The sequence below is a fragment of the Chelativorans alearensis genome (assembly GCF_010993735.1).
Lineage (GTDB): Bacteria > Pseudomonadota > Alphaproteobacteria > Rhizobiales > Rhizobiaceae > Chelativorans > Chelativorans alearense.
Window position 1 is genome coordinate 333,395 of record NZ_WQNI01000009.1, and the last position, 55,747, is coordinate 389,141.

The window sequence follows — 55,747 nt, forward strand, 5'->3', positions numbered from 1 at the left end:
GCTGCCCGAACTGACAGCGCCTCCGGCAAGGATTTTCACTGGCCCATGCCGGGCCGGCCGCGCCGCTGGGACCTTGCCGCCCGGCACGCCGCGCCGCACGGAAGAGCCGGACCTAAGATGCTCCCGCAGGATGAACCCGCATGCTGGAAACACTCCTCCTCGCACTTACCAATCTGATGACCCTTCAGCACATGGGTTTCATGGGCCTTGGCGTCGTGCTCGGGCTGGCGGTGGGTATCCTGCCGGGCCTTGGCGGGATCGTCGGCCTGTCGCTGCTCCTGCCCTTCATCTACGGGATGGACCAAACCTCCGCGCTCGCCATGCTGATCGGCCTCGTCGCCGTCATCCCTACATCGGACACCTTCGCCTCAGTGCTGATGGGCATACCGGGCTCCACCGCCTCGCAGGCCACCGTCCTCGATGGTTTTCCATTGTCGAAGCAGGGGCAGGCGGCCCGCGCGCTGGCGGCGGCCTTCTCCGCCTCGCTCCTCGGCGGTCTCTTCGGCGCGCTCGTCCTCACCGGCTTCGTCGTCATCGCCCGCCCGCTGATCCTCAGCTTCAGCTCGCCGGAGCTGTTCGCGCTCACCGTGTTCGGGCTTTCGATGGTGGGCGTGCTGTCGGGCAGCAACCTCGCCAAGGGCATCGCCACGGCGGCGCTTGGGCTGGCGTGCGGCACGATCGGCGCCGCGCCCGCCACCGGCGAATACCGGATGGAGTTCGGCTCGCTCTACCTTATGGACGGGCTGCCTCTCGTCATCGTCGCCCTCGGCCTCTTCGCCGTGCCAGAGATCGTCGACCTCCTGCGCAGCCAGTCTGCCATTGCGAAGGAAGCGACGCTCGGCAAAGGCTGGATCGAGGGGGTCAAGGACACCTGGCGCGAGAAATGGCTGGCGCTGCGCTGCTCCGGTCTCGGCGCCATGGTCGGGGCGATCCCCGGCCTCGGCGGCAGCGTCGTCGACTGGATCGCCTATGGCCACGTGGTCCAGACGAGCAAGGACCGCTCCCGCTTCGGCAAGGGCGACATCCGCGGCGTCATCGCCCCGGAATCGGCCAACAACGCCAAGGAGGGCGGCGGGCTGGTGCCGACGCTGCTCTTCGGCATCCCAGGATCGGGCTCCATGGCCGTGTTCCTGGCGGGCCTCATCCTTCTCGGCCTGCAGCCAGGCCCCGCCATGGCCGACCGCAACCTGGAGATCACCTATACGATCGTCTGGTCGCTGGCCCTCGCCAACGTGCTCGGCACGGTGCTTTGCATCGTCGCCGCGCCCGGCATCGCCCGCCTCACGACGATCCGCTACGCGCTCATCGCGCCGTTCATGATCATGGTGATCTCCTTCGCCGCCTTCCAGGCGACCCGCTCGCTCTACGATCTCGTGGCGCTCCTGGCGATGGGCGTGGTGGGCGTGCTTCTCAAGCGCTTCGGCTGGCCGCGGCCTGCCTTCCTCATCGGCTTCGTGCTGGCCACGCAAGCCGAGCGCTACCTCTACCAGGCGGTGCAGTTCTCCGGCTGGAGTTTCCTCAACCGGCCGCTGGTGATCGCCATCATCGTGCTCACCGTTGCCTCCGTATGGCTCGGCGCACGCAAGCGGCCCGGCGAAGCCGGAGGCGCGGTCAGCACCGAGGGAACGGCGGAGCTGGCGCAGGCTGGCCATGTCTGGCCGCAGCTTCTCTTCGGCGCGGCCGTGCTCGCCACATTCATTTTTGCCTTCTCGGAAAGCTTCCGCCTTTCCATGCTCGGCGGCGTCTTTCCCGCCACGGTCGCGGTGGTGGGCGTCGCCGCCACCATCGCCGCCATGGCGCCCCTTGCCATGGGCAGGCTCGGAACCTCGGCGAACTTCGACGTCGAGACCACCAAACGCGAGAACGACGTGCCGGGCGGCGCCTGGGCGATGATCGCCTGGCTCGCCGGCTTCGTCGGCGGCGTGGCGGTCGTCGGTTTCTTCCTCAGCCTCGTCGGCTTCTTCGTCGTCTTCCTCAAGGTCGTCGCCAAAACGTCGTGGATCAGAACCGTCATCCTCACACTGACCGCGGCCGTCTTCATGCTCGCGCTCGCACGTGCCCTCAACCTGGTGTTCCCGGGCGGGCTCCTGCAGGCGGGCTTCGACCTCCCCTGGCCCCTCCGGTAGGAACCGCCATGCTCTCACAGACCACGATTCCCTGTATCCTCATGCGCGGGGGCACATCCAAGGGCCCGTACTTCCGCGCGCAGGACCTTCCCAGCGATCCGATCATGCGTGACCGTGTCCTGCTTGCCGCCATGGGCTCGCCGGACGCGCGCCAGATCGACGGCCTCGGCGGCGCCGACACCCTCACCTCAAAGGTCGCCATCGTCGGGCCGTCGTCACGCGAGGGGGTCGACGTGGACTTCCTGTTCGCGCAGGTATCGGTCACCGAGGCGATCGTCGACACCGCGCCCTCGTGCGGCAACATCCTCGCCGGCGTGGGACCTTTCGCCCTCGAGACAGGAATGCTGCCCATGACGGAAGGGGAAACGCCGGTCGTCATCTACAACATCAATACGCAAAGCCGCATCGAGGCGCTCGTGCCGACGCGCGACGGGGCCGTCGTCTATGACGGCGATGCCGCGATCGACGGCGTGCCCGGCACCGCCGCCCCGATCCGCCTCAACTTCATGGAGATCGTCGGCTCCAAGACCGGTGCGCTGCTGCCCACCGGCAAGGTCGTCGAGGAGATCGACGGCGTTCCCGTCACCCTTATCGACGTCGCGGTTCCGATGATGATCGTCAAAGCCGCCGACCTCGGCAAGAAGGCCCACGAGACGCCCGCCGAGCTCGACGCCGACCGCGCCTTCTTCGCCCGCATCGAGGCGATGCGCCGGGAAGCGGGCGCGCGCATGGGCCTCGGCGACGTGTCCGACCGGGTGGTCCCCAAGGTGGCCATCCTCGGCGCGCCGCGCAACGGCGGCGCCATCGCCGCGCGCTACTTTGTGCCGCACGCGACCCATGCCGCTTTCGCGGTAACCGGCGGGCTGTGCGTCGCCGCCTGCTGCGTTCTCGAAGGTTCCGTCTCCGACGGCCTGGCCGACCGCCCGGAGGGCAACGACCGCCGCATCGCCATCGAGCACGCGGTCGGCGTCCTCGAGGTCGCCCTCCTGACGGAGGGCTCCGGTGCCGACCTTAAGGTGAGAAGCGGCGGCGTCATCCGCACCGCGAGGAAGATCATGGAGGGCAAGCTGTTCGTGCCCTCCCGCCTGCTGACGATTGAGGCCACCCCGTGAAGCTGCTCGTTCTGCCGGGCGACGGGATCGGACCCCGAGATCGCCGCCGCCGCCCTTGCCGCGATCGAGGCCGCCGGCCGCCGCTTCGGCCTCGATTTCTCCTATACCCACCGCGACATCGGCTTCGCCGCGCTCGAAAAAGCCGGCACGACGCTGCCGCCCGACATCCTGCCCCTCGCCCGCCCTGGCACGGCGAACGAAGCGGCGCACGCGGCTACAGCGAACGGTGCCGATATCGGATTGCCACAAGCCTTCGCGCACAAGCTGGTGCCGCTCGGGATCGAAGGCGCGCAGGGCCAGGATGAGCCCCCAGGCAAGCTCGGGCGTCGCATGGTGGGATTCCCCACCCTCTCAGCCGTCCGGGACGGTATAGCTCTCCCGGCAAAGCGCCACGAAAGCCTCGACCGAGGCCGCCGCCCGCACCTTCCGGCGCCGCGCGACCACAAGTTTCCTCCTTGCCCATTCCTCCGAGAGGGGCGTGTAGACGAGATCGGTCCCGGCAAGAAGATGGATGCTGGAATTCCGCAGGAAACCGATGCCGAAGCCCGCCTCCACCATGCGCACCAGCGAGGGGAAGCTCTCCACGTTCACCCGCTCGCCCAGCGCCCGTCCGGATTTGCGCACCGCGTCGCTCAGCAACCGGTCGAGCGCGCCGCCATGATGGACGCCCACCACCTCGAAATGCGCCACGTCCTCGAATGTGAGCCTTTCGCGCGCCGCGATGCGGCCGGCCAGCGGATGGCCGGGAGAGGCGATAACCCAGACGTGGTCGTCCTCGAACGGCATCACGTCGAAGTCGGCGAAGTCGTAATAATCGGCGATGATGGCAAGGTCGACCTGGGCGTCCTCCAGCGCCGTGAGTGCGGCACGCGCCGCCATCTCCCTTATATCGAGCTGCACGGCCGGATGGCTCTTCGCGTATTCGGCCAGCAGTTCCGGCAGGCGGCCCGAAAGGGCGGAGCTGGTCGAGGCGATGCGAAGCTGGCCGCCTTCTCCGGATGCAAAACCGGCCATCGCCGTTTCCAGATCGGCGATCTCGCGGAAGATGCGCCGGCAGCCTTCCGCATAGACCGCGCCCGCCGCCGTGAGCGCCACGCCCTGGGCGGAACGGTCGAACAGCACGATGCCCGAGCGCAGCTCGAGATCGGCGATGCGGCGGCTGATGGCGGAGGGGGCGATGTTCTCGCGCTCGGCGGCCTTGGCGATCGAGCCGTCCCGGACCAGCGCCAGAACAAGGCGGGCGGTCACGGGATCGAAATGCGTCATCTGCGGCCCTCCGGTCTCTGCGGAGCGCCACTATAGCAAGCAGCGGCGTGAAATCAGAAGGCCGCCCGCGGCCGCTCGCGACACACTCACTCCGTCAAGCCGAGCTGGCGACGCGCCTCAGCCGGCAAGCGGTGGACCTCGGTATAGAGCGCGAAGGACTGGTAGAGCCGTATGCGCTCTATCCAACGCTCGATGGCGGCGGGGAAAGCTTTTATTTTCATAAGAATGGACCGTCTCACGGCATGGATACCCGGTTATTGCCAGGCATTTAATGCCGGCCGGGCACCGCCGCCATCGACCGATGGCGAAAGGGGGCATCGCGTTCCGGCATGGCTGTGGCCGCGGGTGTGAGCGCTACTCCCCCGCCTCCTTCTCACGCGCCGCCAAGATGGCGCGGCCCCAGCCGGTGCTCAGCCTGCCTTCAAGCGGCTTTCGGCACAGCACGCGTCTCGACGCCGGCCATGATCGTTACCGCTGCGATGACGAGCACCGCACCGCTCGCCAGGAAGACGGTCGTCACACCGCTGACGTCGAAGATAAGGCCGCCCGCCGCCGCGCCGGTGGCGATGGCGAGGTTGATCGACGCGACGAAGAGGCCGCCGGCGCTTTCAGCCTCGTCGGGTACGGCGCGCGTGATCCAGGTGGACCAGGCGACCGGAACCGCACCGAAGGCGAGGCCCCAGAGCGCCACCATCGCCGCGTCGGCGGCCACATTGCCGCCAAGCGCGGAAAGCGACAGCGCCAGTGTGCCCATGGTCAGCGGCATGATGGCGAGCGTCAGCCGCATCGAGCGCTCGAGCAGGAACGCGCCGAGATAGTTGCCGAACAAGTTGGCGATGCCGAAGGCCAGGAGGATAATGGAAATACCCGTCACGCCGACGCCGGTCACCGTCTCCAGGAACGGCCGGATATAGGTGAAGAAGGCGAAATGGCCGACGAAGACCAGGAGGATCGCGGCCATGGCGAGGCCGACCGCCCGCCGGGAGAGCACCTCGATCAGCGTGCCGAAGCGCGACTGCCCGCGCGGCGGCAAATCCGGCAGCGTGGCGAACTGCACGGCAAGCGCCAGCACGCCCAAGCCCGCCGCCGCCACGAAGACGGTACGCCATCCGGCGACGGCGCCGAGATAGCTGCCCATGGGGGCGGCGAAAATCGTTGCCGCCGACACACCGGAAAACAATATGGAAAGGGCGCGCGGCACATAGCGTTCCGGCACCAGCCGCATCATGGTCGCCGCCGACAGCGTCCAGAACCCGCCAAGCGCGACGCCGAGCAGGATGCGGCCGGCAAGCAGCAGCGGCAGGTTGGGAGCGATCGCCACCAAGAGGTTCGACAGGATGAGCAGGATAGAAAAACCGAGGAGAACGAAGCGCCGGTTGAGCTTCCGCGTCACCGCCGTGATCGACAGGCTGGTGATGAGTGCCACCGCCGCGGTCGCCGTCACCGCCTGTCCGGCCATTCCCTCCGTCACGCCGAGTTCCGCGGCTATCGGTGTCAGCAGGCTGGCGGGCAGGAACTCCGCTCCCACCAGCCCGAATACGCCGAGGCTCATGGAAACCACGGCCCCCCAGGCCGGCGCGGAGCCGGCATCTTCCCCCCTCTCCGCAATCGTCGCGTCATGCATCTGCAGGATCCTCTGGTTGATGAAGTCGATCGCTTGCAGATGGGTGGCGGTTTCGGACGATCCATGCCATAATCTCCGGAATGCTTGATCGAAACTCCGAAATACAAACGGAAGCAGCCCGCGCCGATCCGATCAGCGAGCTGCTCATGGGCATGCGCCTTCGCGGCGCCAGCTACGGCAAGCTGCGGCTTGCGCCGCCCTTCGGCATCCACTTCCCGGCCGCGCCCGAAGCCCGCTTCCAGTTCATCGCCGCCGGCAACGTCTATCTTCAGTCGGAAGGGCTTGCGCCGAGGCCGCTTGCCTGCGGCGATGCAATCCTGCTGCCGCGGGGCGACGGCCACTCCCTCGTCTCCGCGCCGGGCGTCGCGGTGCGTCCCGTCGACAGCTTCGAGAGGACCCCGCTGTGCGCCGACGTCTGCGCCGTGAGCAAGGCCCCGGAGGATGCGAGCCGCACAAAGGATGTCCTGATCTTCACCGGCCGCATGGAGTTCGAGCTCGATACGCTGCATCCGCTCGTAGGCCTCATGCCGCAGGTCATGTCGGTCGGCGCGCTTCTCGCCCGGCAGCCGGAGATCATGCCGCTTCTGTCGGCGATGGAGCGCGAGATGGCGACCGAGCGCGCGGGCTCGGCCGGCATTCTCGCGCGGCTTGCCGATGTGGTCGCCGCCACCATCGTGCGGGGCTGGGTGGAATGCGGCTGCGGCGATGCGACAGGGTGGATCGAGGCGCTGCGCGATCCGCGCCTCGGCCGTGTCATCGCCGCGCTGCACCGCGATCCCGGCCGCGCCTGGACGGTGGCCGAAATGGCGGCGGAGATGGGTAGTTCCCGCTCTGTCTTCGCGGAACGCTTCGCAGCCGCCACCGGCACCACGCCGCTGCGCTATGTCGCCGCTTTGCGCATGCGGCTCGCCACGCAGTGGATCGGACGCGATCGGATCGCGATCGACACCGTCGCTAGACGCCTCGGCTACGGCTCGCAAGCCGCGTTCGCCCGCGCCTATAAGCGCGTCACCGGCCACCCGCCGGGAAAAGCCCGCGCGCCGACGCCGCCGATACCGCGCGAAGCCCCGACGGCGCCGCTGTAGCCGCTCCCGCTCGCTCAGCCCTGCAACGACCAGCGATCGATCACGTTGTACCGCGTAAGCCCCCGCTCGCTGTGGACGAGCGCGAATTCCCTCGCCACGAAGCGGATCGGCTCGATCGCCTGCATGGGCACCGGTTCCGGCCCGTAGAACAGCGTCATATGCGGCGTGAAAGGCTCCGCCGCCCTCAACCCGTTCTTCTCCATGGCGGCGCCGAGGGATTTGTGAAGCGCCGGCAGAGCCTCTCCGTCCCCGAGCAGAACCAGCGGCCGCTTTCGCTCTCCGCCAGTGATCGATGGGGCGCCCTCGAAGCTTTTGACGAAGCGAAAAACCACCTCGAACGGATGCATCGAAACGGCTTTTCCGGCCTGCCTCGCCGCATAAACGAATTTGGTCCGCAGGTACCCGTAATCCCCCACATGCTGCAGCGAGATGTGGAGGCGCGGCGCCTGAAGCAGCGTCCCCCGCAGGTGATTTTCGCAAACGAAGCGCTCTGCGAACCCTCGCGCGTAGATGGCTGTTTCGGTATCCGGAAACAGGCAGAAAAACAGCCGCTCCGGCCGTTTGGGCCGCTTTGGCCAAGGCGGCAAGCAGTAAAACTCGAATACGCCTTGCATACGCGCACATCACAGCCACCCGCCACGCCCCTATGTCACAGGGCAAGAGAACATAACATGAACAAACTTGCAAGAAAGAAAACACGGATTCGCGCCGACTTACAGCGCCAGCGCAGGCGCGCTTCGAATGACCGGTGTTCAGCCTGCCATCACGCGACCGCCTTTGGCGGTGCAAACCCAGCGAGCGCGCCGGTGTAGGCCTTCCGCGCGGGAAAGGCGTAGGCGCCCCTCTTGCCGGTCGTAAGCCCGAGCGAAACGAGCGCCTCTGCTTGTTTGACGGCCGCGCCCACCCCGTCGACCACCGGCACGCCGAACTCGCCCTGAAGCTCGGCGGCAAGGTCGGCCATCCCAGCGCAGCCAAGCACGATTGCCTCTGCCCGGTCGTCCTCAAGCGCGCGGGCGATCTCAGCGCGCAGCTTGGCGGCGGCGCTCGAAGCCGGGTCCTCCAGGGAAAGCACGGGAATGTCGGCCGCCCTGACGCGGGCGCGCGGCGCCATCCCATAGCGCGCCACCAGCCCCTCCACCGGCACGCGCGAGCGCTCGGTGGTGGTGACCACCGTGAAGCGCTGGGCGATGAAGGCGGCAAGGCTGAGAGCCGCCTCGCAGATGCCGACGACCGGAATGCCGGCCATGGCGCGCGCGGCATCGAGGCCCGTATCGTCGAAGCAGGCGATGACGGCCGCATCGGCGCCCGCCGCTTCGCCGCGCGCGATCTCCTTGAGCAGCCCCGGCACGGCCAGCGCCTCGTCGTAGTAGCCCTCGATGGAGGCGGGGCCCATGCTGGACGTGACCGCTTCGATCGCGGTCGAGCCGGCTGCGGCCCGGCGCGCGGCGGCCTCGATGGTGGCCGTCATGCTGGCGGTCGTGTTCGGGTTGACGACGAGGATGCGCATTGCGTGGATAAGCTCCCTCAGCCGCGCGCGCTGCGGCGGCGGAGATAGACGATACAGCCGAGCGTGGCCAGGATGACGAGGAAGGAGAAGACCGTGGTGACGGTGCCCAGCGCGTAGAGCACGGGTGTCGTCACATTGGTCGTCATGCCGTAAATCTCCAGCGGCAGCGTGTTGTAGGTGCCGGCCGTCATGAGGCTGCGGGCGAACTCGTCGTAGGAAAGCGTGAAGCCGAACAGGCCGACGCCGATCAGGCTCGGCGCGATCATCGGCAGGACGACGTGACGGAAGGTCTGCCACGGCGTCGCGCCCAGGTCGCGCGCGGCCTCCTCGTAGGCCGGCGAGAAGCGGTTGAAGACCGCGAACATGATCAGCACGCCGAAGGGCAGCGTCCATGTCAGATGCGCGCCGAACGCGGAGGTGTACCAGGAGGGGCGGAAGCCGATCTGCTGGAACATCACGCCGATGCCGAGCGAGATGATGATGGAAGGCACGACGAGGCTGGCGACGGCCACGTAGAAGAGCGCCGTGGAGCCGAAGAACCGGCGCCGGAAGGCAAGGCCGGCGAGCAGCGAGACGGCCACGGTTACGCCCATCACCATCAGGCCGAGGATGAAGGATCGCCGGAAGCTGCCGCCGAAATCGCCGACCGCCTGCTGCTCGAACAGGTTGGCGAACCAGTGCAGCGACATGCCGTTGAGCGGAAAGGTGAGCCCGCCGGCAGGCCCCTGGAAGGACAGGACCAGGATCGCCGAAAGGGGGCCGTAGAGGAACAGCACGAAGAGAATGAAGAAAGCCGCAAGGAGGTAGAACCCGGCGGTGCGTTTCTCGTGGTCCATCGTTCACAGCTCCTTGCGGATGTCGACAACCCGCAGGATGCCGGCGACGAGGAGGAGGACGAGGACGAGCAGCACCACCGCGTTGGCGGCGGCGGCCGGGTATTGCAGCAGCGACATCTGGTTCTTCATGATAAGCGCGACGGAAGCGCTCTGCCCGCCGGACATCACCTGCACCGTGATGAAGTCAGCCATCACCAGCGTGACGACGAAGATCGTGCCGATGGCCATGCCCGGCTTGGCCAGCGGGATGATGACGTTCCAGAGGATCTGCCGCCCGCTGGCGCCGGCGTCTCGCGCCGCCTCGATCAGCGAGCGGTCGATGCGCATCAGCGTGTTGAAGATCGGCACCACCATGAACAGCGTGTAGAGATGGACCATGGCCAGCACGACCGCGAACTCGGAGTAGAGCAGCCATTCGAGCGGCGCCGGCACCAGCCCGCTCTCCACCAGCGCCGCGTTGACCAGCCCGTTGCGGCCAAGCACCGGGATCCACGAGATCATGCGGATGATGTTGGAGGTGAGGAAAGGCACGGTGCAGACCAGGAACAAGACGATCTGCATCGCCGTCGTGCGGATGTGGAATGCCAGGAAATAGGCCACCCAGAAGCCGATGAAGAGCGTGAGCGCCCAGACGATGGCGGCGAATTTGAGCGTGTTGAGATAGGTCTTCCAGGTGACCCAGGAGCCGAGCGCCTCGGTGTAGTTGTAGGTCACGAAATCGGGATAGAGCCGGGCGAAATCGTAGTCCCAGAAGCTCACCACGACGATCATGAGAATGGGCGCCACGAGAAACGCACCGAGGATCAGCGTCAGCGGCGCGGCCTGGAGATAGGGCGCGAGGCGGGCGAGGTTGAAGCGGCTGGCGGGCTTGGCGGCGGCTCCGTCCACATGCTGTTCAGCGGCGATGGTCATCGTGGTCTTCCATCGTGATATTGCAGCGTCCCTTCGCGCCCCACTCTGTCCTCCCGAGCTTTTGTCGAGGGGCGGACAGAGGGGGGCGCGAAGTGCGTCGGCATTCCAGTCTGCTCGATCAGGACGCGATGAACTCGTTCCAGCGGCGCACCATGTAGCGGTCCTCGTCCATCACCGAGTTCCAGCAGGCGACCTTGCCCATGCGCTCCTCGAAAGAGCCGCCGTCGCGCACGGCACCTGCCTTTTCCATCACCTTTCCATCGGGCGCGAGGATGTCGCCCTCGGCGGGCTTGCCCTCGACCCAGAAGCCCCACTCGTCTTCCGACATGTGCTCCTTGGCCGTTTCCATGGCGGCGGAATAGTAGCCTTGGCGGTTAAGATAGGCGCCGACCCAGCCCGACAGGTACCAGTCGATGTATTCGTAGGCCGCGTCGAGCTTGGCGCCCTCCAGATGCGCGGCAAGGCCGAGGCCGCCGCCCCAGGCGCGGTAGCCTTCCTTGAGCGGCTGGTAGACGCAAGGGATGCCCTTGGCCCGGACGGCGGCGACCGCCGGCGACCACATGGACTGGATCACCACCTCGCCCGAGGACATCAGATTGACGCTCTCGTCGAAGGATTTCCAGAAGGCGCGGAACTGGCCGTCGGCCTTGGCCTTGATGAGGAAGTCGATGGTCTTGTCGATCTCCTCCGTCGTCATGTTGCCCTTGTCGGCATAGGTGATCTCGCCCATCGCCTCCATGATCATGGCGGCATCCATGATGCCGATGGAGGGGATGTTCAGGATCGAGGTCTTGCCCTTGAAGGCGGGGTCCATGATATCGGCCCAGGTGGTGATCTCGCGGCCGACGAGGTCCGGCCGGATGCCCAGCGTGTCGGCGTTGTAGATGGTGGGCACCATGGTCAGCCAGTCGGTCGGCTCGGCGGCGAATGTCGTCGACCCTTGCGCCTCCACGAAGCCGACCGTGTGCGGCGCCGTGCCCTGCGCGATGTCGCTGTCCGGCGTCAGCTTGCCATCTATGAAGAGCGGGACGATCTTGTCGTAATATTTGAGCTTCGACACCTCCATCGGCTGCATGACGCCGGCGGGGAACACCTTCTTGGCGATCCAGTATTCGATATCGGCGATGTCGTAGCTGTCGGGCTGGGTGACGGCGCGCTGCGCGGCGGCGTCCGAATCCGTCGCGGTCATCTCGAGCGTGATGCCGAGATCCTCCTTGCACTTCTGGGCGATGGCGTTGAGGTTCGAGACGCCGGTGCCGAACTGGCGCAGGGTGATCGGGTTTTGCGCCCAGATGGTCGGAAAGCCGGTGATGGCGCCCGAGCCGGCCGCAAGGCCGGCGGCCGCCGCTCCGGTCTTCAGCAGCGCGCGGCGCGAGATTCCTTTTTGTCCCGTTGTCGTCCTGGTCATAGCTGTTCCCCTTTTTTTTCGGATGGTTGTTTCTTCAGGCGTCGAGGCGGCCGAGGACGATGGCGTCTTCGGCCTCCCATGCCAGCGGCACCGTCTCGCCAACCCTGATGGGCCGGGCGAAGAACGCCGTGTCGCCGACGATCGCGGTGAAGTCGTCGATGCCCGCACCGGCAAACGACAGCTTCACGGAAGAACCGCGATATTCGATGTTGGAAACGGTGCCGGTGAAGCCGAGCGTGGGGTCGTCCGCCTCGCCGATCCTCACCCGGTCGGTGCGGATGGCGATGTCGGCTGCTTCTCCGGCCGTCCGCCCGCCTCCCCTCGCCACGAAGGCGCCGCCGCCTTCCACGCCGATTGTCACGGAGCCCTCGGCAGCGGCGGTGACGGTGCCGCCGAGCACATTGTGATCGCCCATGAAGCGCGCCACGAAGGCGGTCGCTGGACGCTCGAACACGGTGCGCGGCACCGCCGCCTGCTCGATGCGCCCGTCATTCATCACAACGACCATGTCGGCCAGCGCCATGGCCTCCTCCTGGCTGTGGGTGACGTGAACGAAGGTGATGCCGAGCTTGGATTGCAGTTTCTTGAGCTCGGCCCGCATCCTGATCTTCAGGAACGGGTCGAGCGCCGAAAGCGGCTCGTCGAGAAGCAGCGCCTCGGGATCGGTGATGAGCGCGCGCGCCAGCGCCACCCGCTGCTGCTGGCCGCCCGAAAGCTGCGCCGGCCGGCGCGCGGCATATTCCTCCATATGCGTCAGCCGCAACATCTCCAGCGCCCTTGCATGACGCTCCGCCTTGGGCACGCCCTTCATCTTCAGGCTGAAGGCGACGTTTTCGGCCACGTCCAGATGCGGAAAGAGCGCATAGGACTGGAACATCATCGCCGTGCCGCGGCGCGCCGGCGGCAGGCCGGTCACCACCGTGTTGCCGAGCCTGATGTCGCCCGAGGAAATGCTCTCGTGGCCGGCGATCATGCGCAGCGTGGAAGATTTCCCGCAGCCCGAGGGCCCGAGCAGGCAGCAATAACTGCCGGCCGGAATCTTGAGGCTGACCGCGCGAACCGCCGTCGTCGCTCCATAGGTCTTGGTCACGGAGACGATATCGATCGCTGCGGCCTTGCTCATGCGCTTTCCCTTCTGCTCGGGAAAAGGCAATGCATTATGTGTGCCAGTTGAGTGATCTATTGATAAGTTGTTGCTTTATCTACTTTTTCAGAAAACCCGCAGCAAACCGAAACCTGGCGCACAAAGCGGCAATGCCCAAAATATGAGCATATTGTCTCCTATTTTGGCAGAGATTGTATCCAATCTTTGCTATGATCGCATTCAAATAGACTCTTCCCTCAGCGGCATTTCAGGCTAGAACAGGACGAATTGAGCTCAAGGTGCCATGACCATCACCGACCAGAAGCCTGCCCATAACGACCGTGCCCCCGAGGATCGCGCGCAGATCATCCGCGAGCATTTCCGCAACGCCATCATCGAGCGGCGGCTGGCGCCGGGCACGAAATTATCGGAGAGCGAGGTCGGCGGCCTGTTCGACGTCAGCCGGACGGTGGTGCGCTCGGCCCTGCAGATGTTGGCCCTCGAAGGGCTGGTGCGCAGCGAGCGCAACCGCGGCGCCTTCGTCGCCACCCCCTCACCCGAGGAAGCCCGGCAGATCTTCGCCGCCCGCAGGCTGGTCGAGCCCGGCATGGCGGCGGCCGCCTGCGACCGCGTCGACCCGGCGGACATCGCGGCCCTTAAGAGGCACCTGCGCGGCGAGGCCAGCCTCATGACCGAGCGCGGTCCGAGTGCCCGGCGCGCCGAGATCAGGGCCTCGGGCGAGTTCCACCTCCTCCTGGCGTCGGTTGCGGGAAACGACATCCTCTACCGCTTCCTGGAAGAGCTGACCGCCCGCTCCTCGCTGGTGATCGCGCTCTACGGCCGCTCGGGCGCCTCGAGCTGCGGCCACGACGAGCACGAAAGCATCGTCGTGGCGCTGGAAGCCGGCAACGCGCAGCGCGCGGCCAAGCTCATGCTGCAGCACATCGATCATATCGAGGCCGACCTGGACTTGCGGCTGACGGAAGGCCTCCCCTTGAGCGAGGCACTGCACCTGCCCTAGGGCAATTCCAGAAAGCCGGAACCCGTATTCCGTGCCCCGCGCGGACATCACGCTCCCGCAAGGAGGCGCTTCACCTTGCCGAGCATCATCTGCGGATCCTCGCCATAGCCGAGGGTGCCGAAGAAACGCCCCTCCCCGTCCATCAGGAGGACCGAAGCGGTGTGATTGATCGTGTAGTCGCCGCCGTCCTCGGTCGGAGCCCGCTCGTAGAAGACCTTGTAGGCCTTGGTGACCTTTTCGATCTCTTCCTCGGTTCCGGAGAAGCCGCGGATGCGCTCATCGAAAGCGCCGAGATACTCCCGCAGTTCCTCAGGCCCGTCACGTTCCCAATCGACGGAGATGAACACCCAGTTCATCCTGTCGGCGTCCTGGCCGAGCTCGTCGATCAGGCCCGACAGCTCGTAGAGCGTCGTCGGGCAGACGTCGGGGCAGAAGGTGAAGCCGAAGAAGATGGCGCTCGGCTTGCCGAGAAGGTCGGCTTCCGTAACGGTCTTTCCCGTCTCGTCGGTCAGGGTGAAGGGGCCGCCGACATCGGCGACCCCCGAGACCTGCTGGACGCCCGTGGGCGCCCTGTTCCCCACCAGAAGCGTGAATGCGGTGAGGGTGCCGGCGATCACGAAGACCGCCAGCGCCGCAAGTACAGCGATACGCGTGCGCATCAGTGCCCTCCCCCGTGATCGTGTTCGTCCTTAGACCCCGGCGCGCCGGCCGGGGCAACGGCCATTTCCACGTCGATCGATCCGGCCTTCTCGAAGGTCAGGGTGAGCGGCACCCGCTCGCCCTCCTTGATCGGGCCGGTAAGATCGCGAAACATGATGTGGAAGGCGCCGGGCTTGAGCTCGACGGTCTCGCCCGCGGGAAGCGCGATGCCGTTGGGCTGCGGCCGCATTTTCATGATGCCGTCGGTCACCTCCATCTTGTGGAGCTCGGCCCGGCCGGCCACCGGCGATGCCGCGCCGACGAGCCGGTCTGCCTCCTCCCCGCTATTGGTCAGCGTTACGAAGCCGCCCCCGGACGGAGCCGAAGGCGGCGTCGCCCGGGCCCAGGGGTGGATGATTTCGATGCCGCCGAGCTTGTACTCGTGGGCGAAGGCGGCGTTAACGGCGAGCGTCAAAGCAGCCGCCAGAAGGAATGGAAGGGTTCGCATGTTCGTTTCTCCATAAGCGCAAAGACATGAGGCCGTGCGCGCCAGTCGGCGCAGCGGTCCCACGGATTGAAGCGTCAGATGGAGTGGAGCGGCGGCGCGCGGGCTTCGCACGACAGCCCCAGGGCGCTTGGCCGGGGCGAGACCTCCAGCGCCGGAAGGTGCGGCGGCGTTCCGGCTTCCGGCACGAAGGCGGGGCCGAGATCGGCGGTTGGAAGCGCCGGGCTATGGGACGCGGCGGCATGGCACAGTGCCGCACAGCAATGGTGGGCCGCGCGCTCCAGAGGCCCATCCCCGACCGTACCCTCGGTGCCCGGAACCGCGCCGGTCAGCGAGCAGATGACGAAGGTCGATCCCGGCTGCGGCGCCGCCAGGGCGCCCTGCGCGAACGCGGAGACAAGCCCCTGCAGCAGCATCACATAGGCGATCAGGGCGGCCAGAACGCCTCCCCTCAGCCGATCGCCCAGCATGCAACGCATGGTCCTCATGCTCCCCCAATCGCACAGTTCCGCCATGGAGTCACTGCGGCGAATCGGGCCGCGTCATCATGTTTGGTACCCATGGTAACGGGCTGCATCGGGGTGGGAACGAGGCGGTGCCTCGGGAGTTCGGTGACCGTGAGGAACAGCGCGAAGGGTCTATCCGATGTCTTATCTGAGATTCGCGGCCATGATCGCCACCGGGACGGTGGTGATGTACGCGGTCATGTACATGGCTACTTACCAGCTGGATCACATCACCCTTAGCGAGTCGCGCATCTACATGGCGTTGGCGATGGGTGCGACGATGGCCGTCATCATGCTGGCCTACATGTGGAGCATGTATTCCAGCAGGGCCGGCAATATAGGCATCCTCGCAGTGGGGGTCGTCGTATTGGCGGTCGCGGTCTCCCTCGACAGAAGCCAGGCGCTGGTAAAAGACGTCGCCTTCATGCGGGCGATGATCCCTCACCACTCGATGGCCATAACGAGGAGCGAGCGGGCACGAATATCCGACCCACGGGTCAGGAAGCTCGCTGATCAGATCATCGAGGCCCAGCGGGAAGAAATCGCCGAAATGAAGATGCTTATAGAAGACTTGGACGATACGCGCTGACAGGAAAGCGGGGCCTGCGTCAGGTCTTCAGCCTTCCATCGGGGACGATGGTCCCCGCTCACCGAACCCTGCGACCAAGTTGCTCACACGCATCGGGAGGAGGAAAGCTCGGTGTAGCTGTGCCGTGCTGGGGTGGATGCCCTATCCGGCTTCTTCGATGTGCAGTCCTCGATAAAGGCCCATCCAGGAACGTCCCGCGAGCGTCGTCGATCGCGCGTTGACAGCTCCCGGTCGCATGTCCCGTCTGGTTTGCATCGCCCTTCCAAACCGTTGCCGCCATTGTTGCCGCTCCGTCGGCGCCCAGGTGCCGGGGCATAGAGCCTCGTCACAGGGACCGGGAGCGGCATCTACTGAAGGAACCAAAGACGCCTTTCGGCATTAGCCCGGCGGACAAGTCGGAACTCTGCTTTTCGGTCAGATTTTTGCTACTAAAAATCCACAGCAACACCATATTTCGGTGGAAGTATACCAGTCATGCCCGAGTTTCACATGAATAATAACAACGTATACAAAAATTTATACTTGAAGGCCGGACGCATACTGCTTCCGGTCGCGATCGTCGCTGCCGTCTTGTGCACCTTGCTTCTGACCCCTCTGGACATGGATGAGACCATCCGCGCCGTCGCGGCTGTCGATCTTCAGACGCTGTTCCTCGTGCTCGTCCTGTCGCTGGTGAACTATGCGTTCCGCTTCTGGCGCTGGACCATGTTTTTGGGCGGGCGCGACGCCCCGGTCCCTGTCGGCCGGCACCTTGCCATCTATGTCGCCGGCTTCGCGCTTACGGCCACGCCTGGAAAAGCCGGCGAGACCATGCGCAGCCTCTACCTGCGCCCCTTCGGCATTTCCTCGAGCAAGAGCCTGGCCGCCTTCTATGCCGAACGCCTGCTCGACCTGATCGTCATCAGCGCTCTTGCAATGCTTCTCGTCACGCATTCGGACCCGGTCGTGCGGGCACTCGGGCTTATCGGCGCGGCGATCGCCACGGGCCTCCTCGCCATGCAGTATCCGAGGGTCACGGCTCTGATCGAAGGCGCAACGGCCGGTTGGTCGCCTCGTGGAGCCCGCCTCGCCACCGTCGCGGCCGGTTTCCTGCGCGATGTCCGCGCGATGATGACACCGCGCATCGCCCTTTCCGGAACGTTCCTCGGCCTTCTTGCCTGGGCAGGCGAGGGCCTCGGAACATATCTCGTGGTTCGCTCCATGGGGCTCGATCTCGACCTGTCACTGGCCATCGGAATCTACGCCACCGCGATGATCGCCGGCGTTCTGTCGTTTCTGCCGGGGGGCCTCGGCGGGACCGAAGTGGTGATGACGACGCTGTTGATCTACGCCGGCGCCTCCGCGCCGGTTGCCGTCGCCGCGACCGTCGTCGTTCGCCTCGCCACCCTATGGTTCGCCGTCGCGCTCGGACTGGGCGCGTGGCTGGGTCTCGAGGCCACCCGCGGCCTCAGAGCGCATGAATAGAAACCTCCTCCGCGAAGGGATGCAGTGGTCATGACCGATCTCGACATACTCCCGAGTGCCGGACCGACCGAGCCGCCGCCGAAGGCGCCGCCGGTCCCTCTGGTTGTGGATCTCGACGGAACGCTGATCCGAACCAACCTGCTGCTGGAGTCCGTGATTGCGCTGGTCAAGCAGTCGCTGCTGACGGTGTTTCTCTTGCCCCTGTGGCTGATGCGCGGCAAAGCGACCCTGAAGGAAGAGGTCACGCGGCGCGTCTCGCTCGACCTGTCGGTGCTGCCGCTCAACGCGCCGCTCCTTGAACATCTGAGGCGGAAAAAGGCGCGCGGCCACCGGCTGATCCTGGCGACAGGGACCCACGAAACGCTGGCGCGGAAGATCGCCGACCAACTCGGCCTCTTCGACGAAGTCCTGGCCACGAACGGTCGCCACAACCTTACGGGCATCAACAAGCTGACGGTCCTGCGCCACCAGTTCGGCGCGACCGGCTTCGACTATGCCGGAAACGCGGCGGCCGACTGCCCGATCTGGTGCGCGGCCCGTCAGGCAACCGTCGTCGACGCGCCGTCCCGCCTTGTCGGCTGGGCGAAGCGAAATGCCAATGTCACACACGTGTTTCCGCGCCAGAGGCCGCCGCTCTGGCTCTACGTGCGCGCCCTTCGCCTCCACCAATGGCTCAAGAACATTCTTCTGTTCGCGCCGTTGGTCGCCGCGCTGAAGTTCACCGATGTCGCCGCCCTGACAGACCTTTTGATCGGCTTCTTCGCCTTCGGCTTGTGCGCTTCCAGCGTCTATCTCGTCAACGATATCATCGACCTGGAGGACGACCGCCTCCATCCCAACAAGCGGCACCGTCCGTTTGCCTCTGGCACGCTGCCGGTCGCCCACGGGCTGGTCCTGGTCCCGCTTCTTTTGGCCGCCTCGGCGGCCCTGTGTCTCTTCCTGCCCTGGCAATTCGCCGCCGTCCTCGGCGTCTACTACGCCGCGACGCTCGCATACACCTTCGGCCTCAAGCGCCTGGAGGCCATCGACATCGTGACGCTGGCGCTGCTCTATACGACGCGGATATTCGCCGGCGCCGCCGCTGCCCAACTGCCGCTCTCGGTATGGCTCCTCACCTTCTCGATCTTCCTGTTCTTGAGCCTGGCGATCGCCAAGCGGTACGCTGAACTCATATTGATGCACAAGAACGGTAAGCAGGGGAGCACAGGGCGCGGATACCGGTTCGCCGATCTGCCGATACTGCGCAGCATGGGCGTCGGCGCGGGCTATGTCGCAGCCGTCGTCCTCGCGGTCTATCTGGACACACCGCAGGTCGCCGCCGCCTACGCGCATCCGCAGATCCTGTGGGTTTTCGTGCCCGTCCTCGTCCTGTGGCTGACGCGGGTGTGGATCAAGACAGGCCGCGCCGAGATGCATGACGACCCGCTGGTCTTCGCCGCGCGGGACCGTGTCAGCCTCGCCTTCGCCGTCCTGTGCGGCGCCGTCATCGGGATGGCGCTGTGACAAGCGCCAACGCAGCGTACCGCTCCTGGGGGCGGCCGCAGTCGGAGGCGGGCAAGCGGGTCGTCCGGCTGTGGTGGCGCGACCAGGCTTTTCCCGCCGACCGCCCCGCCCTGCCCTTCGGCAACGGGCGCAGCTATGGCGACAGTTGCCTTGCCCGCGAGGGAGCGCTCATAGACCTGCGCGGTCTCGATCGCTTCATCTCGTTCGACGACGACACGGGGCTCCTGCGGTGCGAGGGGGGTGTTCTTCTGTCGGACATCCTCGCCCACTTCGTCCCCAAAGGCTGGTTCCTGCCGGTGACGCCGGGTACGCGGTTCGTAACGCTCGGCGGCGCGATCGCCAACGACGTGCACGGCAAGAACCATCATCGGGCCGGCAGTTTCGGCCATCACGTGCGGTGCTTCGAGCTTCTGCGCTCCGACGGCGCGCGGATCGTCTGCTCCCCCCACGAAAGCGCCGACTGGTTCGCCGCCACCATCGGCGGCTGCGGCCTGACCGGCGTCATCCTATGGGCCGAGATCGCCCTGCAACGGGTGCCGGGACCGGCCATGGAGGTCGATACCCTGCGCTTTTCAGGCGTAGACGAGTTCCTCGAAATAAGCCACGCCTCGCACAACTCGCACGAATATACGGTGGCGTGGATCGACGCCCTCAACCCCGGGCGAGACGGGGCGCGCGGGCTCTTCTTCCGCAGCAATTTCGCCGCCGACCAGCGCCCCGTCGCAGCCCCCCGGCCGAAGCCGGGGCTGCCGTTCACCCCACCCGTCTCGCTGCTGCCCAAGCCGGCGGTCCGGCTCTTCAACACGGCCACCCGCCGCTGGCCGCGCCGGTCCCGGCAATATGTCCACTACGAGCGGTCCTTCTATCCGCTCGACGCCGTGCCGAACTGGAACCGCCTGTTCGGCCGCCGGGGCTTCTATCAGTATCAGTGCGTCGTTCCCTACAGCGCGGCCGAGGCGATCGGCGAACTCATCGCGCGCGTTGCGCGTGCGGGCGAGGGATCGTTCCTCTCGGTGCTGAAGGTCTTCGGCGATCACAAACCGGTCGGCTGGCTGTCCTTCCCCCGCCCGGGCCTGACGCTCGCTCTCGACTTTCCCGATCGCGGCGAGCGGACGCTGAAGCTGCTCGACACGCTCGACGAGATCACCGCGGAAGCGGGCGGCGCGGTCTATCCCGCCAAGGATGCGCGGATGGACGCGCAAACCTTCCAGCGCGGCTTCCCGTCCTGGCGGCGGCTCGAAGACTACCGCGACCCGGCCATCTGCTCGGATTTCTGGCGCCGCGTCGCCATTCCGCAACCAACCTAGAGCAATTCCAGGAAAAGTGGAAACCGGTTTTCCGTCCGGAATTGCGACAAAACAAGGAGTTAGACCAGTTCATCGATTCCATGAAACGATGAACTGGTCTAGTGAGTGACGTGATGCGCAAAGTCCTGATCATCGGTGCCACCTCGGCCATCGCCGCCGCCATCGCCCGTCTCTTCGCACAGGACGGCGACCGCGTGTTCCTCATCGCCCGCAACGAGGAGCACCTGAAGGCGACGGCAGACGATCTCACTGTCCGGGGCGCCAGCGTCGCGGGATATAAGAGCCTCGACGTCAACGCGCTCGACCGGCACAAGGCGGTTCTGGACGAGGCGGAGGAGGCGCTGGGCGGCATCGACATCGCGCTCATCGCCCACGGCACCCTGCCAGTCCAGGCGGACTGCGAGCGCTCGCCGGGCCTCACCGCCCAGGAGCTGCAGACGAACGCGGTGAGCACCATCGCCCTCCTCACCCGTCTTGCCGAGCGGATGGAAGAAAGGCGCAGCGGCAGGATCGCCGTCATCACCTCCGTCGCGGCCGACCGCGGCCGGCAGAGCAACTATGTCTACGGGGCGGCAAAGGCAGCCGTCGACACCTTCCTCGAGGGCCTGCGGCAGCGGCTCCACAAATCCGGCGTCGGCGTGACCGCCATCAGACCCGGCTTCATCGACACGCCGATGACCGCCGGGTTCCGGAAGGGGCTTTTATGGGCCAAGCCCGAGGCGGCCGCCAAGCGCATTCATGCTGCGATCGGCAAGGGCACGGACGTCGTCTACGTGCCGTTCTTCTGGCGGTGGATCATGCTGGTGATCCGCCTCATGCCGCGCAGCCTCTTCAAACGCATCGAGCTTTAGCTAGCTGCCAGCTTCACCGCCGCCGAGCCGCGGCCGGCTGCGCAAGCTTGTAGCGGAAGCCCTGCTCGAAATAGTCCGGCCCGATCCTTTGGGCACCGTTGACGATGGGGATGAGGTGCTGCCGGTCCCCGCGCCGGATCGGGTTCACATAGCTCCACACCACGTCCCCCTGCCGCGTCACCTCCAGGAGCCGCCCGCCGTCGGATTCGGTGATCAGCGTGTTACCGTTCGGCAGCCGCTCCGCGTTCGAGCGCAAGTAACTATAGAGGGGGTGGTCGGACGTGCCGCCGAAGCTCCATACGATGTTGGAGGTTTGCGGGTCGATCTCGATGATACGCGAACTGTTGCCGCGTTCCAGGCCGCCCAGATTGTCGAACATCAGTATGTTGCCGTTCGGCAGTATGCTCGGGTCGTGCTGGCGCAGCCAGGCTCCCGTCTTCGCCCACTTTATCTCACCGGTCTCTATGGAAACGACGGCGATCAGCGACTGCTCCCTGATCGAGACAAGCAGGTCGCCCTCCTCGCCGAACGGGAAATTCCGCGCCGCCTCCGCGTCGATATACTTGACATTGTTCGGGTGCAGCGGGTCACCGAGGGTGGAATAGGGCAGGAACCGGAGGAGCCCGCCATATTGCGATTTCAGCAGCGCTTCCGTCAGCGATATCCTCTTCAGTTCCTTTCCCTCAGGCGAGAGCTCGACGATGAAATCCTCAAGGTACGGGCGGTCGAACTGCCTCGCCCCGGGCGGCTGCTCCTCGCGGAATTGGTGGACGAGCGTGTAGATGCGGCCGTCCGGCGCGATCGCCATCTCGTGATGTACATTTTCGAGATAGCTCCAGATAACGCGGGAATCGCGGTCCATCTTGACCATCCCATAGCCCCACGGCGTATCGGCGGAGGAAATATAGATCGCCAGCAGATCGCCGTTCGGGAAGACCTTGGCGCGGTCCATGTAGATGACGGAGCCGGGCTGCGGGTCGGCGACCGCAGCTCCCTCCTCCCAAACCCTCTTGTATGGCAGCCGCCACTCGTGCACGACCCGCCCATCCATGGCGATGAGGCGGGCAACCTGGTCATCGCCCGACGTGAACAGCGTATAGCCCGGAAAAGCGCGGGCCGGATCGTTGACCGTGACACCGCGCTCGTCCGTCCTCGCGCGCTCGTAAAGGTTGGTCAGGATGGGATTGCTGAGGATCCGTTGCTGGACCCGCAGCGCGTCCCAGGCCCGATAAGCGTCGCTGAAAAACTGGTGCGGGAAGACCCGCGCCTGCATCACCATCGCGCCTCCCACGAAGGCGAGAAACATCAGCATGAGCACGAAAACCATCGTCCCGCCTCTTTCCGCGACGCTTTGCCCCCCTCCTCCCGGAGCGCTGGCGGCGTTGATGCTCACCGCCCTTGGCCTGGGCGGCGATGTGACGGCGGAGCCGCGGTGGCTGGCATTCCAGGCGGTGATCGCCTGAACCGCCGCAAGCCATATGATCGGCATGATCTCGACAACCACGCGCTGCTCGGCCAAACGGCCGAAATACACGGCCAAGGCCAGAAACGGCAGCCCGAACCAGATCAGCGTCCGCCCCAGGACAGGCGACAGATAGCGGTGCAACAGCAGCACCGGCAGATAAAGCCCGGCGCCGAACCGCGCGAAATAGGTCACGAGGTAAAGCGGGCTGGCAAACAGCGCGAGGTTGTGCACGAGGTGGTTTTCATATTCCGATCCCGCAACGTTGGCATGCGGATTGTCGATGTTCGGGATAAGCCACACCGCCGCGCCGTAGACCGCGGCGAAGACGACGATCTGCGCCGCCAGCGTCTTCAACAGCACCCCGCGGTCGACGCGGTCGTAGCAGACGGCGAGGAACGCCGGGATCATGCACACCGTCGTCTCGCGGTTCAGCGTGGCGACGGCGAACAGCCCGAGATAGGCAGCGAAACGGCGCATATCCGGGCGCTTGTGGAAGCGCGCGAGCAAAACCACGAGCGCGAGCGTGAAAACGGCGGCCGGCAGATCGTACACGTAGCGGAAGAGCCTGACCGTTCTCCACTCGCCCAATTCCAGAAGCCCGCCGTCCTGTTGGAACGTCGAGGCGAACCTCAGGTCCGGCACGATCAGATGCATCGCAACCGGAATGACGACCGTTATAGCCAGGATCCGGCGCACCGGCGGTGAGACATCGGGACAAAAAAAGTCCAAGCCGCGCAGCGCGACGACGACCAGCAGAATCCAGGCGACCACCTCGATGGCGGCAAAGACGAGATCGGCATCGAGCCATGGAACGCCCTCGCTGATCCCCGCTACGATAAGCGGCAACAGCGTCCGATACTGAAACGGCGCCGCGGCGTTGAAATCGGCCATGCGCCAAGGGCTGGCGAGCCACCATGGCAATGCCGCGACATAGTGAAACGTCGTCAGAAGAACGGCGATCCACAGGAGCGCGAGGAGCCACACCGCGCGCCAGACATACTCCCGCTGAACGGTCGGCACAGTCTCCCGCACCCCTACCGCCGATGATGGGACAGCTTCCACGAGCGCCTCCGCAGCCGTCTTGCTTCGCCCCCCGATCGCCTTGGCGGCGCCGGGCGCTACACCTGACCATGGTTCACTAGCCGGCTGGCTCGAACGAGCTACCGGCGGAACGGCAACGGCAGGACGGCGAAGAGAGTTCCATCATATGGGATTAACGGGTGCAACATGGGGTGGGAGTCAGGAGCGCCGAGCCCGTCGCGCCCCCACCAGCGGCCGTCATCCCGGCCCCACCCGCGCGCGGGTGGGGATGACACTTTTGGAGGAACCGTGCACCCCTACACCGGTTCAAGGCGTGACCTCGGATAAGCCAACGCCCGCTACCCGTCTTCGGAAGGCGCCTCGGGAACGGCGGCGACTGCCGGGGCCGGCCACTCCAGCCTCGTGCGCATGAGGAAGACGTTGTACGGCGTCCATTGCGACATCGTGTAATAGAGCTCGGTATCGATGTCGCTGCCCGGCACGATATAAGGCGCGTAAAGACCGGGATAGTCCTGCGCGCCGACGACGACCTGCGCATCGCCCCACGGGCCGGTCAGGTCGGGGGCGAGCCGCAGGACGACGGCGCGGCGCTCCGGGTCGAAATACATCATGACCCAGCTTTCGTGCGTCTTGCTCCACGCAACCGACAGTTCTCCGGCAGGTGCCGGCACGATCATACTGGCAGCAGTGGGATCGGCGGCCCACCCGCTTCCGGTCCAGTACTCGTAGGCGTCCAGGTCCAGTATCCGCTCGGCTGCGACACGGCGCAGCTTCACGCCGCCGAACCGCCCCTCCGGAATGCCGAAGGTATAAAGCACGTCCTCGTCACGCACGACGGCGACCTGCTCGAACCCGATCGCCCGGTCCTCCACGGCTTCGGGCGGGACCACCCAGGTGTGCCCGTCGTCGTCGGAATAGGCGATACCGGAATGGCGGACCTCCCACTGTCCCGGCGCGCCCCATCCCTTGACCGACATGTAGTGAAGATACATGCGGCCGCCGATGGAAACGCCATAGGTCGGGATCACGGTCTTCTCCACGCCGCCGATCTTGCGCGAATAGAGCAGTTCCTTCGCCGCGCCGTTCGCGCCGGTGATCATGGTCTCTATCGGCAGGCCGTTGCGCGGGTCGGGGTCGGCGATGCGCGCAATCGTGTTGCTGCGCCAATTCATCCGGCCGAACATCCCCCTCTGGCCGAACGTATCGCCGAAGACCATGTACATCGCGCCCTCGTGCAGGAACATATGCCCGAGGTCCGTGCCATGGACATCCCACCGGCGCGCGGTATCGTTCGTCCCGTCGGGGCCGGTGACCTGGTTCACGACCTCGCTTCCGGCGATACGCACCGTCACCGGCGATATGGCGGTCTCATCGCCCGCCATATCGCCCGGCTGCAATGAAGCATCCTGAATTTCCCGGGTTTCCATGGCAGGTATTTCGGTCGGGGGACCGGCTGAGGCAACAGAGGAAAGCGCAAAAAGCGCGCTGCAAAGAAGGGTCGCCGACCAATTGCGCGACATCCGTGACTCCCGACATACGCCAAGAGCCCCGCCGCCTTCGGACACACGTCCGCGCGCGATCACAAGTCGGTTGGGGGCCCCCGCCCGGTTGAAGAATGATCAACGCCCTTATAGTGGATTTTTACATCACATACAATTAATGTCGGAAACAAATTTGTCGTTATATCAATTTTTCCCTTCCTTATTAATATGTTACATCATCAAACCTTCACGAACGGGTATGGATCCTTGAAACCCACCCACCACGCGCACGTCACCCCGGAAAGCCGAAGGCTTGTCCGGGATGACGTGCGTTGGAAAGGCAGTAGGTGCCCTTCGCGCCCCTTCCCCAAACGCCCCTTACAATCCTCACCATCGCTCTCGCGGGAACCGGACGCGCACCGGGTGTTCGGGAGGCTCGGGAGGGCGGCGGAGACCTCCCACTGCGGCGCACCGGTGCCCGCGGGCCTGAGGGCCCGCGAGGATCGAAACCGATATACACTGAAAGTAGCCGTGTAGCGCTTGGCCGCGATCCGCGGCTTTGAATCTGTGGCGCAAAGCCGAAAGTTGGAAGAATGACCCACGACCCTGAGCGGATTGGATGCGCACCATTTTGCCGAAGATGGATCACGGCCAGGGTTCCGACCCTGAAGCCGACGACGAACTGCCCGTTAAAACTAGAACTTATATGTCGTGCAGGTTCAATTTGCGCGAGCGTCATCGCTTCGAACGTACCGCTATGACATGTGCTTCGATGAGTGGCCGTTAAGAAGCGCTTGCAGTTGATCACGCTGTGCGGCATGTTTTTCCTGGTTATCGACCTTGAGTTTATTCAGGTTGATGAGCTTCCATTTGGCCGCCGGAAGATCTGTAGCCTGCGGGCGGTCGATCGCATCGAAATCCGGTGCCCCGTCATGCAGGCTTAGCAGGAATTTCTTCGCACTCTCATCGAAACGTGACTGGATATCGGCGATCAGATGGTTCTGCGAGTCTGGCAGGTTGCCTCGTCATTCCCTCGAATTCCTGCGCATAGGGCTGATCGAGCGCAATCAGATTCGGGTTTAGCAGTTCATGCGCCGGGCGCGGCGAACAGGCGATATAGATCAGGAATGTGCGGAACAGGTCTTCTGTCAGCCCTTCATTCTCATAGAGCAGTTTGACGTCGAACAGGTCGCGCGGGTGCTGGCGGTCCACTGCCGCATGCAGCTTGCCGCCGAACAAATCCTCGAACGAAACGACCTGGATTTCCGCATACCCGAATTCATCCTCGGCGGTCGGGCAGACCGGCAGGGTTTGCGGGTCGTGAACAACGCCGCGCATGACAGGCGAAGTTTCGATCTTAATCTCCGCATCGTCGAGTCGTGCAAGCAAACGGGTCGCGCCACCGTCGCCACCGGCGATGCGTTGCGCTGTTGCTCCTGTAATGCCGCCTTCTATGGCGGAGGCGATCCGGTTCATCGCCTCATTGATTTCAGCAAGGCTTTCGGCGCGGTCTTTGACCGGCAGATATGTCAGGTCGATATCCACAGACAGGCGCGGCATGTCGCGGTAGAATAGGTTGATTGCCGTTCCACCCTTGAGCGCGAATATCTCTTCCATTGCCACATGCGGCAGAATGCGCACGAGCAGGGCGACCTGTGCGGCATACTTGTCATGCGCCATCGCCTGCCCCCTCTGTGGTTACGAATTCTTCCGGCACCATGATGCGATAGCGGGGATGTATTCTGCCGCCCTTGACCAGTGCGCGGTCGCCGCTGCCAAGGTCGAACGCTTGCGGGTCGAGACGTTTGCGCCAAGCATAGTTGTGGCGATCGGCAAAGACGAAAAACAGCCGCCTGACCTTGATCGTCTTGCAACTCTCCAGCAGGGCGGTCAGCAGGCGCGGGCGCAACGTTGTCAGGCTCTGGAACACCATATCGAGATTGTGGAAACTCTCTTGGTCTGGCAGTTCATCCAGCGCCTCCAGCACGGCGCGTTCGGGCGAGGACATGCTCAGTTGCCATTCCCAGGGCAACGTGTCCTCGGCGCTGGTATCGTCTTTCGACAAGCCAACCTCTGGATCGGAAAACAGGGAGGTGCTGCGCGTTACGAGTGGCGCGTTCAGCGGCAGCTTTGTCAGCCAGTTCGGGATATCCTGCCCGTAGAGCCAGACCGGCGGGTTGCCTCCCAGGGGCAGGTAATGCCTGTAGCCGTGCAGATCGAGAGCAGTCATGCCGCCGACATGGACGCCATAGCCCATAATGTGCTGGACAGAGAGCAGGCATGTCTTCCAGTCGATCGTACCGGTCCTGGCGGCGGTGGGCACAGGGCGGCGGAACACGCCGCGCGCGAGCCGTTCCAGCCAGCCGCGTTTGACGTAGTCGCGAAAGGTCTCGTAGGCAAAGCCATGCGAAGTAAGCCATGCGGCATCGACCAAATATCCCGCAGGTACCGCTTCAAGGACTTTCTTCAGCTTTTGCGATCTTTCAGCACTCATGACGCTTATAATGGCATGTTTTTAAAGGGATGGCCACACATCTCTTTAATATATCCCGATTAGCAGCGTTACAGACGCCTAAAATCGCTATAATATAAAGATAAGATGGGGCTAACCAGCGAGGCGGGCGCCGGTAGCCCACAGCCAGTGAAAAAGTAACGGACAGGCCTGCCCACCGGAAACACTCCGCTTCACGCGTGCCGGCCCCGTCGCCTGCCGCCGTGTCCCGGCCCTGACGGAACCGCGCTACTGCTTCTCAAGGTCATCATCGGTATGGAGAAGGGCCATCTTGCTTACTGCTGACGACGCCTGGAGCCCCGAACATGCCAACGAGCCAACCTTGATTGCGGTCGACCCCAGCTATCGACGGCGATGACACTCGCCGCTGCCTTATCCCGAACAAAGTCGCGTTGTCGTCATTCCGTTTCCGAGACCGTAACGCCCGGCACGTTTTCGACCGTCTGCTTCAGATCATTGAGCAGTTTATCCACCGAACCCGAAGGGACCGGATGGTCGCTATTTGGATAGAAAGCAAAATCGAATTTCTCTGGTTTCCATACGCTGTTGCCCAGAACCTTTAAGCCCTCACGATACATTTGTACGCCAATGTACTCGCCATCCGGTGTTGTTGGAGCAATCCGGATGGCAAAACCGTGGGTGTCAGCGAACTGCCTAAGCTGAGCAAAAAACCGCTCGCGTGCCATCGGTGGCACAGCGATGACCACCGAACGGAGCGGTTTCTGTGCCGGGCTCAATTCTGGCGTCACAGCATGTCCCTCTACCGCACCAGCAACCACTATATACAACATCCCATATAGCATCGCCCGACGTCGCATCATTTATTGGCTCCTGGAGACTCGGACGGCTACATCTATCCCAACCTGGAGCTGATCTTAACGCTCGTTCAAAGAGACGCTATCGCCGCGATGATGGGTGGGCAGGGCAAGTAATTCCTGCATCGCGATCATCTCGCCTCGGTGCGCGCGGTCACTATACCAGGGGCCTCATATTTGACCGCTGGTGGCGCATCGGTGTTCGGGCCAAGCCAAGCCGCAGCGAGGAGATCAGCGATGCTGCCCTATAGTCGGTGCCGATACCTTGAACGTTGCACCTCCCGGCGGCGGCTCCGAATCGCTTTGGCAAACGAAGGCGTAGGCCGGCCATCGCCTTTCCTGCAAGGGCACCTCGCGGGTCGTGCACTTCAGTTCGGGCCGTTCGTGCTCGACCCATTGCACGAACTGGAAGCCGTCGGTCGGCACGACGACGCCGCCAACCTCGGCCAGGTGCTTGACTTCCGGCACCGCCCGCCACCAGACGCGGTAGGAGGGCGAACGCGGGAGTTCGCCCGACAGTTCGTAATAGAGCGCCGCCATGCGCAGTCCGTAGGGCATGACGAACAAAGGATGCTCGACCGGCGCATCGGCGACCATCTGCCGGATCGTCGGCTTCAAACCGTCGAAAAGGGGTTCGCGGTCCTGCAGCAGCGTTGCCACGTGCTCCCCCCGCACGATCCCGACGACCAGCAGCAATGTCGCCACCGCGTCGCGAAAAACCGGACGGCGCGCGAGCCACCAGGCCGACGTCGCCACGACGGCGACGAGAAGCGGCCCAAGAACCGGGAGATGGAAGGCACGGATGTCGTAGGCGCCGTACCACAGCATGAAGGGCGTGAAGGAAAGTGCCGCACCGTAAACGAGTGCCAGGCCCCGCCAGGCAGCATCGCGACGCCTGCAGCCGGCGAGGAAAAGCGCGATGCCGACGACGATCAGCGGCGCCGAGACCCACGGATGGGCGGAGCGAAGCGTAAAGACCAGGTCTTCCAGCGTTCGCGTCGAATCGAGACCAGACCCGTAGAGATCGGCGAAATAGGTGCCGCGGATATATTCGACCAGTTCCATGGGCGGCGGCGGCAGCGGCATATATTCCGAATAGGCCGTGTGCGGGCTATAGGCGGTGTAGGCGAGATAGAGGTACTGACTGGCCCCAAGCAGTATGAAGAAGGCAATCGCGGCCATCGGGCGAGGGCGCAGGATCAGGCGGAAGTGCAGGACCGTCAGCCAGATGAAGACCGGCAACAGCATGATCATCATCAGGTGGTTGCCGAAGGAGGCCGCATAGACCGCACATGCAGCGACGAAGAAGCCGATCCTGCGGCTTTCCACGAAAAGAAGAAGCAGGAAGACGGTCGTCAGGATGAAGGCGAGCGCGAGCGGGTAGACTTCCGCTTCCGTCGCCTGGATGGCCATCAGGCTGGATGTGCCGAGCAGCAGCGCTGCGGCGACGGCGGTGCGGATATGGCGCGTCAGGTGATAGACGATCAGGAGAGCGACGGCATTGGCAATTGCCGCCGGGACTACGGCAAGCGCGAAGGTCATCGTCCACCACGGCGGCAGCGGCAATCCGAGCGCGCGCACCCCTGCCCCGAGCATAAGCACGAATGGATATCCCGGCCCGTGCAGCATGATCGGCGTGTGGCCGAGGATCTGGATTTTCGTCGAATCCCCGGCGTTCAACTCCCCGCCCAACCCGGGAAACATGCACCAGCCGTAATAGACGAGCGAGGCCAGGAAAACGGCCACCGCGGCCGCTACTGCGCGCCGCCAGCCTTCCCGGTCCCCGGATTGCCGGCCGCCCGTCAAGAGCCAGCGAAGCAGCCGTGGCATTGCTCCAGGCGGACCCGCCGCTATCGCGGCGCCCTGCCGGTCCATTCCGCTACCGATTTCCTTCGCCAGCTGCATCAGTCGGTACCCGGTTTTTCCGTCGCAATGATATCGTCCGCCGAGAGCGAGGCGGAACGCGTGCCGATGCGCGGGATGCCCGGTGCGATCATCGGCTCGCGCATCGTGCCGCCCACACCGAAGGGAAGTTCGACGAGCGGTATTTGCAGACGAGCCGGGGCATCGGCGGCATGGAGGGAGGCGGTGCCCTCCGCCTCGACCTCACCGTCGGCAAGCTTTCCGCGGCCCGACAGGCTGATCTCGAAACGGTCGCCCTCGAAGCGGACCCGCGGCACATGAACGACGCCGCCCCGCACGTCGGCAGAGGCAATGAGGGTCGAGAACGATGTCCGTCCGGCAGCGGGAATAAAGGGCTTGCCGGTGCCAAGGTTCACGGCGCCGGATGCCAGCCGCTGCAGCGTCGCCACGATGTCGGCACCGTCGAGGCTTCCGTCGCGGACGACGGCGACGCCCCAGCCGTCGAGCGAGGCTATAATGGCGCCGAGCGTCTTCCCCCGCCCCGTGAGCTCGGTTGCCGCCGTGACGATGCCCTCGGGCGGATGGTCCTGGCCGATGGGCAGGCTGATGGTCTCCGGCCAAAGCGCCCGGCCGATATCGCTCACCGATACGCCGTCGACGCGGCTGGCAAAACGCACGGATGCGCCCGCTGCCTCCGGTGTGACGAGCAGCGTTCCCTGCACACTTCCGCCCGCCACTTCCGCCTCCTCCAAGGCCACGCTTATCCGCCCCGCGCGGTTGCGGAATCTCACGGTGGGACTTGCGACGCTGAACAGCCCGAAATTACTCGCCGGAGCCCCGGCAGCAAGGTCGATATCGATACCCCGCAGTTGGTGGGGCACGGCGGGGAGCCTCAGCAACTCGGCCAGTTTCTCCGGAAGGAGCGCTTTCAGATAGGAGCCGAGTTCGAGTTCATCGACCTCGAGCGCGCCGGTGAGCCGTGGTCTTTCGCCTCTCCATCCGAAGGCGAGACTGCCCGATGCCGACATTCCGGGCAGTTCGAAAGTCGCATCTTCCAGCGTCACGGCATCGCCGCCGGCCGCCTTGAATATGCCGGCGATGCTGAGCGGGCCGATAGCGTGGTCCGGCTCAAGCAGTGTGATCGCCCGCCTCGGCCGATGAGTCCCCGACCAAAGATCCAGGAAATCGAGTGCACCCGCCGACAGCACCGCCGGCCTTGCGGCGATCCTCAGATGGCCCTGGCTTCCCTTTGTGAGAATGCTTTGCGGGTCATCGAGGCTGGCGCTAATATCGATCCGTCGACGGCGCCACTCCAGCGAGCCGGTAAGCTCGACGAGCTGCCCGCTTCCCCCCCGCGCAAACTTCATGTTGACGCCGGTAATCTCTTCCGTCCGCCCGGTACCGCCATCTTCCAACCGGATGGCCCCGTTCCGCAGGACGACTTCGCCGATGCCGCCATCCCCGGCATTGGCGAACAGGGGATGCTGTGCATAGCCCGCCAACTTGGACAACAGCTGCCGCGGCTCTTCGCCGTTCGCGTTCCAGTTCAGGTGGATTCGTGCGTCATCCAATGTCAAGCTGCGAGGCTCGATCCGCCCACCCAGCAGCGGGAGAACCCGAAGCGACGCGCTAAGAGATGTAATCGTGAAGCGCGGCCGGTCGTCGGGACGACCGTTTTCCCTTATCTCCACGTCCTCCATGGTGACGGTGGGAAACGGCAGCACAGCGATGGTCGTATTGCCGCGAATGCGGATATTCTCACCGGTCGAGGCGTGGATAAGGCTGGCAATCCGCCCTTCGGCAAAATTCGCCGAGGCATGCGGAAGTATAGCTACGAGTGCTGCCGCTGCGACAGCGGCTATTGCCAGCACAATGTAAATCGACGTTCTCATGGCAGCATTTCTGTTGCCCCGCCACATGACCAATCTAGCGCGCCGAAGCGAGCAAAAATAGGGTTGGCCGCCATGATGTTGAAAAGTCACGACAAGCCGCCCCGGGGGCAGCCTGGAGGCGAAAACGTTCTATCTCACCCGAAAATCAGCCTCGGCAGGAAGAGCACAGCGCCCGGCACGAAGATCAAAAACAATGTCACCAGCGCGACCGCCGTGAAGAGCGGCATGGATTCGCGCGTATAGGCGCCGATGGGGCATTGCAGGATCGAGCACACCGCGTACATGGCCGCCCCTACTGGCGGCGTGAAATTGCCGATGGTGGCGGCCAGGATGAAGACGATGCCGAAATGGACCGGGTCGCCGCCAAGCTCGCGCACCAGCGGCAGGAAGATCGGCGTCAGCATGATGATGAGCACGGTGGCGTCGATGAAGAAGCCGATGACGAGCACGAAGAGCGCGATCAGCACCATGGCGCCCTGGAGATTGCCGGTCAGGCCGAGAATCCAGCCGGAAACCGCCTCCGGCACGCGGTCGAGCACGATGCCGTAGCTGAAGATGGCCGACAGGGCGATCAGGAACATCACCGAACCGACGTCGCCAAGGCTACCCTCCAGCGCCTCGAGAAAGCCCCGCACCTTCATCTTGCGATAGATGAGCACGCCGATGAAGACGGCGTAGATGACCGCGAAGGCGCCGATCTCCGACGGCGTGAAGACGCCCATGCGCAGGCCAAGGAGCAGGAAGACCGGAAACAGAAGTGCCCAGATGCCGCCGGTGAAGGCGTGGACGGTTTCGCGCACGGTCGGCCGCCGCTCGCGCTCCGGCGTGTAGCCGCGCCGTCTGGCCGTCAGCCACACCGCCATGGAAAGGCCGAGCCACAGGAGAAAAGCCGGCACGAAGCCGGCGGCGAACAGCCGGCCTATCGAGACCTGGCCGATGGTGCCGTAGAGGATCATGCCGACGCCGGGCGGGATAATCGGCGTCAGAACGGCGCCGTAGGAGAGCACCGAGGCGGCGAAGCCGAGGGTGAAGCCGCGCTTGACCATCTCCTCGCCCAGCATGCGCGACTGCATGGCGGCATCGGCGATCGCCGAGCCGGACACGCCGCCCATCAGCGCCGAAAGGGCGATCGAGACCTGCGCCAATCCGCCCGTCAGCCGCCCCGTGAGCACCGACGCCAGTTCCAACAGCCGCTCGGTGATGCCCGACCGGTTCATGAAGTTGCCCGCCATGATGAAGAGCGGCACTGCAAGAAGGGCGAAATTCTGCGTCTGCGAGACGGTCACCTGCACCGGGATCGTGAACGGCAGTTCCGGATGCTGGATGAAGAACAGCGCGCCCGAAATGCCGATGGCGAAGGCGACCGGCATACCCATCAGGATGAGCACGACGAAGGCAAGGGCGACGATCAGCATGGCGCTCACCGTGCGGCCGCGGAGGAGGCACGGAAGAAGCCGTCCTCCCTAAGCGCGGCGCGCACCTTGATGAGGGTGGTGAGGAGCAGCAGCATGCCGCCTGCGACGAGGCTCGCCGTCACCCATGAATAGCTGACGCTCGGGATGCCCTGGAAGGCGCGCGCCCGGCTGACCCAGGAAAGCCACGTGCCTGCATAAATGACATAGACGAGGAAGGCCGAGATGACCGTGTAGTTCACATAGGTGAGCGCGCGCGCGGCTTTCGCCGGCAGCCGCGCCGTCAGAACGTCGATCGACATGAGCGCATTGCGCCGCCAGGCGATGTCGGCGCACAGAAATGCACCCCAGGCGAAGAACGACGTGGAAAGATCGATGGTCCAGTTGAGGGGGTGGCCCAGCATGCGCGCCACCCCGCCGGTGAAGATCAAGACCACCATGAGGAGCAGAAACATCCCGGCAAGGACCGCCTCGAGCCTTTGCAGGAAAGCATATATGGCTGCCATGGGCTATCCTTCGCCGGACCCTTTTCGCCCTCCGCGGGCGGCACTACCGCCCAATCTCTTCCTGCACCTTATCCTTCGCCTCCACGAGACCGAGCGCCTCATAGGCCTTTTCGCCGGCCTTTCGGAACGCTTCGAGATCCACGTCCTCGACGACGGTCATGCCCGCTTCGATCAGCTGCGCCTTGGCCTCCTCTTCCGCCTGCTGGATGGTCGCGGAGGTCTCCTGCCCCGCCGCCCGGCATTCCTCGACCAGCGCGGTCTGATAGTCCTCGGGCAGGCCATCGAACCATTGCGCGCTGACCACCTGAAAGTTGACGAGCAGGATATGAGCGGTCTCGTTGGCGTGGCTCAGGACCTCGTTGAGGTTGGCGGAGGTGATATTGGGATAGACGAGTTCCGCCCCGTCGACCGCCCGCTGCTGCAGGCCCGGATAGATGTCGGTGAAATTGAGGGCCACGGGCACCGCGCCAAGCGCCCGCACCGACTCCTGCCAGATGGGCGCGGGCGGCGTGCGGATGCGCAGGCCGGCGAGGTCTTCCGGCGTGCGGATTTCCTTGTTGGTGAAGAAGTGGCGAAAGCCTTGCACCCAGTCGAAACACACCACCTTCAGCCCGTGCTGGTCGGCGAGTTCCCGCTGCCATTCCTGCATGGTGGGGGAATCGGCGAGAGCATAGGCCTCTTCCAGCGACTCCACGAAATAGGGTCCGTTGACCACGGCGATGCCCGGCACATAGTTGCCGAGCCGGGCGGAATCGGTGTTCTGGCCAATATTGGCGCCCTGGCGGATCTGCTCGATGATATCCTCCTCCACGCCGAGCTGCGCGCTGTGGAAGACCTCGATGGTGAGCCCGCCGTCCGTGCGCTCTTCGACACGCTCGGCCCAGTTCAGAAAGCCCTGGTGGTAGGGCTCGTCGGGGCCCAGAACATGGTTGAAGCGGAGCGTGAAGGTCTCCTGCGCACCGGCGCCGCCATGGAACCCCACGGCAAGGGCCAACGCGGCGCAGGCGATCGAAAGCCGTCTCGTCAATCTACGCATCTCTTCTCCTCCTTACGCGAGTACGTTCACTCCATCGGCCGGCGAAACGGCGGAACGCCAAGCTTCGCCGGCAGGCAAACAGAAACCCGTATGCATGAACCACGGCGCATCCCCCAGACGCCGTGGCTCATGCGCCGGCCCCTCCCGGCATCTCGATACCGAACCCATCGGCAAGACGCCGAAAGGCTTCGAGCGTGGTGGGGTCGAGGGGGATGCCCTCGACCGCCCGCCGGTCCGCCTCCGCCCATTCGCGGTCACCGGGGGCCATGACCTTCCCACCGGCACGCGCCGCCGAGCCGCGCAAAGCGGTCAGATAGCGCGTCATGCCGTCGGCGAAGGTTTTTTCGTCCACGAAAGCATCGGGCTTTAAAGCAAGGACGAAGGCGCCGAGGCCGCGCGGTGTGGAAAAATCGGGGCCGACCATTGGCGCGATGTCGAAGCTCAGCCGCATGCCCGAGACAACGGCGCTGAATATCTCGACCAGACCGGCAAGGCCTGCGCCCTTGAAGCCGAACTCACCGCCGAGAGGAGCGAGCATTTCGGCCTCGTCGGCTTCTTCCGTGTCCTTGCCATCGGCGCGCGAGGCGGTGCTTTGAGGCAGCTTAACGCCGAGGCTCTTGTAGAGCTGGACACGGTTGAACGGGATCGCGCTTGTGGCCATGTCGAGCAGCCACGGGCGCCCGCCGGGAACGGGCACCGCACAGGCGATGGGGTTTGTGCCGTGGAAGCGCTCTGCGCCATCGTGCAACCGGACAACGCTGTCGGAATTGCACATAGCCACGCCGATCATGCCGGCCTCGGCCGCGGCAAGCGCATAGGCGCCGGCCGGCCCGAAATGGGAGCTGTTGCGGATGGCGACCGCGCCGATGCCCAGGCTTTGCGCCAGTTTTCCGGCCTCGCTCATGGCGAAATAGGCGGCGAGAGCGCCATGGGCGTCGTCGGCCTTGAGGGTAGCGGCGGCACCGCCCTTCCAATCAAGGTGAAGCTTCGGCCTCGGGTTCACCCGACCGTGCGAAAGGGCCCGGACGTAGTGGTCGAGCAGGCGCACGCCGTGGCTGTCGATGCCGAGCCGGGAGCCGTGCAACATGGCGCGGGTGGCCGCATCCGTCGTCGCCGCATCTGCGCCGGCGGCCGAGAGAACGGCGCGGCAGAAGCGGTCTAGCGCGTCCGCCCTCACCCGGTGCAGGGTGCCCTCGGTCCTTTTGCGTTCGAGCGCCATCACAACGTCTGCCCCCCGTCCACGACCATGATCGTGCCCGTCGTGAAGGCGGATCCGTCGCCGGCGAGATAGAGGGCGGCGGCGGCCATCTCTTCCACCTTGCCGAGCCGCCCCATGGGCTGGCGCTCGACAAACGCGCGGCGGGTCGCCTCGGGGTCATCGGTGGCGGCAATGCGCGCCTCCAGCGACGGCGACCGTGTCGTGCCGGGACAGAGCGCGTTGACGCGCACGCCGGTGCGGATCACGTCGCGCGCTACGGCCTTGGTGAGCCCGATGACGGCGGCCTTGCTGGCGCCGTAGGCGGCGCGGTTCGCCACGCCGGTGATCGAAGAGGCAACGGAAGCCACGTTGACGATCGAGCCGCTGCCGCGCTCGATCATGCCGGGAAGGGCCGCGCGGATGGTGAAGAAGCAGGAGGTGACGTTCTGGTCGAGGCTTCTTGCCCAGTCCTCGTCCGAGCAGTCGAGCAGCGTGCCGTTGTGCACCCAGCCGGCGCAGTTGACGAGGATATCGACGCGGCCTGCATCTTGAATGGCGCGGGCGACGGCGGGACCGTCCGTGACATCGAGGCCGATGGGCCGGATCGAAGGCGAATGCCCGGGCAGGTCGCGCATCTTCTCGGCGGTGCGGCTGGCGGCGACCACCTCGGCCCCCTCCTCGGCAAAGGCGAGCACAACGGCGCGCCCGATGCCCTGCCCCGCACCGGTCACGAATGCGCGTTTACCCGCAAGCCGAGCCGCCATCGCCTGCAACCTCCTCCCGGGCCGCGATTGCTTCACCTGTTGTCAAAAAACGTCTAATGTCTACACTATACGAAATGCGAGCCTTGGACAAGCCGTTTCGGGTTGGCCCATCTCATCGTCAAATGCAGCAGGAGGGGAAAGGAAGTGAGCGCATCGCCGGCTGGAGGCCGAGAAGGGAGCAAAGGGTGGCAGGGGCGTTCGCGGGCCGGCGAGCAAGGCGCGGGCCTTGCACCCCGGCTCTACCAGCGTGCCTTCGATATCCTCGCTGCGCAGATCGGCGACGGCGTGCTTGCGGCCGGCACGCGGCTCACCGAATCGGGCGTTGCCGAGCAGTTCGACATCAGCCGTGCGCCCGCCCGACGGGCGCTGGCCGAGCTTGAAAGGAGCGGCTTTGTCGTCAAGTCGGAAGGCAGAGGCTACGCAGTGCGCAAGCCCTTGGAAGGTGTGAGCGCGCACCGGACGGCTACCCCGGCGGAGGAGGACGTCCGGCTCGTCTCGCAGCCGAGCTGGGAGCGCATCTACGCGGAAGTGGAGGACGAAATCGTCGGCCGCATCTCGTTTGCGAGCTGGCGCGTCAACGAGGCGAAGCTGGCGCGCTACTATCACGTCAGCCGCACCGTGGCGCGCGACGTGGTGGGCCGCCTGCAACAGCGCGGTGTCTTGCGCAAGGACGACCGCTCGCGGTGGTATGCGCCGGCGCTGACGCCAGAGCATGTCGGCGAGTTGTACGAATTGCGGAGCATCCTGGAACCCGTCGCGCTGACGAAGGCCGCGCCCAACATGCCGCGGAATTTCCTGGCCGGCATGCGGGAGCATCTGGACGAAGCGATTGCCCATGCCGACGCCATCGAGGGGCCGACCCTCGACCGGCTGGAGGAGGAGATGCATGTGACGCTGCTCGAATATTGCGGAAACCGCACATTGATGCAGGCGATCACGCTGCCGCAGTCGCTTCTGATCGCGCACCGGTTCCTTTACCGCTGGACGCCACGGCTGTTCAACACGGAGCCCTTCCTGCCGGAACACATGGAGGTCGTGCGGCATCTGGGGGCGGGCGACATCCGGGGGGCGGCAAATGCACTCGAACACCACCTGAAGGTTTCCAGCGGCCGGGCGCTGGCACGCGTGGATGTCATCCGGCGCGAGTTCCACGCCGAGAGCCTGCCCTACCTGGATCGCCTCGACGTGAGTTGAGCGCCGAATTTTTTCCGACACCGCGACCGGCGGTCTCGCTCCAGCCGTAGTTCGGCAGATAATGACGGCCGGGAAAAAGGATGCGGTCCATGAAAGCGAACACGCTCGGCTTCCTTCGGGTAGCGCTCCTGCTTCTTCTCACGCCGGCGGCGGCGCTCGCCGACGACCTGCCCCAATCCGGGCAGCCGGTGTTCGACCACGTCGTCGAGCTTGTGATGGAACACTTCTACGACGCGTCGGCTCTCGACGGCTTCACCACGGCGGTGCGAAACGAGATTGAGGACCAGGAGGCACCGGTGACGGCCGACAGCACCGAAGCGCGGGTCGACGCGGCGGTCGATACGGTGCTTGCCAGCCTCGATGCATCGCATACAGGGCGCTACAAGCCGGACGGGATCGACTATTTCGAGCTGATCGACATCTTCCGCTTCGCGGTTCGGGACCACGCGCGGCGCTTGTTCCCGCCGGAAGGCGAGGCGAGCTATCACGGCATAGGCATGGTCGCCCGGGAGAGCGACGGCACTCTGTTCGTCAGCGACGTCTATGACGGTTCGCCGGCGGATCGCGCCGGAATACTGGTGGGAGATGAGATCGTCTCGGTGGACGGTGCGCCCTATGACGAGATCGAGTCTTTCCGGGACAAGGTTGGCGAGACCGTCGAGGTGCGCTTGCGCCGGCACGAAGGCGCCGAACCGGTCATCGTCGAGGCCACGGTGGAGCGGCTGCGGCCGCTGCGAAGCTTCTCGAAGGCGATAAAGGAGAGCGCGACCGTCACGGAGCGCGACGGCCGGCGGATCGGCTATGTTCGGCTATGGACGCTCTCCAGCCGCGATGCGATGGACGTCGTTGCCCGGGAGCTTGCCACGGGCCGCCTCAAAGACGCCGACGGGGTGATCGTCGACCTGCGCGGCCGCTGGGGCGGCGGCCAGTCCGATGCGGCCGAGCTTTTCGTCGGCGATACTGCGCCGTTCCGGCTTATCCTGCGCGACGGCGAGGAAATTCTTGCCAATGTGCGCTGGAACAGGCCGGTTGTCGCCATCATCGACGAGGGATCGAGAAGCGGCCTCGAAGTTTTCGCCTATTCGCTGAAGACGAACGGCATACCGCTCGTGGGAGCGCGGACGGCGGGTGCGTTGCTGGCCGGCCGCGCCTATCTCCTGCCAGACGACAGCCTGCTCATCCTGGCCGTGTCCGACGCGGTGCTCGGCGAGGAGACGAGGCTCGAAGGGCGCGGCATCCAACCGGATATCCCGGTTGCGTTCAGCCTGCCTTATTCAGCGGGCCGCGACCCTCAGCTCGATGCTGCCATCGAGGAGATGCGGCGCATCCTTGCCGAGGAGTAAGGCCGCGTCGCCCGCTACGGCGCCCTATTCCAGTCGGCGTGTTGGGGATCGTTCTCGAGCAAGATCGGCTTGCCGTGCGGTGTGGCGTGGGCCGCGCGCTGCCAAGCCGCGGCCAAGGCATCGACATCGCCTGGCGTAGCGACGCTTTTGGCCGCGAGGAGTTTTTCGAGCGCGGAGAGCCAGCATTCGTAGTAGCCGCTGCCATCCTCGGCACCGCCCCCCTGCTTCAATTCCTCCGACAGGCTCTCGGCCCACTCGCTCCAGGAAAACAAACCTTTCTGGTGGAGTGCGAGCGTCAACGCAAAAGCTTGCGCCTGCCAGGGCTCGGCGAATGCGCGATCATCGTCGGCCTGCGGAAGCAGATCACGCAGGTTCAAGATAACTCTCCCATGCGTCGACAGAGACGGTCAGCGCCGGATCGCCCGTCTCACCCCAGATCTCACGGCCTTCAAAGACCACGGTGTAGACCCATTGCGGGTTTTCCCCTTTCCCATGGGCGTTTGTATCGGGGAAGACGAACCCGCCCCGTACGGCCTCGACGACGCCGAGCTTGCCGCGCGCGTAGCGCGGCAGCCGTGTATGGTCCCGAGGATGGAAATTCCTCGTTCGCACACGATCGCCGGCCTTGAAGCGCGCCGGGGCCGAGACCGGCCTGTCGCACGGCGCGCCCTTTGCCAGAACCGCCGCGACGTCAGCCGCCTTCAGCGTCCGTTTCGGCCTGGCGCCTTCGACCAGTGCCTTACCTTCGACCAACTCATCCGCGGTGACAAAACCATGGCGCTGAAGCAGGACCGCCAGCGCCTTGATCCAGATCTCGTAGTAGCTGGAGGCGTAATAATCCGCCGGGTGCAGGCATTCCCGGGCATGGCGGCTTTCATCGATGGTCCAGGCTCCCATCGCGCCGGCCGCAAGTGTTACGCCGAGCGCCCGCTTCTCCCACTCGGCGTGGAAAAGAGGATCGTCCCTTTCCGGCGCAACCGCCCCGAAGCCCATCTGCCCGCCGAGGTCCTGGGGTCCGTTCATGGCTGGTATGGTTCCAGCGCCAGGCCGGTGCCAATCATGGAATCGCGCGTGACCAACGCCGCCAACTCCTCCTCGCTCAGGTCTTCGGTGCCCGTTGGCCGCATCGGCACGACGAGATAGCGCAGTTCCGCGGTCGAATCCCAGACCCGGATCTTCGTCTGTGCCGGCAAATGCACGCCGAATTCCTCAAGCACGCCGCGCGGATCGATAACGGCGCGGCTGCGATAGGCCGGCGCCTTGTACCAGACCGGCGGCAAACCCAATACGGACCACGGATAGCAGGAGCAGAGCGTACAGACGACGAGATTGTGCGCATCTTCGGTATTGAAAACGGCCTGCATGTGCTCGCCTTGCCGGCCGGTATACCCCAGCGATGCGATCGCCGCGGTGGCATCCTGCTTCAACCAGTCGGAATAGCCCGGATCGCACCATGCCCTTGCGACAACCTTTGCGCCGTTCCGCGGGCCGACCTTGGTTTCGTAGGTGTCGACTATGGCGTCGACCGCCGCGGGTTCGATCAGTCCCTTCTGTGTCAGGATCGTCTCCAAGGCGCGCACCCGCGCGGCCATGGGATCGAGGTCGTTATCGTGGTCATGAGCGTGGGACATGGACGAAAGGATATGCGCCGAATCCGAGAAGGACAAGGCCGGCGGAACAATGGCGGGACCGCCTCAACAGCGAAGGTTGGGGGCCGTTGCCACACCCGAAGGAGCCGCCCCTAGTGGTCTGGGAGCTATTTGTCCTGACAGATGGGTACCATCTGTCAGGATCGCACCACTAGAAGTTCTCCGGATTACAGCAGGGCTGGCGGCGATCAGCACCAGGAGCGAAGCGGTGACGGCGAGTGCTAGCCGGCCACGACGATTTGATTCCGACGCCGGTCACAGCGAATGCGGCGAGTGCGCCACCGGAGAGGATGGCGCCACCCGGCTGGAGTTCGGTACGACGAGATTATTGATGAGGACAACCGCGACGAGACCGGAAAGGCCAGGTGAAGCTGAAGAGGTAAGCGCGCAGGCCGAGCGTTTTGGCGCGTTCGTTCTGACACACATCTTCAGGTCAATTAGGTTCAAATCACCGGCATGCAATCATCTTTACTTGCGACCGCCCTCTTCTCTCCACTCCATGCTGCTCCAGATCGACACAGCGCTCCTTGGAGAATTATTTCGCACAGCAGCGTAGGGAACAGAACCAACGACCTCACACGCGTAAAGTTGTGCTTTTATCAGCGTGGCTCATGTGCTGACGCAATGGCTGTCGAAGGAGCTGGCGCTATTTCAACAATCCCGCCGACACTTAAATAACTGTGATCCTAACGTAAGCCAGCTTAAATAGGCCTATCGCTCTCGGTCAGTGCTGTTCGCACCTGGCACCACAAGCTGTTCGCCTTTGGCCTCGGCCCAACCGCCACGACGTATGTCATCGGAAGCAGGAATGTCGACATCGTCGATATGATGTCAACCTGGGGCCTACTCCACAAGCTGCCGTTCCCTAACCTCCTATCTACGCCGCTCTCGGTCGAGAACGACCGGCTTCGAAGTAGACGTTGCATCCCTCCCCGAAACCGGACATTGAGCGCAGCCAGCGCGGTCACCCGCCGGATTTCCTCCCCCGAGAGCGGATATCGTTGTGATCAATGGCCTCACCTTCTCGGTCATTTCCCGTACGACCGACGAAGTGCGAAAGGGGCCAAGAAGTTCACTTGGCCATTCGTCGGCACCCAGGTCTCGGCGTCAGCGGATATAAATCGTAAGGACCCCTTCATCATCCATTGTCGCGGCAACGACGCGCCCTATGTCAACCGAACGTCGTCTGAGTTCCTGTTCGATTGAGTCATTGCTTATGATCGCGGTTTGCACCATCGCCCAACCGTCATCGGTTTTGCCGAGGGCAGTCTCCAGCGCTTGATATTCGTCGCTCGACTCGAAGGGGCTTAGGTCCACCACTTCAAGACGAACATAGGAATCGATCTCACGGAGCTCGTTCGCGCTCAAATCGTCGACCCCAAGCGCGGCTATAATTTCATGGATATTCACTTCGCGATCGGTCAGGTCGCCTCCTGGCGCGGTTACCGGCCAGCTTCCGAATGCGATCAACGCGATGAGCCAGATAGCACTCGATTTCATCGCAACTCCTTGCCGAAAGTGACCCTCGTCAATCGTTGCACACGGCACTCCCGTTGTCACTTGACAACGCGCGCACCACAACCAACGAGGAACGCAGCGAGTAATGTACGTCAACCCATACTCGAACCGAGCGTTAAATTATGTTTGCGTCCGTCCAGCGGAACGCGCACGCACGCGCTGGTACACTGAAGAGGTTCCCCGTCCATGACCGCGAACCAGTCACCTGAACCGCGTCGGATCGAATTGTCTATGCGGATGTTGTAGTGAGTCGTGCCCACACGCACTGTGGCTTCAAATCCCGGCCAGGCCGACGGGATACACGGGTCGACAATGAGGAATTCCCCGTCGCGCCGGATGCCCAGAATGCCCTCGATGCCGGAACGATACATCCAAGCGGCGGAGCCGGTATACCAGGTCCATCCGCCCCGACCGACATGCGGTGCGACGGAATAAACGTCGGCGGCAACGACATAGGGTTCGACCTTGTAGCGTTCGGCCTCCTCACGAGTAAGCGCGTGGTTGATCGGATTGAGCAGTGCGAACAGATTGTGCGCCTTGTCGCCCGCACCTGATTTCGCAAAGGCCAGGATCGCCCACATGGCCGCATGGCTGTACTGGCCTCCATTCTCGCGCAGGCCCGGCGGATAACTCTTGATGTAGCCTGGGTCGTGCGGCGTCTTGTCGAAGGGGGGCGTGAACAGAAGCGCCATGCCGTCTTCACGGCGGATGAGATGCTTCTCCAGCGATGCCATCGCCGTTGCCGCCCGCGCCGGGTCGGCAGCGCCCGATAGGACGGCCCAGGACTGGGCGATGGAGTCGATCCGGCATTCTTCGCTGTCCTTCGAGCCGAGCCAGGTGCCATCGTCGAAGGTCGCGCGGCGATACCATTCACCGTCCCATGCATGCCCCTCAATCGCCTCGCGCACGGAGGCTGCGTGAGCGCGCCAGCGTTCGGCGCGGCTTGGGTCGCGGCCTTCCGCCAGGGGCGAGAAGAGCTCGATGGCGCGCAGCAGCAGCCAGCCGAGCCAGACGCTCTCGCCCTTACCGCCTTCGCCGACGCGGTTCATGCCGTCGTTCCAGTCGCCGGTGCCCATGAGGGGCAGACCGAGCTCGCCGGTAAGTTCCAGACACTGGTCGAGGCCACGGGCGCAATGTTCGAACAGAGAGGCGGATTCGGCCGCGGGCCTGGGATGGAAGAAGGCGTCGTGCTCGCCGGGGCCAAGCGGTGGGCCGTCGAGAAACGGGACGGTCTCGTCCAAAACCGCGGAGTCACCCGAAGTATTCACGTAGGTCGCCGCCGCGAATGCGAGCCAGACGCGGTCGTCCGAAATCCGCGTGCGAACGCCTTGCCCCGATTGAGGCAGCCACCAGTGCTGGACATCGCCTTCGACGAATTGCCGACCGGCCGCACGCAGGAGATGGCGCCGTGTCTCTTCGGGCCTTGCCAGCGTCAAGGCCATGCCGTCCTGAAGCTGGTCGCGGAAACCGTAGGCGCCGCTCGCCTGATAGAAGGCCGAGCGCGCCCAGATGCGGCAGGCGAGCGTCTGGTACAGGAGCCAGCCATTGAGCATGATGTCCATCGCGCGGTCAGGGGTTTTGACCTGGACCGCCTGCAAAATGCCGGTCCAGTGGTCCGTCATCTCCTGGAGAACGGCATCGAGATCGGCCGCGCGATAACGCGCAAGGAGCGCCCGGACCTCATCCTGCGAGCCGCACTGCCCCAAAAACGAGACGATCTCGACCGTCTCGCCCGCGCCGATCTCGATTGTCTGTTGCAGGGCCGCGCAAGGGTCGAGGCCGGCGCCGGTGCTTCCGGACAGTGGCTCAAGGCCGGCAAGGGCGCGAGGTGCCGACGGGTTGCCGTAGCGGCCAAGGAATTCGGCTCGGTCGGCCGTCCACGCGGTCTGCCGCCCGCCAAGATCGGCAAATGCGACACGGTCGGAGGAATTGATGCTCCAGGGATTGCGCGCCAGCATCGCGCCAGTGGCTTCATCGATCTGGGTCACCAGGAATGGTGCCGTGGCGCTGCGCGAGGTGCCGAGCACCAACTCAGCATAGCTGGTGACAGACAGGCGGCGGGGACGGCTGGAAAGGTTTCGAAGGGTCAGGCGCGAAATCTTGATGGGGTCGGACAGAGGCACGTATTGCAGGAGATCGAGCGCGATGCCGTTCGCCTCGTGCTCGAAACGGCTGTAGCCGAAACCGTGACGCGAGACATAGGTGCCGCTGCCGCGGATCGGCTGCGCGGTCGGGCTCCACAGATCGAGACTCTCTTCGTCGCGGATGTAGATCATCTCGCCGCTGGGATCGGCCACGGGATCGTTCGACCATGGCGTAAGCTGGTTCTCGCGGCTGTTTTCTGCCCAGGTGTAGCTGCTTCCTTCCGCCGAGACCTGGAAGCCGAAACCGGGGTTGGCGATCACATTGATCCATGGCGCGGGCGTGACGGCGCCGCCCTGGAGGATTGCCACATATTCCCGTCCGTTCTTGTCGAAGCCGCCGAGCCCATTGAAGAATTCGAGCGGCGGCGTGTACGGCGCAGAAGGCTCGGAGAGCTGCCGCACAGTTTTTTGCGAGGAGGAGGCCGAGGGGTGATTGACGGACGGGTTTGGCAAACGATCGAGTTGCTCGGCGATCGATCCACGACGTGCCGAGCAAGTGACGCGTGCAATCGAACGGAGCCGGTCGCGCGCCTCAGCGCTCATCAGATCCGCGCGAAGCGCGTAGACGGAGCCCTGCGCGAGCTCGGCACCGAAGCGCGGCCGCGACTGGCTGCTGCGCACGGCGGTCTCGATGGCGATTTGCAGGTCCTGCGTATAGGAGGATGCGCGCTCGTTAACGATCACCAAGTCGACGGCAAGGCTTTTCATGCGCCAATATTCGTGAGCACGCAGCAACTGGCGGATCTGGGCCATGTCTTCGGGATCGTCTATGCCCACCAAGACGATCGGCAGGTCACCGGAAATGGCGAGATGCCACAGGCCAGATTGCGAGCCGGCACCGCGGACAATCTCCTTGGACGGCGCCCTGTAGCGAGGGTCGGCATAGAGGATGGGGGCGGCGAGGCGCTGAAAATCCGCGGCCTCTCCGGCATCGACATCAAGATGACGAAGCTGGACCTGCCCCTGGGTCCACGCCAGCGTCCTGGCGCGTTCGAACGCGCTACGATCGTGGTGTTTGTCGATCATGTCCATGAGCTCGGCGCGCGACGATGCGACGACGGTCCAGTAGGCGATACGCGCGACCTTTCCGGGCGCGATCCTCACGCGCTGGCGCAGCGAGAAAATGGGGTCGAGAACCGTACCCACCGTATTCGAGAGTGAGCCTCCTTCCGCGATGGCGGCCGCGGTGCGTTTGGAACGGCCGCGCCCGACGAACCTGGCGCGATCGGTCTCGTACTGCGGATCGGAGACGATCTCGCCTTCGACGACGGCGAGATGGGCAGCCCATACCTGGGGTTCGGCGTGCGAGCGCAGGCGCCGCGTTGCGATGAGTGCGCCGAACTCGGCGGCATACTCGGTCTGCACGAACATCTTTGAGAACGCCGGATGCGCCGTGTCAGCGGCCGGTGATGCCAGGACGATCTCGGCATAGGACGTGACCTCGATCTCGCGCGGCCGCCGTCCGCCATTGCTCAAGGACAGGCGGCGCACCTCGCAATCGTCTTCGCCGGAGACCAGAACGTCCATCGTGGTCGTCAAATTGCCATCGCGGCGGATGAACTGGGCGCGATCCTCATCGAAGATGACTTCGCGATGCTCCCCTTCGACGCCGAGCGGCTGGGCGCCGGCGGACCAGACATCCCCGTTTTGGACATCGCGCAGGAAGATGAAGGAACCCCAATCGTCGCGGGTGGCGTCCTCGCGCCAACGTGTGACGGCGATATCGCGCCAGCGGCTGTAACCTGCGCCGGCGGCGGTGAGCATCACCGCATAGCGCCCGTTCGATAGCAACTGGGTGACCGGAGGGCCTGCCGTGGTGGCGGTAACGCGGCGCGAAGTGGGAATTTCCGTATCTGCGGTGGCCGGGGAAACTTTTACCTCTTCGGCCTTCGGATGGCCGATCGCAACGTTGCGGGGCATGCGTTCCTGCAACAGGAGCTCGCAGGCCTGGATCATCGGCTCGCGATGGAAGCGGGCCCGCATCTCGCCATCGTGCAGCGTATTGGCGATGGCGATAATGGTCATGCCCTGATGATGCGCCATGGACGTGCGGACGATCGCGACATTCTCCTTCTCCGGAAGCCGCGATCGCGTGAAATCCAGCGCTTCGAAGAAGCCATAGCGGCCGCTGGCGCCCATTTGCGCGAGGCGGGCGTAGTTTTCTCGCGCGCCTTGGGGATCGACCATGGCCGCAAGTCCCGTCGCATAGGGAGCGATCACCGCATTCTCTGAAAGTCCGCGCTTCAGACCAAGACCTGGAACCCCGAAATTGGAGTACTGATAGGTCAGCTCCATGTCGCGGGCATTGTAGGCGGATTCGGAGATCCCCCAGGGAATGCCGAGCGACCGCCCGTAAGCCTGCTGGCGCTCCACCACAAGCCGATTTGTCTGCTCAAGCAGGCTGCCGGCGGGAGCGCGCATGACGAGCGAGGGCATCAGATACTCGAACATGGAGCCGGACCAGGAGATCAGGGCCGACCCGTTCCCCAAAGGTGTGGCGGCGCGTCCCAGGCGGAACCAGTGCCGTGTCTCGACATCGCCCTTGGCGATGGCGAAGAAGCTTGCAAGCCGGGCTTCCGAAGCGAGCAGATCGTAGCAGCTCGGGTCGAGGTTATCGTCGGCGAGAGAATAGCCTATCGATAACAGCTTGCGTTCGGGATCGACAAGGAAAGCGAAGTCCATCGCCAGCGCCATCTTCCGCGCATCCGCGGCAAGCGCCTGCAATCGGTCTTTCAGAACGTGGTCAGCGAACCGGTCACGTACGTGTTCGGCCGCCGTTTTCTTGAAGGACTCGATCCAGAAGACGAGATTCGGGGCGCTGTCTTCGATATCCGCCGGAACTATTTCGCGCGCTGTGGCGGCAGCCTTGTCAGCCAGGCGCGTCAGCACGGGAGACAACGCGTCGAGCGTCTGCGGACCGTTCAACAGGACGTCGATGTCATCAAGCATCAGGGAGAGTTGGGCTTCGCGGTGATTCCCGGACAGGGCGCCGAGCGCCTGACGTGCCAGTTGGAGATTGTCGGTCATGCCAAGCCGGGCATTTGGCGCAATGCCGTGGTTCACCCACGCCTCGCATGCGTTGGCGAGCACGATCAGATGTCCGGCGAGGTTTCCGCTGTCGACCGACGAGATGTAGGCGGGTTCGAGAACACGCAGGTCTTGCGTTGCATACCAGTTGAAGAAGTGGCCATTGTGCCGTGCGAGCTTACGCATGGTCTGCAACGTGGCTTCCAGCCGCTCCACGGTCTGGACCGTACCGGCCCAGCCGAAATCGCGGGCGGCAACCGCGGAGACGAGATAGAGCCCGATATTGGTAGGCGACGTCCTGTGCGCGACGACGGGCTTCGGATCTTCCTGGAAATTGTCCGGGGGCAGCATGTTGTCTTCGGGCGTCACGAAGGTCTCGAAGAAGCGCCAGGTGCGACGCGCGATGAGGCGCAGTTCGGTTGCATCCGGATCTGAGACGGCGAGGCGTGGCCCGGCCTTCGGCGACCGGCTCGCCCACAAGGCGAGCGCCGGCGCGGCCAGCCACAATAACGCGAAGGGCAGGACGAGCGGCCAGGACGAAGGCGACAGGGCAACGGCGCCCACGGCCAAGACAAGCCCAAGCAGCGTGCCGGAAGCCATGCGGCGATAGAAACCGGCGAAGTTCAGGCGTGGGCTTCCCTTCGATTGCGCGGCCGTGGTCCATTCCAGCAGATGCCGGCGGGACCCGAAGAGCCGCGCCAGGGTTCTGACGATGGCATCGCCCATTCGCCACGCTTGGTCGGGCAGGAAAACGATGGAAAGGACGCTCTGGACCGCTGCGAGCCGCAGGTCCGCGGCAAGCGTCGCGAAGTGATTGCGCAAGCGAATGCCGGCGCGGTGCGGTATGAGGGTGAAGAGAATCGGCAGGAATGAAGGGATCGCGACGGCAGCAAGAAGAAGCGCAGTCCCCGTCACCGCGGCCGGAAGCGGCATCAGCCACGTAAGACCCAGAGCCATGAGCATGAACGGTGCCAACAGCGACCGCCTCAGGTTGTCCAGCATCTTCCCACGGCCGACGGATGGAAGCGCAAGATGCCCGCTTCGCAGCCCCGTCACCCAGGGAAGGAGTTGCCAGTCACCGCGCGTCCAGCGATGCTGGCGTTTGGCAGCCACGTCGTAGCGTGACGGGAATTCCTCGATCACCTCGACATCGGAAGCAAGGCCCGCGCGGGCGAACACGCCCTCGAAGAGATCGTGGCTGAGCATGGTGTTCTCCGGCACGCGGCCAGCCAGAGACGCCTCGAAGGCGTCGACATCATAAATACCCTTGCCGGTATAGGTGCCTTCGCCGAAAAGATCCTGATAGACGTCCGAGGCGGCAGACGCGTAGGGATCGATGCCGCCGGGGGCAGAGAAAACGCGCTGGTAGAAAGATCCTTCGCGCCCGACCGGAAGCGAAGGCGTGACACGCGGCTGGAGAATGCCATAACCGTCGACGACACGCTGCCCGGCTTCGCTGAAGCGCGGCCGGTTGAGCGGATGCGCCATCTTGCCGATCAGACGGTGCGCGGCATCGCGCGGCAGCCGCGTGTCGGCGTCCAGTGTGATGACGTAGCGCACATCGGCCGGCACCTGCGGCAGCCTTCCGCCTACGGGCATGAAGGTGGTGTCGTCGGCGCCGCGCAGGAGCCGGTTGAGTTCGTGCAGCTTTCCGCGCTTTCGTTCCCACCCCATCCATTTGCCTTCGCTCGCATTGAAGACACGGCGCCTGTGCAAGAGGAGAAAACGGCTTCCGTCCGCTGTCGGTTCGTGACGCTGGTTCAATCGGGCGATCGCTTCGGCGGCACTATCGAGCAGTTGGGCATCGCCCTCCATGATTTCCTGATCGGCATCGAGCCCGTCGGTGAGAAGGGCAAAAACCAGGTCGCCGCCAACGCCGGAAAGATGGTGGACCTCAAGGCGTTCCACCTGCTCCATGAGGTCGGCTTCGCTGGTTAGAAGCGTCGGCACAGCGACGAGCGTCCGCATGGATTCGGGAACGCCTTGCTTGAGCGCGAGACCGGGCAGGATCGTCGCGCCGAAACTCCATGTCATCGCACGGTTGACGAGAGCGGTGGCCACCTCGCTCGCGGGGAAAAATCCGATCAGGGCGAACAGCACGAGCCAGCTGGTGTCAAGGTCGGGACGCGAAAGCGCCCAAAGCGCGACGGCCAGCAACACAGCCGTGACAAGCAGGATCGATCCGATATAGCCGCCAATGCCCAGGCGCGTGTTGAAGCGGCTGATCCGCAGCCTTGGGGGTGGCCGAAACCGGATCGCCCGCTCAAATGCCGTGCGACCCTGGGCGATAAGGTGATAGCCCGGGTCGCCGGCGCGCTCCGCGTCGGCTACAGCCGCCGCATGGCGTGCAGCATTGAGCGCGTGCTCCACGATTGCAAGTTCCGAGAACGAGGAGCCCCGGGCCAATTGCTCTATCGCGTTCCTGTAAAGGTCGCGGGTCGGGAAATCCATGCCGGCAAAGGCGCTTCCCGCCCGCAGCCGCTCGTCGACCAGGCTCACGCTCTCGAAGAGCTCGGCCCAGTCGATATCGGAAATCAGCCGCATGCTGGTGACGATGTTGCGCACGGTGACGTTGGAGGCGCCCTGCCTTTGCTGAGCATGCTGTACCACGGCATCGACCGACACGCCTTGCAGCGCCAGACGCTCTTCCAGCCATCCGAGCGCGGGCGTCGTAGCCGGATCCTGGTTCCTCAGCTGTTTGGCCAATTGCGCGGCGAAGACCTCGGACAACGGTTCCGGTGAGCGGGAGGTCATATCCGTTTCAAGCGCGGTCCTGCCGCAGTCGAATACGAGAAGCCGCTCGGCCAGCGCCGCCGCATCCGCGCGCGCCGCGCGACCCACGGTCATCTGATCGGCCAGCCGGCGCAGGTTCTCGATGAGGACCCAACGCAGGGTGATCGCTACTGCCCACAGCTCGCCGATCGTCAGGGGCTGAACCCGCTGATAGGCCACCAGAAACCGCCGCAGCTTCTCCCGGTCGAAGAGGCTGTCGGTATGCGCGACAAAGGCCCAGGCAAGCCCGAGAACCCGCGGATAACCCGCAAACGGCCCTTCGCTCAGTTTCGGCAATTGGCGATAATAGCCGGGAGGCAGGTCATCCCTGATCTCGTGGATTTGCTCCTCGACCAGATGATAGTTGTCCAGCAGCCATTCCGCGGCAGGGACCACCCCCCTGCCGCTCTCCAGTTCCGCGGCACTCGCCCGATAGGCGGCGAGCAGAACAGCCGCATTGTTATTGAGCCTCTTGTGCAGGGACAGGACGGCTGGCGGCCGGTCGGTCACCGGCTGCGCGGCGGCGAGGCTTTCCGCATGCTGCTCGAGCCGCTCCACGCTGAAAAGCTCCTCCCTCACGGGCGCTCCATCGTTCCATGGCGGCAATGAAGAGCGATGCCAGTGTAGGCGAGGGATCGATTTCAAAAGGGGCCTTTCCAGCCAGGGCGCGACTATGCCGAACAGCTGACTTGTTGAAGTGTCGACTCCTATGCAGTTTCGGGCAAGGAGACGGTCAATCTCCCAACTTGGATCGATCGACGATCACATGCCGAAGAGATCGGACGGTCAGTGGCGCCATTCGGATTGCGGCGGCAGGTCGCCGGCGATATCCACATGAGCGGCATCGCTGGCCGCCGGTAGATGCTTTTCGGAGAAGCGAAGGCGCAGAAGCCGTCCGTCGCCCGTCAGAAGATGGAGATCCTCGCGGCCGAATACCTGTCGCAGAGTATCGGGAGGCATCCGGATTTCGCCGCTGCCAATCACTTCTCCCGGCTTCCTCAGGAAACCGTCAAAATCATAGACCACGCGGGCAAGTGTCTTACCCCCACCTTTCAGGACGCCGGTTCCGTGAATTCCACCAAGATGCCGCATGACCGACTACTCCTTGACAGTCCGGCACGTGAGCGCATCCGCGTCCAATGCCGCTGCCAGTTCCTCCAGATCGACCTCCACCACCTGATGTCGGCTGCTTTTGATGGAAATCGCCGGAATGTGCAGCATCGTGGCCGTGCGCCGGTAGGCGAGAAAGGAAAGACCGATTTCCTCTTCGTCGATCACCAGGCGATAGGTTCCTGCAGGTTGCCGAGTGTCAAAGGCGCTCAGCATGAACGGTTGCCTGAACGTGACCTTTGTGTCGGTGGTGCGAACGGTCATGGCAGCATCCAGTTCTTTGGCGTATTTGCATCGAGGGTGGGCCCGGGGAAGCCACAGGGTTACCGGAAGTCCGCCGCCGTCAGCACATATACGGACCTGCGGGCGTTCCCGTAGATTTCTCGCGCGACATCCTGGATCGTGGCGCGCGCCGCATCGAAGGCAGCCAGATAATGCGCTTCGCCGGTAGCTGCGGTGGGGAGCGCGTCGGTCTCGACGAAGAAAGGCACCTCGAACATGCCGTCGTGGCCGATGAAGCGAACGCGCTGTCCGGCTTTGTCATAGCTGCGGCTTCTATTGGGGAAAGTAAGCGTCATGATGGCGTATCTCCATGTATTGGGAGTGAGACCAATGCCTGTTCTGGATTGGCGGCACTCCTGATGGAGGTGTGGACGACAGCACCGCCCTCGTTCTCCCAAGCGCTGATTTCAGCAGTTTGGGTCGAGCCGAATTCACGACCGGGGATGGCGGATGCGGAATAAAAAGCATTCCCGTGATCGTCCAGGATCGCAACGAAATCAGGTTCCTGCGGCATATCGAGCGAGAGCAGCAACGATCTGGCCAGCTTGATGGCGTCGTCGGCGTCAGCCACGCTGCGGCTGACACGGCCGACCCTTGCATGAGCGGTATCGCCCGCGCGGACCCTATAGAATTCGAGGATCACCTTCATTTCGGCACCTACCTGCGGAATGTAACCCACTCACATTCGGCTCTTCGTCTTGTCGCGTGGCACATTGCTGTTGCCCGCCTGCTTGACTTGAGAGCCGAACGGCGCCTCCATTTTCGCAGGCTCCTTCTTCTGCTTCGGCTTTCTTATCTCGCGATTGCTGCGCTTTTGTCCCTTGGCCATTGTCAAACTCCGTTCTTCGGTTACGCCAGCCCGGCTGGGGGGCGTCTCGAGGCTGCGAAACGATGGTCTGTCATGCTCTTCACCTGACCGGTGCAGCCGGTCGTGATCGTGCAGGATTGTCACAATCCAGCCACGCGGGCCGCCGTAGCGCGCGATGCTTGGAAACGCTCAGGCTCTAACCACCGATCGTACGGTCGGCGGCTGGACGGCCGCCTGTCATTCTCGGCGCTGCGATTGATCAGGCGGGTGTCGGTTGCGTGAAAATACCTTCGGCGCGTCGAACAACAACAGCGAAGGGAACGACCTTTGTATGAGCGTTCTTTCTGAGGCCACATCTTTGAGGCCGCCACACCCTCATATATGTTCTACGGCGGACGAATAACAGGAGCGCCGGGACGATTCGTTCGAGAACGAGGGATTTCCCCTGTGCAGGCCCTGTGCGACATGGCTTCGCTCATCGGCTCACCTTTCGCTTCTGGTGGTGGATGTCGGAGACGTGGTCGTGCTTCTCCGGCATCCCTCCTTCCTTTCGAGCGATAGGCTGTGCCGGCCCAGTGCCAAGACCCGACATGGTTGCTCAAAAAGTGATGCTGGTCAGGACCACGTACAGAAGAGCACTTCCTGCACCGCCGATCATGAGGAAGAGCAGCCAGAGCGTTGGATCGGTGCTCAGTTTGCCAAGATATCTCATGCGACGGCGTCCACCGTGATGATCATGGCTGCCGACGTCGGATGTTGTGGATGTAACAAGGCGGAAGACATGGCTGTCCTCCTTCCTTGGCTGGGGCGGGGGTACCACGTATGTCTACCCTCAATCGGCAGCGCCCTGTTTGAAGCTGCCGACGGGTCAAACGGTACCAGTATTCGTCCGGGAAGGCGAGGATATTCGCTGGAATCTTGCACTGCCATCGGCCTGTCCTGTCCGCGCGGATTTCTCGACGAACTGGCAGGTTCTGGCCTGCATTGTCGCTGATGACAGTCTTAACGGAATTTTGCTTGCTGCCATGTTTCGTGATATGCTTTTTTTTACTTGCACGCGATCATGCGTGCTTGTCCTCACGTTGATTGGACAATCTCATGGAATTCCCCGTATGGACGAAACCCGCCCTCGTTGGCGCGGGCGCTGGAGCTGTGGCGGCAATAATCGTCGGGTTCAGCTGGGGCGGTTGGGTCACTGGCGGTACCGCCAGTGAAATGGCTGCAAAGGCATCCCGGGACGCCGGCGAGCAACTGGTCGCCTCGATTTGTGTAGACGCCTTTGTCGCCGACGCAAACGCCGCCGGTAACCTGGTCTCGCTCAAGGAAGCCAAGACCTACGAGCGAGACAATTTCATCGAGGACGGAGGCTGGATCATCGTTCCAGGCCTTGAGAAGCAGATTACTGGCGCCGCGGATGTCTGTGCGGAGCGGCTCCTGGCTCTGGAAAGCTTGCCGGAAAGGGTGGTCGTGCCCGAAGCATCCACCACCGATACCGTGCCCACCGAAGGCTGAGCCCGAGCAAGCGTCCCGCGATATCGCGAACGGCTCCGTTGCGGCGGAGCCCTTGCATGACCTGCCAGATAGTTGGCACCTTGTCTTGCGGACCGGTGGGGCCTGTGTGCTGTGAATCGATCTTGTTTGCCGAACTTTGTTTCCGCGCCCCAGGCGCTCTGACGATCTTCCCTCTCAATGTCGACCTACATTGTTCTCCATGCCCCGTGCGTGGCGAACATTCTCTATGACTGATTGAAAGGAAATCGTCATGACCATCGGAACCGTAAAATTCTTCAACGCGACCAAAGGCTTCGGCTTTATCCAGCCCGATGATGGCGCTTCGGACGTTTTTGTCCATATCTCCGCGGTCGAACGCGCCGGCATGCACACCATCGTGGAAGCCGGGCGCGTCGATTTCACGCCGCTCATCGCCCGTGAGATCGCGCTGTCGGGAGCCTCGACGGAACTCTTCGCCTTCAATGGCCCCACCCCGCCCGGCGTGGCGGTGATCGGCGATTTCACACATTGAGCAGCGGCCAGGCTGCCCACCTCGTCTTTTGCCGACATATCCGGCGGGCCCGGCGTCAGACGCTAAGCCAAGTCCCCCGGCAGCGGCGATAGCCGCCGCAACAGCGCGTGCGTACGGTCACATTGGCCGCCGAGACACCGACATTGGCGATCTGGTTCACCACCCCGAGAACGTGTTGTCGATCAGCGCGTTGCCCGATTGAAGATCGAGGGCCGGAACGACTTGATGGAAGCCTGTGTAGACAAGACCTGCATCCATTTGGGTCGGATTTATTGATCGGATCGTTGTCGGCATAGGAGTAGCGGTTCGTTTCAATCGGATCCATCGTACCCGGCGAAATGAAGCGGCCAAAGGCTGGGTCATGATAGCGGGCGTTGAGGTACATGAGCCCGGTCTCGTGACGCTCGAGAGGCGAGTGCCGGCTCAAATCTGGCAGTGCTTGAGCGCGACGGAGTTTGCCGCTAGAGCACGTCCGGCTTAATCCGGGTCATATCCAGCAGCCCTGAAGTAGTTTGCGCATTCTGCGGGAGTGAACTGGTCGAGGAGT

49 protein-coding genes are annotated in these 55,747 nt (G+C 64.2%); 14 read left to right on the forward strand and 35 right to left on the reverse strand.

Annotated elements, in window-relative coordinates:
* The first annotated feature begins 140 nt into the window (after positions 1–140).
* Positions 141–2,126 (forward strand): tripartite tricarboxylate transporter permease, encoded by a 1,986-nt coding sequence (locus tag GPJ75_RS15750; RefSeq protein ID WP_163269260.1) that lies wholly within the window; start codon positions 141–143, stop codon positions 2,124–2,126.
* An 8-nt stretch (positions 2,127–2,134) separates the two neighbouring features.
* Entirely contained in the window at positions 2,135–3,238 is a 1,104-nt protein-coding gene (locus GPJ75_RS15755; RefSeq protein WP_163269261.1) for a 4-oxalomesaconate tautomerase, read from the forward strand.
* A gap of 351 nt (positions 3,239–3,589) precedes the next feature.
* Here GPJ75_RS15755 and GPJ75_RS15760 read toward each other — a convergent pair whose 3' ends face one another.
* From GPJ75_RS15760 to GPJ75_RS15765, 3 genes are all read right to left on the reverse strand, one after another.
* Positions 3,590–4,504 (reverse strand): LysR family transcriptional regulator, encoded by a 915-nt coding sequence (locus tag GPJ75_RS15760; protein WP_163269262.1) that lies wholly within the window; start codon positions 4,502–4,504, stop codon positions 3,590–3,592.
* 86 nt (positions 4,505–4,590) lie between these two features.
* Entirely contained in the window at positions 4,591–4,725 is a 135-nt protein-coding gene (locus tag GPJ75_RS27605) for a hypothetical protein (RefSeq protein WP_281354807.1), read from the reverse strand.
* 200 nt (positions 4,726–4,925) lie between these two features.
* Positions 4,926–6,128 carry an MFS transporter gene (locus GPJ75_RS15765; protein ID WP_163269263.1) on the reverse strand — a complete coding sequence of 401 codons (1,203 nt, stop codon included), beginning with the start codon at positions 6,126–6,128 and terminating at the stop codon, positions 4,926–4,928.
* Positions 6,129–6,208: 80 nt separating this feature from the next.
* Between GPJ75_RS15765 and GPJ75_RS15770 the strand changes: the two genes are divergently transcribed.
* Complete coding sequence (locus GPJ75_RS15770; RefSeq protein WP_163269264.1) at positions 6,209–7,213, forward strand: AraC family transcriptional regulator; 1,005 nt, start codon at positions 6,209–6,211, stop codon at positions 7,211–7,213.
* 14 nt (positions 7,214–7,227) lie between these two features.
* On the opposite strand, the gene GPJ75_RS15775 is transcribed toward GPJ75_RS15770, so the two are convergent.
* The 6 genes from GPJ75_RS15775 to GPJ75_RS15800 all read right to left on the reverse strand — a co-directional run bounded on the left by GPJ75_RS15775 (position 7,228) and on the right by GPJ75_RS15800 (position 12,999).
* Entirely contained in the window at positions 7,228–7,827 is a 600-nt protein-coding gene (locus GPJ75_RS15775) for a 2'-5' RNA ligase family protein (RefSeq protein ID WP_163269265.1), read from the reverse strand.
* Between the two features lie 149 nt (positions 7,828–7,976).
* The gene (locus GPJ75_RS15780; RefSeq protein ID WP_163269266.1) at positions 7,977–8,720 is read right to left on the reverse strand and encodes an aspartate/glutamate racemase family protein; all 744 of its coding nucleotides are present in this window, start codon (positions 8,718–8,720) and stop codon (positions 7,977–7,979) included.
* Between the two features lie 17 nt (positions 8,721–8,737).
* Complete coding sequence (locus GPJ75_RS15785) at positions 8,738–9,556, reverse strand: ABC transporter permease (protein ID WP_163269267.1); 819 nt, start codon at positions 9,554–9,556, stop codon at positions 8,738–8,740.
* 3 nt (positions 9,557–9,559) lie between these two features.
* Complete coding sequence (locus tag GPJ75_RS15790; RefSeq protein ID WP_163269268.1) at positions 9,560–10,468, reverse strand: ABC transporter permease; 909 nt, start codon at positions 10,466–10,468, stop codon at positions 9,560–9,562.
* 118 nt (positions 10,469–10,586) lie between these two features.
* On the reverse strand, positions 10,587–11,876 hold the full coding sequence (locus tag GPJ75_RS15795; RefSeq protein ID WP_163269269.1) for an ABC transporter substrate-binding protein: 1,290 nt from the start codon (positions 11,874–11,876) through the stop codon (positions 10,587–10,589).
* A 34-nt stretch (positions 11,877–11,910) separates the two neighbouring features.
* A complete protein-coding gene (locus tag GPJ75_RS15800) occupies positions 11,911–12,999 on the reverse strand; it encodes an ABC transporter ATP-binding protein (protein WP_163269270.1) in 1,089 nt (362 codons plus the stop codon).
* Positions 13,000–13,264: 265 nt separating this feature from the next.
* Between GPJ75_RS15800 and GPJ75_RS15805 the strand changes: the two genes are divergently transcribed.
* On the forward strand, positions 13,265–13,981 hold the full coding sequence (locus tag GPJ75_RS15805; RefSeq protein WP_163269271.1) for a GntR family transcriptional regulator: 717 nt from the start codon (positions 13,265–13,267) through the stop codon (positions 13,979–13,981).
* A 47-nt stretch (positions 13,982–14,028) separates the two neighbouring features.
* On the opposite strand, the gene GPJ75_RS15810 is transcribed toward GPJ75_RS15805, so the two are convergent.
* The 3 genes from GPJ75_RS15810 to GPJ75_RS15820 form a co-directional block, all read right to left on the reverse strand.
* Positions 14,029–14,640, reverse strand: a complete 612-nt coding sequence (locus GPJ75_RS15810) for an SCO family protein (protein WP_163269272.1) — start codon at positions 14,638–14,640, stop codon at positions 14,029–14,031.
* A complete protein-coding gene (locus tag GPJ75_RS15815; protein ID WP_163269273.1) occupies positions 14,640–15,128 on the reverse strand; it encodes a copper chaperone PCu(A)C in 489 nt (162 codons plus the stop codon). Before GPJ75_RS15815 ends, GPJ75_RS15810 begins: the two co-directional genes overlap by 1 nt.
* Before the next feature lie 74 nt (positions 15,129–15,202).
* The gene (locus GPJ75_RS15820; RefSeq protein ID WP_163269274.1) at positions 15,203–15,604 is read right to left on the reverse strand and encodes a DUF2946 family protein; all 402 of its coding nucleotides are present in this window, start codon (positions 15,602–15,604) and stop codon (positions 15,203–15,205) included.
* Positions 15,605–15,770: 166 nt separating this feature from the next.
* Between GPJ75_RS15820 and GPJ75_RS15825 the strand changes: the two genes are divergently transcribed.
* The 5 genes from GPJ75_RS15825 (at position 15,771) to GPJ75_RS15845 (ending at position 21,345) form a co-directional block, all read left to right on the forward strand.
* Positions 15,771–16,220: a DUF305 domain-containing protein gene (locus GPJ75_RS15825; protein WP_163269275.1), complete on the forward strand. Its 450-nt coding sequence runs from the start codon at positions 15,771–15,773 to the stop codon at positions 16,218–16,220.
* Positions 16,221–16,709: 489 nt separating this feature from the next.
* On the forward strand, positions 16,710–17,684 hold the full coding sequence (locus tag GPJ75_RS15830; RefSeq protein WP_246249078.1) for a lysylphosphatidylglycerol synthase transmembrane domain-containing protein: 975 nt from the start codon (positions 16,710–16,712) through the stop codon (positions 17,682–17,684).
* A 30-nt stretch (positions 17,685–17,714) separates the two neighbouring features.
* Positions 17,715–19,187 carry a UbiA family prenyltransferase gene (locus GPJ75_RS15835; RefSeq protein WP_163269277.1) on the forward strand — a complete coding sequence of 491 codons (1,473 nt, stop codon included), beginning with the start codon at positions 17,715–17,717 and terminating at the stop codon, positions 19,185–19,187.
* A complete protein-coding gene (locus tag GPJ75_RS15840; protein ID WP_163269278.1) occupies positions 19,184–20,494 on the forward strand; it encodes an FAD-binding oxidoreductase in 1,311 nt (436 codons plus the stop codon). Before GPJ75_RS15835 ends, GPJ75_RS15840 begins: the two co-directional genes overlap by 4 nt.
* A 113-nt stretch (positions 20,495–20,607) precedes the next feature.
* The gene (locus GPJ75_RS15845) at positions 20,608–21,345 is read left to right on the forward strand and encodes an SDR family oxidoreductase (RefSeq protein ID WP_163269279.1); all 738 of its coding nucleotides are present in this window, start codon (positions 20,608–20,610) and stop codon (positions 21,343–21,345) included.
* Positions 21,346–21,358: 13 nt separating this feature from the next.
* On the opposite strand, the gene GPJ75_RS15850 is transcribed toward GPJ75_RS15845, so the two are convergent.
* Both GPJ75_RS15850 and GPJ75_RS15855 read right to left on the reverse strand, forming a co-directional pair.
* Positions 21,359–23,872 (reverse strand): arylsulfotransferase family protein, encoded by a 2,514-nt coding sequence (locus GPJ75_RS15850; protein WP_163269280.1) that lies wholly within the window; start codon positions 23,870–23,872, stop codon positions 21,359–21,361.
* Between the two features lie 317 nt (positions 23,873–24,189).
* Positions 24,190–25,278: a glycoside hydrolase family 183 protein gene (locus GPJ75_RS15855; protein ID WP_163269281.1), complete on the reverse strand. Its 1,089-nt coding sequence runs from the start codon at positions 25,276–25,278 to the stop codon at positions 24,190–24,192.
* An 830-nt stretch (positions 25,279–26,108) separates the two neighbouring features.
* Here GPJ75_RS15855 and GPJ75_RS27400 point away from each other — a divergent pair.
* Entirely contained in the window at positions 26,109–26,276 is a 168-nt protein-coding gene (locus tag GPJ75_RS27400) for a hypothetical protein (RefSeq protein ID WP_246249079.1), read from the forward strand.
* A gap of 19 nt (positions 26,277–26,295) precedes the next feature.
* Here GPJ75_RS27400 and GPJ75_RS15860 read toward each other — a convergent pair whose 3' ends face one another.
* The 10 genes from GPJ75_RS15860 to GPJ75_RS15905 all read right to left on the reverse strand — a co-directional run bounded on the left by GPJ75_RS15860 (position 26,296) and on the right by GPJ75_RS15905 (position 37,330).
* Positions 26,296–27,012, reverse strand: a complete 717-nt coding sequence (locus GPJ75_RS15860; protein WP_246249080.1) for a nucleotidyl transferase AbiEii/AbiGii toxin family protein — start codon at positions 27,010–27,012, stop codon at positions 26,296–26,298.
* Entirely contained in the window at positions 27,002–27,826 is an 825-nt protein-coding gene (locus GPJ75_RS15865; RefSeq protein WP_163269282.1) for a type IV toxin-antitoxin system AbiEi family antitoxin domain-containing protein, read from the reverse strand. The genes GPJ75_RS15860 and GPJ75_RS15865 overlap by 11 nt, the downstream gene beginning before the upstream one ends.
* 416 nt (positions 27,827–28,242) lie before the next feature.
* The gene (locus GPJ75_RS15870; protein WP_163269283.1) at positions 28,243–28,665 is read right to left on the reverse strand and encodes a hypothetical protein; all 423 of its coding nucleotides are present in this window, start codon (positions 28,663–28,665) and stop codon (positions 28,243–28,245) included.
* Positions 28,666–28,890: 225 nt separating this feature from the next.
* On the reverse strand, positions 28,891–30,489 hold the full coding sequence (locus GPJ75_RS15875) for a protein O-mannosyl-transferase family (RefSeq protein ID WP_163269284.1): 1,599 nt from the start codon (positions 30,487–30,489) through the stop codon (positions 28,891–28,893).
* A 74-nt stretch (positions 30,490–30,563) separates the two neighbouring features.
* Positions 30,564–32,414, reverse strand: a complete 1,851-nt coding sequence (locus GPJ75_RS15880; RefSeq protein ID WP_163269285.1) for an AsmA family protein — start codon at positions 32,412–32,414, stop codon at positions 30,564–30,566.
* 134 nt (positions 32,415–32,548) lie between these two features.
* Complete coding sequence (locus GPJ75_RS15885) at positions 32,549–33,829, reverse strand: TRAP transporter large permease (protein ID WP_163269286.1); 1,281 nt, start codon at positions 33,827–33,829, stop codon at positions 32,549–32,551.
* A 5-nt stretch (positions 33,830–33,834) separates the two neighbouring features.
* Positions 33,835–34,332 carry a TRAP transporter small permease gene (locus GPJ75_RS15890; RefSeq protein WP_163269287.1) on the reverse strand — a complete coding sequence of 166 codons (498 nt, stop codon included), beginning with the start codon at positions 34,330–34,332 and terminating at the stop codon, positions 33,835–33,837.
* Positions 34,333–34,375: 43 nt separating this feature from the next.
* A complete protein-coding gene (locus tag GPJ75_RS15895; RefSeq protein ID WP_163269288.1) occupies positions 34,376–35,368 on the reverse strand; it encodes a C4-dicarboxylate TRAP transporter substrate-binding protein in 993 nt (330 codons plus the stop codon).
* A gap of 127 nt (positions 35,369–35,495) precedes the next feature.
* Complete coding sequence (locus GPJ75_RS15900; protein WP_163269289.1) at positions 35,496–36,587, reverse strand: Ldh family oxidoreductase; 1,092 nt, start codon at positions 36,585–36,587, stop codon at positions 35,496–35,498.
* Positions 36,587–37,330: an SDR family oxidoreductase gene (locus tag GPJ75_RS15905; RefSeq protein WP_163269290.1), complete on the reverse strand. Its 744-nt coding sequence runs from the start codon at positions 37,328–37,330 to the stop codon at positions 36,587–36,589. Before GPJ75_RS15905 ends, GPJ75_RS15900 begins: the two co-directional genes overlap by 1 nt.
* A gap of 144 nt (positions 37,331–37,474) precedes the next feature.
* Here GPJ75_RS15905 and GPJ75_RS15910 point away from each other — a divergent pair, with 144 nt between their 5' ends.
* The gene (locus GPJ75_RS15910) at positions 37,475–38,524 is read left to right on the forward strand and encodes a GntR family transcriptional regulator (RefSeq protein WP_163269291.1); all 1,050 of its coding nucleotides are present in this window, start codon (positions 37,475–37,477) and stop codon (positions 38,522–38,524) included.
* 89 nt (positions 38,525–38,613) lie between these two features.
* Entirely contained in the window at positions 38,614–39,867 is a 1,254-nt protein-coding gene (locus GPJ75_RS15915; RefSeq protein WP_163269292.1) for a S41 family peptidase, read from the forward strand.
* Positions 39,868–39,881: 14 nt separating this feature from the next.
* Here the strand turns inward: GPJ75_RS15915 and GPJ75_RS15920 are convergent, their stop codons facing one another.
* The 10 genes from GPJ75_RS15920 to GPJ75_RS15965 form a co-directional block, all read right to left on the reverse strand.
* Positions 39,882–40,244 (reverse strand): nitrile hydratase accessory protein, encoded by a 363-nt coding sequence (locus tag GPJ75_RS15920; protein ID WP_163269293.1) that lies wholly within the window; start codon positions 40,242–40,244, stop codon positions 39,882–39,884.
* Positions 40,231–40,890 carry a nitrile hydratase subunit beta gene (nthB, locus tag GPJ75_RS15925; protein WP_163269294.1) on the reverse strand — a complete coding sequence of 220 codons (660 nt, stop codon included), beginning with the start codon at positions 40,888–40,890 and terminating at the stop codon, positions 40,231–40,233. The genes GPJ75_RS15920 and nthB overlap by 14 nt, the downstream gene beginning before the upstream one ends.
* Positions 40,887–41,498: a nitrile hydratase subunit alpha gene (nthA, locus tag GPJ75_RS15930; protein WP_163269295.1), complete on the reverse strand. Its 612-nt coding sequence runs from the start codon at positions 41,496–41,498 to the stop codon at positions 40,887–40,889. Before nthA ends, nthB begins: the two co-directional genes overlap by 4 nt.
* 1,125 nt (positions 41,499–42,623) lie before the next feature.
* Complete coding sequence (locus GPJ75_RS15935; protein WP_163269296.1) at positions 42,624–43,016, reverse strand: hypothetical protein; 393 nt, start codon at positions 43,014–43,016, stop codon at positions 42,624–42,626.
* Between the two features lie 110 nt (positions 43,017–43,126).
* On the reverse strand, positions 43,127–51,556 hold the full coding sequence (locus tag GPJ75_RS15940; protein ID WP_246249081.1) for a GH36-type glycosyl hydrolase domain-containing protein: 8,430 nt from the start codon (positions 51,554–51,556) through the stop codon (positions 43,127–43,129).
* A gap of 207 nt (positions 51,557–51,763) precedes the next feature.
* Complete coding sequence (locus tag GPJ75_RS15945) at positions 51,764–52,069, reverse strand: hypothetical protein (RefSeq protein WP_163269298.1); 306 nt, start codon at positions 52,067–52,069, stop codon at positions 51,764–51,766.
* A gap of 6 nt (positions 52,070–52,075) precedes the next feature.
* Positions 52,076–52,351: a hypothetical protein gene (locus tag GPJ75_RS15950; protein ID WP_163269299.1), complete on the reverse strand. Its 276-nt coding sequence runs from the start codon at positions 52,349–52,351 to the stop codon at positions 52,076–52,078.
* Between the two features lie 59 nt (positions 52,352–52,410).
* Positions 52,411–52,665 carry a DUF1488 family protein gene (locus GPJ75_RS15955; protein ID WP_163269300.1) on the reverse strand — a complete coding sequence of 85 codons (255 nt, stop codon included), beginning with the start codon at positions 52,663–52,665 and terminating at the stop codon, positions 52,411–52,413.
* Positions 52,662–53,018, reverse strand: a complete 357-nt coding sequence (locus tag GPJ75_RS27195; RefSeq protein ID WP_205602548.1) for a hypothetical protein — start codon at positions 53,016–53,018, stop codon at positions 52,662–52,664. The genes GPJ75_RS15955 and GPJ75_RS27195 overlap by 4 nt, the downstream gene beginning before the upstream one ends.
* Before the next feature lie 30 nt (positions 53,019–53,048).
* The gene (locus GPJ75_RS15965) at positions 53,049–53,198 is read right to left on the reverse strand and encodes a hypothetical protein (protein WP_163269301.1); all 150 of its coding nucleotides are present in this window, start codon (positions 53,196–53,198) and stop codon (positions 53,049–53,051) included.
* A gap of 1,077 nt (positions 53,199–54,275) precedes the next feature.
* Here GPJ75_RS15965 and GPJ75_RS15970 point away from each other — a divergent pair.
* Entirely contained in the window at positions 54,276–54,689 is a 414-nt protein-coding gene (locus GPJ75_RS15970; protein ID WP_163269302.1) for a hypothetical protein, read from the forward strand.
* 250 nt (positions 54,690–54,939) lie between these two features.
* A complete protein-coding gene (locus GPJ75_RS15975; RefSeq protein WP_163269303.1) occupies positions 54,940–55,200 on the forward strand; it encodes a cold-shock protein in 261 nt (86 codons plus the stop codon).
* Between the two features lie 55 nt (positions 55,201–55,255).
* Here the strand turns inward: GPJ75_RS15975 and GPJ75_RS27745 are convergent, their stop codons facing one another.
* Positions 55,256–55,627 carry an RHS repeat-associated core domain-containing protein gene (locus tag GPJ75_RS27745; protein ID WP_425483166.1) on the reverse strand — a complete coding sequence of 124 codons (372 nt, stop codon included), beginning with the start codon at positions 55,625–55,627 and terminating at the stop codon, positions 55,256–55,258.
* Positions 55,628–55,747: the final 120 nt, after the last annotated feature.

Coding starts and splice junctions, on each gene's coding strand:
- nthA (WP_163269295.1), bottom strand. CDS start 41,498: ATGTCCCACGCTCATGACCACGATAACGACCTCGATCCCATGGCCGCG.
- GPJ75_RS15800 (WP_163269270.1), bottom strand. CDS start 12,999: ATGAGCAAGGCCGCAGCGATCGATATCGTCTCCGTGACCAAGACCTAT.
- GPJ75_RS15890 (WP_163269287.1), bottom strand. CDS start 34,332: ATGGCAGCCATATATGCTTTCCTGCAAAGGCTCGAGGCGGTCCTTGCC.
- GPJ75_RS15860 (WP_246249080.1), bottom strand. CDS start 27,012: ATGGCGCATGACAAGTATGCCGCACAGGTCGCCCTGCTCGTGCGCATT.
- GPJ75_RS15820 (WP_163269274.1), bottom strand. CDS start 15,604: ATGCGTTGCATGCTGGGCGATCGGCTGAGGGGAGGCGTTCTGGCCGCC.
- GPJ75_RS15765 (WP_163269263.1), bottom strand. CDS start 6,128: ATGCATGACGCGACGATTGCGGAGAGGGGGGAAGATGCCGGCTCCGCG.
- GPJ75_RS15805 (WP_163269271.1), top strand. CDS start 13,265: ATGACCATCACCGACCAGAAGCCTGCCCATAACGACCGTGCCCCCGAG.
- GPJ75_RS15790 (WP_163269268.1), bottom strand. CDS start 10,468: ATGACCATCGCCGCTGAACAGCATGTGGACGGAGCCGCCGCCAAGCCC.
- GPJ75_RS15915 (WP_163269292.1), top strand. CDS start 38,614: ATGAAAGCGAACACGCTCGGCTTCCTTCGGGTAGCGCTCCTGCTTCTT.
- GPJ75_RS15905 (WP_163269290.1), bottom strand. CDS start 37,330: ATGGCGGCTCGGCTTGCGGGTAAACGCGCATTCGTGACCGGTGCGGGG.
- GPJ75_RS15825 (WP_163269275.1), top strand. CDS start 15,771: ATGTCTTATCTGAGATTCGCGGCCATGATCGCCACCGGGACGGTGGTG.
- GPJ75_RS15755 (WP_163269261.1), top strand. CDS start 2,135: ATGCTCTCACAGACCACGATTCCCTGTATCCTCATGCGCGGGGGCACA.
- GPJ75_RS15950 (WP_163269299.1), bottom strand. CDS start 52,351: ATGACCGTTCGCACCACCGACACAAAGGTCACGTTCAGGCAACCGTTC.
- GPJ75_RS15815 (WP_163269273.1), bottom strand. CDS start 15,128: ATGCGAACCCTTCCATTCCTTCTGGCGGCTGCTTTGACGCTCGCCGTT.
- GPJ75_RS15835 (WP_163269277.1), top strand. CDS start 17,715: ATGACCGATCTCGACATACTCCCGAGTGCCGGACCGACCGAGCCGCCG.
- GPJ75_RS15870 (WP_163269283.1), bottom strand. CDS start 28,665: ATGATGCGACGTCGGGCGATGCTATATGGGATGTTGTATATAGTGGTT.
- GPJ75_RS15845 (WP_163269279.1), top strand. CDS start 20,608: ATGCGCAAAGTCCTGATCATCGGTGCCACCTCGGCCATCGCCGCCGCC.
- GPJ75_RS15780 (WP_163269266.1), bottom strand. CDS start 8,720: ATGCGCATCCTCGTCGTCAACCCGAACACGACCGCCAGCATGACGGCC.
- GPJ75_RS15955 (WP_163269300.1), bottom strand. CDS start 52,665: ATGACGCTTACTTTCCCCAATAGAAGCCGCAGCTATGACAAAGCCGGA.
- GPJ75_RS15810 (WP_163269272.1), bottom strand. CDS start 14,640: ATGCGCACGCGTATCGCTGTACTTGCGGCGCTGGCGGTCTTCGTGATC.
- GPJ75_RS15785 (WP_163269267.1), bottom strand. CDS start 9,556: ATGGACCACGAGAAACGCACCGCCGGGTTCTACCTCCTTGCGGCTTTC.
- GPJ75_RS27605 (WP_281354807.1), bottom strand. CDS start 4,725: ATGAAAATAAAAGCTTTCCCCGCCGCCATCGAGCGTTGGATAGAGCGC.
- GPJ75_RS15750 (WP_163269260.1), top strand. CDS start 141: ATGCTGGAAACACTCCTCCTCGCACTTACCAATCTGATGACCCTTCAG.
- GPJ75_RS15900 (WP_163269289.1), bottom strand. CDS start 36,587: ATGGCGCTCGAACGCAAAAGGACCGAGGGCACCCTGCACCGGGTGAGG.
- GPJ75_RS15830 (WP_246249078.1), top strand. CDS start 16,710: ATGAATAATAACAACGTATACAAAAATTTATACTTGAAGGCCGGACGC.
- GPJ75_RS15875 (WP_163269284.1), bottom strand. CDS start 30,489: ATGCCACGGCTGCTTCGCTGGCTCTTGACGGGCGGCCGGCAATCCGGG.
- GPJ75_RS15970 (WP_163269302.1), top strand. CDS start 54,276: ATGGAATTCCCCGTATGGACGAAACCCGCCCTCGTTGGCGCGGGCGCT.
- GPJ75_RS15945 (WP_163269298.1), bottom strand. CDS start 52,069: ATGCGGCATCTTGGTGGAATTCACGGAACCGGCGTCCTGAAAGGTGGG.
- GPJ75_RS15975 (WP_163269303.1), top strand. CDS start 54,940: ATGACCATCGGAACCGTAAAATTCTTCAACGCGACCAAAGGCTTCGGC.
- GPJ75_RS15885 (WP_163269286.1), bottom strand. CDS start 33,829: ATGCTGATCGTCGCCCTTGCCTTCGTCGTGCTCATCCTGATGGGTATG.
- GPJ75_RS15770 (WP_163269264.1), top strand. CDS start 6,209: ATGCTTGATCGAAACTCCGAAATACAAACGGAAGCAGCCCGCGCCGAT.
- GPJ75_RS15760 (WP_163269262.1), bottom strand. CDS start 4,504: ATGACGCATTTCGATCCCGTGACCGCCCGCCTTGTTCTGGCGCTGGTC.
- GPJ75_RS15865 (WP_163269282.1), bottom strand. CDS start 27,826: ATGAGTGCTGAAAGATCGCAAAAGCTGAAGAAAGTCCTTGAAGCGGTA.
- GPJ75_RS15795 (WP_163269269.1), bottom strand. CDS start 11,876: ATGACCAGGACGACAACGGGACAAAAAGGAATCTCGCGCCGCGCGCTG.
- GPJ75_RS27195 (WP_205602548.1), bottom strand. CDS start 53,018: ATGAAGGTGATCCTCGAATTCTATAGGGTCCGCGCGGGCGATACCGCT.
- nthB (WP_163269294.1), bottom strand. CDS start 40,890: ATGAACGGACCCCAGGACCTCGGCGGGCAGATGGGCTTCGGGGCGGTT.
- GPJ75_RS15895 (WP_163269288.1), bottom strand. CDS start 35,368: ATGCGTAGATTGACGAGACGGCTTTCGATCGCCTGCGCCGCGTTGGCC.
- GPJ75_RS15855 (WP_163269281.1), bottom strand. CDS start 25,278: ATGGAAACCCGGGAAATTCAGGATGCTTCATTGCAGCCGGGCGATATG.
- GPJ75_RS15965 (WP_163269301.1), bottom strand. CDS start 53,198: ATGGCCAAGGGACAAAAGCGCAGCAATCGCGAGATAAGAAAGCCGAAG.
- GPJ75_RS15880 (WP_163269285.1), bottom strand. CDS start 32,414: ATGAGAACGTCGATTTACATTGTGCTGGCAATAGCCGCTGTCGCAGCG.
- GPJ75_RS15775 (WP_163269265.1), bottom strand. CDS start 7,827: ATGCAAGGCGTATTCGAGTTTTACTGCTTGCCGCCTTGGCCAAAGCGG.
- GPJ75_RS15935 (WP_163269296.1), bottom strand. CDS start 43,016: ATGAAATCGAGTGCTATCTGGCTCATCGCGTTGATCGCATTCGGAAGC.